The following is a 55,859-nucleotide window of genomic DNA, read 5'->3' as shown; positions in this document are numbered from 1 at the left end:
GGCCAAGCCATGCGGGAGCGCATGATGACACGGCAATACGACGACGCCGAGGTCGTGCTGACGGTGCCGGTCACCACCGGGTACGCGCGCTACAGCACCGAGCCGGCAGACTGGTACGTGGCGCAATGCCTGCGTGAACTGCTGGCGCGCGCGGGCCTGGCAAAAGACAGCCTCGACGGCCTGGCGGTGTCCAGCTTCACGCTGCCGCCCGACCCGGTGGCCAGCCTGTCGCGCTCGCTTGGCCTTTCGCTGCGCTGGCTGGAGTCGGTGCCATTCGGCGGCGCCAGCGGCGTGATCGCTTTGCGCCGCGCAGCGCGCGCGGTACAGGCCGGCGACGCCGACGTGGTCGCTTGCATCGGTGCGGACACCAACCCGCGTGGCGGCTTTGCCAGCCTGGCCAGCCGCTTCTCGTGGGCGGCCATCGACGCGATCCATCCGTACGGCGCGGCGGGGCCGAGCATGCCGTTCGCGCACCTGACCCGGCGCTACATGGACGCGACCGGCGCGACCCGCGCCGACTTCGGCCGCCTGTGCGTGAGCCAGCGCCAGAACGCCAGCGCCGTGCCGCACGCCTTGCTGGGCACGCCCATCACGCTGGAGGACTACCTGTGCGCCCGGCCGATCGCCGAGCCGCTGCACAAGCTCGACCTGGTAATGCCGTGCGCGGGCGCCGAGGGCTTCCTGGTGATGTCGCGCGGCCAGGCGCGCCGGCTCGGCCTGCCGCACGCGCGCCTGCGCGCCGTGGTGGAGCGCCACAACGCCTACGCCGACGACGACGCCATCCTGCGCGGCGGCTGGGCCCAGGAGCGCGAACGGCTGTATGGGCAGGCCGGCGTCGGTCCGCAGGACATCGACGTGCTGGCCACCTACGACGATTACCCCGCAGTGGTGTTCCTGCAACTGGAAGGGCTTGGCTTTTGCCAGCCTGGCACCGCCGCGGGCTTTATTGCCGCGCACGACCTCGGCTTCCGGGGCGACTTCCCGCACAACACCAGCGGCGGCCAGCTTGGCTGCGGGCAGGCCGGCGCCGGCGGCGGCTACCTCGGCCTGGTGGAGGTGCTGCGGCAGGTCACGAGACAGGCCGGCGCCAACCAGGTCGCCGATGCGCGACTTGGGCTAGCCAGCGGCTACGGCATGGCCGTGTACGACCGCTGCCTGGCGACCGGCGCGGCCATCATCGAAGGAGCCAGCGCATGAGCCACGACAGCCAATTCCCCGCATGCCGCTCGGCCGCGTGGCAAGGCATGGCAGAGGCCACGCCGGACGGCGGCCTGGCCTTGCCGCAATGCCCGGCCTGCGCACACCTGTTCTATCCGCCGCAGCGGTATTGCCCGCGGTGCCTGCATGACCGCATCAGCTTCCGGGCCGACAGCGGTGCCGGCGTGGTGCTTTCCGTGGCGCTGCTGCACAGCACGCTCGTGCCCGCATTCGTGGGCCGGCTGCCGGTGCATGTGGCCGCCGTGCGGCTCGATGCGGGCGTGACCCTGTTCGCGCTCGCCGACGCGATGCTGCCGGCGGGCACGCGCGTGGCGGCATGGCTGGACCAGCACGAAGACAACGCGGCGGGCGTGCTGCGCGTGCGCCGCCTGTTGACAGATCACGAAAACCACGATGGAGGTTGCGCATGAAATCGTCCGCCAAACGCGGATTGTCCTTTTGCGGGCGTACCGCGCTCGTGACCGGCGGCAATTCCGGTATCGGGCTGGCCATCTGCCAGTCGCTGCTGGCGCATGGCGCACGGGTGATCGCGGCCGGGCTGGACCCGGTGGAGCGCTCGCATCCGCTGCTGACGAGCGTTGTCGCCGACCTGTCCACGGCCGAAGGCATCGCGAACCTGACTGCCATCGCGCAAGAGCCCGGGATCGACATCCTGGTCAACAACGCCGGCGTCGTGCGCAACACCTTGCTGGCTGACGTGGACGACGCGGAGTTCGACCTGATGATGAACCTGCACGTGCGCTGCGCCATGCAGCTGGCGCAGGCGTGCGCACCGCACATGAAGGCGCAGCACTTCGGCCGCATCGTCAATGTCGCCTCGCGCGCCATCGTCGGCCTGGCCGGACGCACGGCCTACGGCGCGAGCAAGGCGGCGCTGGCGGCGATGACGCGTACCTGGGCGCTGGAGCTGGGCCCGTGCGGCATCACCGTCAATACCGTGTCGCCGGGGCCGACGCTCACCGACATGCTGGCCCGCGACTTCCCCGAGCACAGCGAACGCGCCCGCGCGCTGGCCGCCTCGCTGCCCGCGCGGCGGCTTGGCCTGCCCGAGGACGTGGCGCGTGCGGTGCTGTTCTTCGCCGATCCGGCGAGCAGCTGGATCACTGGCCAGAACCTCTTTGTCTGCGGCGGCGGCAGCCTGGCGGCATCGCTGGCGCTCTGAGTGTTCCTGCCCGGGGCCCTCTCATCGACTCACGACCAAGACGACACAGAAAACGGAGGAAACATCGTGAACCCATCCAGTCCCCAACTGCCGGCGGGCATGCCGGCACTCGAGGAAGTGCTGCTGCAAAGCGCCGACATGCCCTGGCGCCCGAAGTCGCTGTCCGGCCTGTACGAAAAGATGCTGTGGCGCGACGAGGCCTCCGGCGCTTCCATCGCGCTTATCCGCTTCGACAAGGGCGTGTCGATTCCGGAGCCGCATTCCCATGCGTCGAACCAGTTCATGTTCTGCCTGCAGGGCCGCTACGAGTACACGGCCACGCAGGTGGTGCTGACACCAGGCTGCTTCTACTGGAACCCGAAGGGCAACATCCACGGCCCCACGCTGGCGCACGAGGACACCATCGTGGTCGAGATCTACGACGGCCCGCACTATCCGCAGAAGCCGAGCTGGTACACGGATGAGCGCGATGCCCACTGACCGCGCCGGATCCGCGATGCCCACGTCCGTCCCCGCTTCCAGCCATTGCGATGCCGACGCGCACGCGCTGAGCGCGACCGTGAGCGCCATCTTCGAACGGCTCGGAGTGGCCCAGGCAGACGCCGTGCGCGTGGCCGATACGCTTGTCGAGGCCGACATGGAAGGCGTCCCGTCGCATGGCGTCATGCTCGTGCCCATGTATGCGCAGCGCCTGCGCGACGGCTCCGTGACGACCGCGTCGCGGGCAACCGTGGTCAGCGACAACGGCGGCTGCGTGGTGCTCGACGCGGCCAATATGCTGGGGCAGCTGTCGGCGTTCCATGCGGTCGCGCTGGCCCGCGAGCGGGCCGGGACGCATGGCATCGGCGCCGTGGCGGTGCGCAACGCGTTCCACTTCGGCGCCGCTGGCCTGTATGCGCGCGCACTGGCCAGCGACGACTGCATCGGCATCGTGATGTCCAACACCCGCCCGTTGATGCCGGCGCCGGGCGGCGCGCAGCGCGTGGTGGGCAACAATCCGCTCGCCATTGCCTTGCCGGGCGCCGACGACATTCCGGTCGAGCTGGACATGGCCATGAGCGCCAGCGCGATGGGCAAGATCCGGCTCGCCGCGGCCGCCGGCCGCGAGATCCCGGCGGGCTGGGCCACCGATGCGCACGGCCGGCCCACCACCGACGCGGCGGCAGCGCTCGCCGGCATGCTGCTGCCGGCGGCCGGACCCAAGGGCTTCGGCCTCGCGTTCATGGTCGACATGCTGTGCGGCGGACTGTCAGGCGGCGGCACCGGCGAAGCGGTCCAGCCGCTTTATGGCGACAGCGCGAGGCCCTACAACTGCGCGCACTTTTTCCTGGCGATCGACGTGGCGCACTTCGGCGACGCCGGCGCATTCGCGCGCACCGTCAGCCAGGCCGCCGCCGGCGTGCGCAACTCACACCGGGCGCCCGGAACCGAGCGCATCTACAGCCCCGGCGAAATCGGCTGGGCCAAACGCCACGAGCACGGCAGCACGTGCCACGTTGACCGCGCGGTGCTGACGGAGATCGTCGGCGTGGCGCGCGCGCTCCCGGCGGCGATTCCGCCATCCATTGCCAACCTCACGGACCACACGGACCACACGGACCACACGGACAAATAACCATGAAGACCCAGATTCACTCCGACGCACTGCGCCAGCCTAACGGCCATTTCTCGCAGGCCACCGCCATCGAGGCTCGCGGCAAGCTGGTGTTCATCTCCGGCATGACCGCGCGCCGGCCCGACGGCAGCATCGCCGGCATCGGCGACGTGGAAGCGCAGACGCGCCAGGTCTGCGAAAACCTCAAGGCCGCGGTAGAGGCCGCCGGCGGCACGCTGGAGGACATCTGCCGCGTCGATGTGTATGTGCGCAACATCGAGAACTTCGACCGCATCCACAAGATCCGCCGCGAGTATTTCCATGTGCCGTTGCCGGCCTCGACCATGGTGGAGGTCAGCAAGCTGGTCTCGCCGGACTACCTGATCGAGATCAGCGCCATCGCGGTGCTGCCCGACGCCTGAATCCCCCTGTACTGGAATCCCAATCATGCGATTCGCAAGTTTCCTGTACGACCGCCAGCCCCGCATCGGCGTGCTCGAAGGCGAGGAAGTGGCACTGTTACCCATGCCCATGGGGGATCTGCGCGATGTGATCGCGGGTGGTGCGCCCGCGCTCCAAAGCGTCGCCGCCGCGCGGTGCGACGGCAGGCTGCCGCGGCTCGCGCTCAGTGCGCTGCGCCTGCTGCCGCCGCTGCACCGGCTGCGGCGCGACGTGCTCTGCGTTGGCTGGAACTACTGGGACCACTTTCTGGAAGGCGAGGGCAAGCGTGAGGGGCAGGACGTGCCGCGCCCCGAGGCGCCGACGTTCTTCACCAAGAGCCCGCACACGCTGATCGGCCCGCGCGACGACATCGCGTTTGACGCCCGTGTCTCGGCCAGGTGGGACTACGAGGCCGAACTCGCGCTGGTCATCGGCGCCGACGGCCGCAGCATTCCCGCGGCAAGCGCCATGCAGCATGTGTGGGGCTATTGCCTCGCCAACGACATTTCGCAACGCGACCTGCAGCGGCGCCACGGCGGGCAGTGGCTGAAGGGCAAGAGCATCGACGGCACCATGCCGCTGGGTCCGTTCCTGGTGACCGCCGACGAGATCGACCCGAACGAGGTCCGCCTGCAATGCCTGGTCAACGGCGAACTGATGCAGGACGCCTCGGTGTCCCAGATGGCCTTTCCCATTCCTGAACTGATTGCCGAACTCTCGTTCGGCATGACGCTGCAGGCCGGTGACCTCGTCATTACCGGCACGCCGGCCGGCGTCGGCAATGCGCGCGACCCGCAAGTGTTCCTGCGGGCCGGCGACGAGGTGGTCGTGCGCGGCACCGGCCTGGGTGAGTTGGTGAACCGGGTGGTCGATGCCGACCTGTACCAGCAGTCGAGCGTGATGGACATGAGGAGCCGGCCATGAGAGCAACCTTTGATGCAGCCGGAGACGTGATCGTGATCACGGGCGGCGCGAACGGCATCGGGGCAGGGCTGGCGCGGGCCTGCGCGCAGGCCGGGGCCACGGTGGTTGTCTGCGATGTGGACGAGCGCGCCGCGTCGGGGCTGCTGGCGGACGCACCGGGCGTGCAGTTCCGCCGGCTCGACGTGAGCGACCGCGACGCGGTGATGCAGGTCATGCAGGCCATCGAGGCCGAACATGGGCGCATCGACGGCCTGGTCTGCGCCGCGGCGGTGCAGCCGCGCAAGGCCGTGCACGACACCGAGCCGCAGGCGTGGCGCAAGACCCTGGCAGTCAATCTGGACGGCGTGGTGTGGTGCTACCAGGCCGCGGTGCCCGGCATGATCCGCCGCCGGCGCGGCAGCGTGGTGGCGTTTTCGTCGGGACTTGCGCACAGCGGCTGGCCGGAATCCGCGGCCTATGCGTCGAGCAAGGCGGCGCTGGTCGCCTTTGTCAAAAGCGCGGCCAAGGAAGTTGCACAGCACCGGGTGCGGGTGAACCTGATCGCGCCGGGCGTGATCGACACGCCCCAGTACCGCCACGCCAACGCCGGCAACGACGACGCGCACTGGGCCGCCACGCTCGGCGTGGGCCGGCCGGAAGACGTTACGGGGCCGCTGCTGTTCCTGCTGTCCGATGCCGCGACCATGACCGCATCGCTGGTGAGCCGGGACCATGCCTACTCCGCCTGCGAAGCCGCCGGCGCAGCGCAATGAACCCCACCGGAGAGCTACAAGCATGCAACCTGTATTGATCGTGGGAGCCGGGCCGGTCGGCCTGACCACTGCGCTCGGCCTTGCGTATTACGGCATCCCGTTCCTGATCTTCGAGGAAGACGGCAGCCTGTCGCTGGATACCAAGGCCGGCACCATCCTGACCCGCACGCTGGAGGCCTTCCGCCGCTACGGCGTGGCCGATGCCGTGCTGGAGCGCGCGCTGCGCGTGGAAGAGATCGGCGAGATCGAGCGCGAGACCAACGTCGCGCATGCCTCCGTGCGCACGGCGGTCCTGCGCGAGGAAACCCGCTATCCGTTCGTCGTCAACCTGCCGCAGCACCACCTGGAGCCCATCCTGCGCGAGGCGGTGGAGCAGGCGCCGCAGGGCCGCCTGCTGATGCGGCACCGGCTGGTGTCGTTCCGTTCCGAAGCCGGCGGCGTGGTGGCCGAGTTCGATACACCGCACGGCCGGCAGTGCTTCGAAGGCAGCTACCTGCTCGCCTGCGATGGCGGCAGGAGCACCGTGCGCGCGCAATGCGGCGTGCCGGTGGACGGCGTGTCGCTCGACGTGCGCTACATGCTGGTGGACCTGAAGGTCGACCTGGATGTGGCCAACCCGCGCGACTATCCCTACCTTGCCTACTTCTCGGACGCGCAGGAATGGATGATCCTGGTGCGCCAGCCGCACTGCTGGCGCTTCCTGTATCCGCTTGCCGGCGATGCCGACGAACCGACCGATGAGGCGCTGCGCAGCAAGGTGCTGCGCTTCATCGGCAATGTCGACAAGGTGGAACTGCTCGGACGGGTGACCTACCGCGTGCATCACCGCATCGCGCGGCAGTGGCGGCGCGAGCGCGTATTCCTGATGGGCGATGCTGCGCACCTGATCACGCCGATGTGGGCGCTGGGCCTGAACACCGGCGTGCTCGATGCCATCAGCCTGCCGTGGCGGCTGGCATGGGTGCTGCGCGGCTGGGCCGACAGCAGCCTGCTAGACGGCTACGAGCGCGAGCAGCGGCCGGTGGCCGCGGATGGCGCCGGCGAAATGGCCGAGGCCGCCCGCCACCACATGGCCATGCAGGGCCAGGACAATCCCGCGGCTGCGGTGCACGAGTGGGGACATGCCTATACGCGCACGCTGCTGGGCGTGCGGCTCGACATCAGCGGCAGCGGCGACTGGTCGATGATCCGCAACGAGGCCGAGCCGCCGCCACTGCGGGTGGGCGAGCGCATTCCCGACTTCTTGCTGCATGGCCCGGCCGGCCGGCCTGTCCGGCTCCACGACCTCGTCGACGACTGCTTCCTGGCGCTGTATTTCGCCGACGTGCGCCGCCAGCCCGGGATTCCGCACAACACATCGCCGGCGCTGCGGCACTTCGTGGTGTCGCGCTGGGATGCGCCGCTCGACTCGGGACTGCGCGACCGCGCGCTGCTCGACGTCGGCAACCATCTGCGCGACCGCCTTGGCGTGCCCGACGGCACGCTGGTGCTGGTCCGCCCCGACGACCACGTTGCCGCCATCGTGCCGATCGCGGCGCAGCGTGCCGAAGACCTCTACGCATCCATCGTCGGCGCGCGCGCGCCACAAGGGAGTTCCACGTGATGACCGGACCCAAAGTGCTTGGCCTGAACGGCTTCGGCCTGGAAGTGCCTGACCTTGCCGCCGCGAAGGCGTTTTACCAGACCTTCGGTCTCGAAGCGGCAGAGGAGTTGCCCGGCACGCTGCGGATGCGCTCGCCCGGCCGCACCAATGACGAGCTGGTGTTGTCGGCCGCAACCGGCAAGCGCCTGCATCACGTCTCGTTCTATTTCGATCCGCTGCAGCGCGAGGCCTTTATCGAGAAGCTGGGCCGTGCCGGGCTGGCCGTGCAGGAGCAGGCGCCGCCGGGCGGCTGCCGTGACGGGCTGTGGTTCCGGGATCCGTGGGGAACGTGGATCAACCTGTCCCCGCGCATTCCGGTGGCGATCCGGCAGCTTCATGACGGACGGGACGAAGCCGGCTGGCGCGCGCGCGTGGACGTCGCCGCGTGGCAGCACCTGGAAGGCGGCAGGCCGCCGCTGAAGCTTGGCCATGTGCTGATCTTCACCCCGGAACTGGCCGAGGCCGAGCGGTTCCTGTGCGATGTGCTGGGACTGCGCGTGACCGACCGCGCGGTCGGCAAGGTCAGCTTCCTCGCGGCGGGCGAAGGCGTGATCGACCACCACTGCTTCGGCCTGATCCAGAGCACGCACCGCGGCTTCCAGCACGCCAGCTTCCAGGTCGGGGGCTTTGACGACATCGGCCTGGGCGCCTGGCGCATGCGTCAGGCCGGCTACCGGGACAGTTTCGGGCCGGGCCGCCACGCGCTGGCGTCGAACCTGTTCCAGTACGTGCGCGACCCGTGGGGCAGCTGGGTGGAGTACTACGCCGACATGGACAAGATCAGCGACCGGTGGATCAGCCGGGACTGGTCGGTGCTGCCCTATATCTGGGGGCCGGAATGGTCGCCGGAATTCTGGGGTGGCGAGATGAATGCCAACTGCGAGCCACGGTGAGCCATGGACCATCCTGAGACAACGGAGGGCGCCGTGCAGACGATCGCATTGGACGTTCACGCGCACCTCGTGCCGGTCGACACGCAGGCGCTGCAGGGCCTGGAAGGCGTGGCATGGCGGCTTGCCGATGGCGTGATGGTGGTCGACGGCCAGCCGCTCAAGGTGCCCGACCTGTACCGGCCCGAGCGCCTGCTTGAATGGATGGCCGCCAATGGCGTGCAGCGGGCGCTGGTATCGGTGCCGCCGCCGTTTTACCGCCAGCATCTTGGCGCGTTGCAGGCGGCGACGTGGGCGCGTTACCTGAACGACGGCCTGCTGGCGCTTGCCGCGCGCCACGCCGCGCAGCTCGGCGCACTGCTGCATCTGCCGATGGAGCACGCCGCCATCGCGCGGGAACTGGCCGGGGGCTATGCGCAGGCGCCATGCGCCGGCTTCGCGCTGGCGGCCGGCGGTGCCGATGCGATCGACTACGGCGACCCGGCGCACCGGCCGCTGTGGGAACTGCTGGACCAGCGCGGCGCCTTCGTCTTCCTTCACCCGGGACATTGCGGCGACGGCAGGCTGGCGCGGTGCTACCTGGAAAACCTGCTGGGCAATCCGTACGAGACCGCAGTGGCGGCAACGCAGCTGGTGATGGCCGACATTCCCCGGCAGTACCCGCGCATCCGCTTCTGCCTGGCGCATGCCGGCGGCCTGTTCCCGGCCGCGTGCGGGCGCCTGCAGCGCGGGCTCGACAGCGGCCGCCCCGGCGTGCCGGCGCAGATCGAGCCGCCCTTGCAGGCGGCAAAGCGGTTCTACGCCGATTGCATCGCGCATCAACCGGCCGGGCTGCGCCTGGCCACCGAAGTGTTTGGCGCCTCGCATGTGCAGTTCGGATCGGACTGGCCATTCCCGATGGGGATTCCATCACCCGGTACCGACGACACCGTGCGGGCGTGGCGGGGCGCCGCCATTCCGCAAGACCACGCAGCCACCACTACAGAAACCAACTGAGCAGACAAAGGGGGAGACACCATGAGCACGGAAGAGGCATTGGTTACCACGGACATACCGGCGGCCGCCGACCAGCAGCGCGCGACGCTGCGCAGGAACATCATCACGTCGATCGTCGGCCAGGCGCTCGAATGGTATGACTTCTTTCTGTACGGCACGGCCGCGGCGCTGATTTTCGGCAAGCTGTTCTTTCCGATCGGCACGGACCCGCTGGTCGGCACGCTGGCCGCATTCGGCGGCTTTGCGGTGGGCTTCGTGGCGCGCCCGCTCGGCGGCGTGCTCTGCGGCCACCTGGGCGACCGTTATGGCCGCAAGCTGGTGCTGGTACTGACGCTGATCGTGATGGGCCTGGCGACGACCCTGATGGGACTGTTGCCCACCTACCAGCAGATCGGCATCTGGGCGCCGGTGCTGCTGGTCTCGCTGCGCTTCCTGCAAGGGCTGGCTGCCGGCGGCGAGTGGAGCGGCAGCATCCTGATCATCAGCGAGAATGCGCCGCCGGCGCTGCGCGGTTTCCTGTCCGCATGGAGTCCGAGCGGCGCCACCATCGGCTTCGTGCTGTCGGCGGCGGCGTTCTGGGCCGTGCAGAAGCTGCCGCAGGAAGACTTCATGTCATGGGGCTGGCGCGTGCCGTTCCTCGCGAGCATGGTGCTGGTGGTGGCGGGCTACTACATCCGCAGCCGTATTCCGGAGAGCGCCGAATTCGTCGCGGCCCAGCGCAGCGGCCATGGCGTGCGCATGCCGGTGGTCGAAGTCCTGCTCAAGCAGCCGAAGCAGATCCTGATGGTGGTGGGGTTGCGCCTGGCCGAAGGCGGCGCGTCGTACATCTTCTTCGCCTTCTCGCTGGCATACGGCGCGTACCGCGGCATCCCGAACGGCGTCATGCTGGAAGGGCTGACCATTTCGATGATGATCGTGACGGTCACGGCACTGGCGTACGGACGGCTGTCGGACCGGCTCGGCCGGCGCACCGTGTACATGGCCGGGGCGATCGGTTTGATGCTGGTGGCGTTCCCGTTCTTCTGGCTGATCGACACGCGTGAACCATCGCTGGTGCTGCTGGCCTACGTGCTGGCCGACTCTGTGGTGCTGGCCGCCATGGTCGGCGTGCAGCCGAGCTACATGGCCGAGCTGTTCAAGACCGAGGTGCGGTACTCGGGCATGGGCATCGGCCGCGAGCTGTCGTCGGTGATCGGCGGCGGCGTGGCGCCGATGATCGCGACCGCCCTGCTGGCGAAGTACCACTCGGCGACGCCAGTGGCGATCTACCTGATCCTGCTGGGCCTGGCCACGGTGGTCACGCTGATGTTCACGCCGGAGACGCTGCCGCGCGAAGCACGGGAGGCGAGCCGTGCATAACCGGCCTGCGTCCATGGAGCCACAGTCCATGGCCACCCCGCTGGCGCAGCGCCTGGAGTTCGACACCGTGCGCGGCGAGGTGCGCGACCAGGACCGGCGCTACCTGCTGATGCGCCCCGATGTGCTGATGGGAATGCTGCGCCTGCTCGACGGCGCGGTGCGGCGCGACGTGCTGGCAGCCTTCGCCGAGTCCACGGCAAGGCATGGCCGGCGCAGCATCCTGGCCTATCTTGCCGGGCTTGGCGCGGGGGGGCGGGGAGGCGCTGCAGGACCTGATCTGCCAGACCTCGCCCGCGCTCGGCTGGGGCCGCTGGGACTTTGAGCGGCATGGCGAGTGCCTGGTGCTCAATGTCTTCAACAGCCCGTTCGCCGCCGGCTACGGGCCGTCCAGCCAACCGGTGTGCGCGCCGATTGCCGGGATGTTCCGCACGATCGCCGCGATCGTGCTGGAGCGCCCCGTGCAGGTGGAGGAAACCGCGTGCGCCGCCATGGAGGGGCATGCCACGTGCCGCTTCGTGGCCAGGCCCGACGTGCAAGGAGTGTCGTCATGACAGACTACCGGAACGATGCCGGCGCGATCCGCGCGCTGGTGCAGGACGACCGGGTGCATCGGGACGTGTACCTGAGCGAGGCGCTGTTCCAGCTTGAGCGCGAGCGCCTGTTCCTGCGCAGCTGGAACTACGTCGGCCACGAGAGCCAGGTGCCGAATCGCGGTGACTACTACACCACCGACATCGCCGGCCAGCCGCTGATCATGGTGCGCCACGCCGACGGCACCGTGCGCGTGCTGATGAACCGGTGCGCTCACAAGGGGGCCCGGCTGGTGTGCCAGACCCATGGCAACACCGGCAAGTTCTTCCGTTGCCCGTACCACGCCTGGTCGTACCGGACCGACGGAACGCTGCTGGGAGTACCGCTGAAGCACCAGTACGAGAACACGCGCATGCACGCGTGCGAGACCGGTGCGGGACTGGTGGCGCCGCGGGTGGCGGTGCACCGTGGCTTCGTCTTTGCCTGCCTGTCGGCGCAGGGGCCGGACTTTGCCGACTACTTTGGCGCGGTGCTGCCGGTCCTCGACAACCTGGCGGACCGCTCGCCGCAGGGCGAGCTGCAGGTCACGGGCGGCTGCCTGCGCAGCGTGATGCGCTGCAACTGGAAGATGTACCTGGAGAACGTCAACGATTCGGTGCATCCGGTCTCGACCCACGAATCGGTTTCGGCGACCGCCAGGTCGGTGGACGAGGCCCGGCCCGACGATGCGCCGGTGTCGATGGCGCTGCAGCAGCTGTTGCCGTTCGGGTCGGGCTACGAGTTCTTCGCCAGGACGGGCGCGCGAGTCTATCCGAATGGCCACAGCGTGCTTGGCACCAACGCCAGCATCCACTCCGGCTACACCATCCCGGACGACTACCGCCTGGCGATGACGCAGGCCCATGGCGAAGCGCGGACGCACGAGGTGCTGGGCTTTTCGCCGCAGAACGTCGTCTTCTACCCGTTGCTGGCGCTGAAGGGCTCGCCGCAGACGCTGCGCGTGATCCGCCCGCTCGGCGTCGACCGGACCCTGGTCGAGACCTGGGGACTGGTACCCAGAGGCGCGCCGCAGGAACTCTTGCGGCGCACGCTGACCTACAACCGCCTGACTTTCTCGCCGATGTCGGTGGTGGCGCATGACGACTTGCATATTTTCGAGGGCATCCAGGCTTCGCTGGCCGCGCAGGGCAATCCGTGGGTGAGCCTGCACCGCGAGTACCGGGATGACGAGCAGCTGCAGCCGGTCCAGGACGTGAGCGGCACCAATGAGCTGCTGATGCGCAACCAGTTCCGTGCGTGGGCCGCGCTGATGGCGGCCGAGACGCCGCAGGACGAATGCGGAGGCGAGGCATGACCATCCATGAGATGACGCTCGAACTTGTGGTGGAGGAAGTGATCGCGCTGACCGACACGACCACGGAGTTTCGCCTGCGGGACCCGGCGGGCAAGACCTTGCCACCCTTTTCCGCCGGCGCGCATCTGCGGGTGCAGGTGGCACCCGGCGGCACCGTTGGCTGGCGCCACTACTCGCTGGTCAACGGCGACGGCACGCCCGGGGCCACCGAGGCACCCGGCGCGTATCGGATCGCGGTGCGCCGCGACGACGGCGGGCAGGGCGGGTCGCTGTGGATGCACACGCAGGTGAGGGCCGGCAGCCGGCTGGTGACCAGCGCACCAATCCACGCGTTTGCGCTCGATGCCAGCGCCGAGGACGCCGTGCTGATCGCTGGCGGCATCGGCGTGACGCCCATCGTATCGATGGCCGCGGCTTTGTCGGCGGCCGGGCGTCGCTACAGCATCCACTACAGCGCGCGGCATCCGGACCAGCTCGCCTTTGTCGACGAACTGGCGGTACTGGCGGGCCCGGACCTCAAGCTCTACGCGGACGAGGGCTCGCTGCCGCCGCTGAACCTGGACGCGTTGCTGGCCGGCATGGCGCCGACGCAGCCGATCTACGTCTGCGGCCCCGTGGGCATGATCGACGCGGTGCTGGCGCTGGCATCGGCGCGTGGCTGGGCGCGCGAGGCGGTTCACTTCGAGCTCTTTTCCGCGCCGCCCGCCAGCGCGTCGGACGATGACTTCGAAGTGGAGCTGCGCCAGTCCGGCCAGGTGCTGACCGTGCCGGCGGGCCAGACCATCCTCGACGCCATGCTCGCGGCGGGGCTGGATCCGCTTTACGACTGCAAGCGCGGCGAGTGCGGGGTGTGCCTGACGGCGGTGATCGAGGGCGAGATCGAGCATCGGGACTACTGCCTTTCCGAGGCGCAGCGGTGCGCAGGCGACGTCATGCAGATCTGCGTGTCACGTGCCAAAGGCCGGCGGCTGGTGCTCGATGCATGAACAAGGGAGAGAACAAGATGGGCAATTACCGGGAGGATGCCGGCGCGTTGCGCGCGCTGGTGCAGGACCAGCAGGTGCACCGCGACGTCTACATCGACCAGGAGGTGTTCGCGCTGGAAATGGAGCGGCTCTGGTCGCGGGCGTGGATATATGTGGGACACGACAGCCAGGTGCCGGCGGCAGGTGACTTCGTCACGGCCGATATCGCCGGGCAGCCGGTCATCATGGTGCGGCTGCCGGACGGCGCGGTGAAGGTGTTGCGCAACCGGTGCGCGCACAAGGGCGCGAAGCTGGTCTCGCAGCCCAGCGGCAATGCCGGCCGGTTCTTCCGCTGTCCGTACCACGCATGGACCTACAAGACCGATGGCACGCTGCTGTCGATCCCGCTGCGGCAGGGCTACGCAGGCACCAGCCTGGACGCCTGCCCCGCCGGACAGGGCCTGAGCGGGCTGCGCCACGTGGAGAACTACCGCGGCTTCGTCTTCGCCCGGCTGTCCGATGCGGGCCCTGGCTTCCGCGAATACTTCGGCGAATCGCTGTCCTCCATCGACAACATGGTGGAGCGCGCGCCGGACGGGCAGCTGGAGATCGCGGGCGGCGTGCTGCGCTACACCCACGACTGCAACTGGAAGATGTTCGTCGAGAACCTGAACGACACCATGCACCCGATGGTGGCCCATGAGTCGTCGGCCGGCACGGCCAGGGACCTCTGGGCGGACAAGCCGGAGGACGCGCCCAGGCCGATGGTGATCGAGCAACTGGTGCCGTTCACGTCCGGCTACGCGTTTTCCGACGAGATGGGGGTCAGGGTATTCGACAACGGCCATAGTTATACGGGCGTCGGCAGCGTGTCGCTGCACGCCGACTATGCCGGCCTGCCCGAGTACGAGGCGCGCATGTCGGAAAGCTATGGGCCTGAGCGGGCGGCGGAAATCCTCTCCACCGTGCGCCACAACACCATCTTCTACCCGAGCCTGACCATCAAGGGGGCGATCCAGGCGATCCGCGTGGTCCGGCCTGTAGCGGTGGACCGGACGGTGGTCGAGTCATGGACGTTCCGGCCCAGGGGCGCGCCGGAAGACCTGCTGCGGCGCACGCTGGTGTACACGCGCCTGATCAACTCGCCGATGTCGGTGGTTGGCCACGACGACCTGCACGCCTATCGCTCGATGCAGGAGGGCCTGCGCGCCGGCGGCAACGAATGGGTCAGCCTGCACCGCAACTTCGATGCGGCCGAACTCGGCCAGCATGACACCACCGCCAATGGCACCAGCGAGATCTCCATGCGCAACCAGTTCCGCGCGTGGGCCCGCTACATGGCGCCGGAAACCCAGACAGGAGAAACGACATGAGCAAGCTGCCGCAAACCTCGCCGCCGGGCCGGGACGACCTGATCGCGCTGGTCTATGAAGAAGCGCGGCTGATCGACGAGAAGCGCTTCGACGAGTGGCTTGCGCTGTTCGCGCAGGACTGCCTTTACTGGATTCCGCTCGTTCCCGGCCAGCAGGACGGTATCGATCACGCTTCGCTGATGTATGAAGACCGCCTGCTGCTGCAATTGCGCATCGAACGCATGGGCAATCCGCGTGCGTTCTCGCTGCAGCCGGAAAGCCGTTGCCTGCATGTGCTGCAGTGCCCGGAAGTCCTGTCGCTGCGCCATGACGAGAACGCCTGGCGGACGCGCACACGCTACATCTACGTGGAAACGCGCGGCGACGAACAGCAGGTCTACGCCTGCACCGCGGAGCACACGCTGGCATTGGAAGACGGCGTGCTGAAGATCCGACAGAAGCGCGTGAACCTGCTGAACTGCGACGCGGCCCTGCCTTCGGTCCGGTTGTTCATGTAGGGCGCGCTGGCGCGGCTGACGGCGGGTCCTGAGCCGGACTCGCCGTCCTTGCGCCTGCGTCGCCATATCCAGGATGCGGTGAAAGAGAAGTGCTCGCGCGCCGGGCACGGGGCGCGCTCGCGCCTGCATTGCCCTGCATTGACGAAAGGGGCAATCGCGCGGACTGCCGTGCTGACAAAAATATGGGGAGACAAGTCATGGGAATCGATATGAAGCGGAGGCTGGCGCTGCTGTGCGCCGGCACCACGTTTGGCCTGAGTGGCGCGGTGCGCGCGCAGGACGCGGTGACGCTGTACGGGCTGCTATCCGTCGGCGTGGCCTATGTCAACAACGAAGGCGGGCACGCGGCCACAAAGATGGTGCCCGGCACGATGCAGAACAACCGGTGGGGCTTGCGCGGCGTCGAGGACCTCGGCGGTGGCGCCAGGGCGCTCTTCGTGCTGGAAGGTGGCTTTGCGCTTGACGACGGCAAGCTGCAACAGGGCGGCCGGCTGTTTGGTCGCCAGGCATTCGTCGGCTTTGGCCATGATGCCTACGGCACGCTCACGTTCGGGCGCCAGTACGATGCGGTCTTCGATACGCTCAATGGCATGTCAGCCCCGGTGGCGGCGGCCGGGCTGGCCGCGCACATCGGCGACAACGACAACGTGTTCGGCAGCTTCCGGAACAACAACGCGATCAAGTACGTCACGCCAGGTTGGGGCGGCCTGCGGGCGGAAGCGGCCTACGCGATGTCCGATTCAGGCAGCGCGGCGAACAACCGCGCATACAGCCTTGGCGCCACCTATGCGAGCGGTCCGCTGAAGCTGGCGGCAGCCTATATGCAGCTGGACCGTCCGGGCCTTGCCGCCAGCAACAACGCGGGTGGCGCGGTGACCGACGACTATGCCGGCGCACCGTTTGTCCTGTTCCACACCAGCCCGCTGTCTGCTGCCGTGGGCGTCGCGCGGCAACGCGTGGGGGGACTTGCCGCCGGCTACAGTGTTGGCGCGGCTCGCGTCAATGCGATGGTGACCACGGCCCGGTACCGCTACCAGGACGGCACGGGCCTGCGGTTGAACAACTATGACGTCAACCTCAGCTACAACCTGACGCCTGCACTGACGCTGGGCGCCGCCTATGTATTCACCGACGGCGATTACAGCGGCGTGGACAGCCGACCGAAATGGCATATGGGCCAGCTCAGCCTTGACTACGCATTCTCCAAACGTACGGACATCTACGCCTTCGGCGTCTACCAGCGCGCCCGGTCGGCGAAAGCCGACATCTACCTGTTCGCACCGTCGGGCAACGACAGGCAGCTGGTGTTTGTCACGGGTATCCGGCACAAGTTCTGAGTGCGCCGGGACCGCCGTGCGGCGTCCCCCGCAGGTCCGCATGCGCCGCCACCCGGTCCCAGGCCTCCGTTTGAGGCATACTGCACGCACCCGCATGCGCGACCCCCGTCGCGCAGCGCCCCCATCGCCTCACACGAACGCCCCGGCGCAGTCCCCGCGCGCCGGGCCCTCGCCATGCAAAACGTCGGAAGACTTGTCCGCAGCGCCAGCCTGAGCGGCTTCATCGAATTGACGGAGTCGCTCGGGCACGATCCGGGCGCCTTGCTGCGCAAGGCCGGGCTGTCCGCGCGGCTGCTCAGGGACCCGCAGGCGCTGATCCCCAGCCAGGCGCTGCGCGAGTTGCTGGAACTCGCCGCCAGCGCCACCGGCACGGAGGATTTTGCGCTGCGGCTGGCGGCGCGCCGTACGTTTTCCAACCTGGGGCCGATCAGCCTGGTGCTGAAGGAGGAGCCATCGCCGCGGCAGGCGCTCGATGCCTTGTGCCGCTACCTGAAGCTGATCAGCACCTCGCTGGTCATGCGCATCGAAGAGACCGGCCAGACCGTGGTCATCCGCGAAGACCTGCTGCCCGGTCCGGGCCCGGCGACGCGGCAGGCGATGGAGTTGAGCGTGGCAATGATGTTCCGGATCCTGTGCGAGCTGATCGGGCCGCAGTGGCGGCCGCAGCAGGTCTGCTTTACGCACCGGCCGCCGGCGGATATGGCGGCGCACCGTGCCTTCTTCGGCCGCAACCCGATGTTCAACCAGCCATTCAATGGCATGGTCTGCGCCGCGGCCGACCTGGACAAACCGCGCACGCCCGACAATTCCGGCGCCATCCAGCTGGCGCGCGACTATCTTGAGACGTCGCTGCGGCAGCGCGGCGAGGGCATGCGCGAGGCGTGCCGCGAGCTGATCATGGCGCTGCTGCCCGGCGGGCGCTGTACCGCCCAGCAGGTGGCGCGACATCTTCGCGTGGACCGCCGCACGCTGCATCGCCATCTCATCGTCGATGGGCTGACCTTCTCCGCCTTGCTCGACGAGGTCCGTACCGAACTGGTGAAGCGGCACCTGCAAGAGAGCGACCTGCCGCTCGGCGAGATCGCGGGACTGCTGGGATTCTCGACCCAGAGCAGTTTCAGCCACTGGTTCCGCGCCAGCTTTGGCTGCAGCGTCACGCAATGGCGCTCGCAGGTGGCCAGTTCGGGCGACCAGGCGGCAACGGGACGCGCCGGCCCGGGGCGCCGCCGCACGGGAAGCGTCAGTCGGCAATAAGCACGATCTTGCCCATATGCTGGCTGCGTTCGATGTAGGCATAGGCTTCGCCGATCGCATCCATGGGGAAGGTGCGGTCGATCGGCAGGCGCAGCTTGCCTTCGCGGAAGAAGGGCATCAGGTCGCGCGCGCAGGCCTGCACGCATTCAAGGCGTTCGGCCTCGGTGCGCGTGCGGAAGGTGGCGCCCATCAGCTTCAGCCGGTTATGCCACAGCAGGTTGAGATCGACCTGGGCAGTGCTGGAACCACCCAGCCGCGCCAGGTTCACCAGCCGGCCCTTTACCGCCAGGCTCTTGATGTGGTCTTCGAAGACCGTGCCGCCAATGGTATCGATGATGACGTCGACGCCACGCCCGTCGGTGGCTGCCATGATGGCCTCGACCTGCGATTCGCACGACGCATTGACGCCGACATCGACGCCATAGCCTGCCAGCCGCTCCAGCTTGGCCGCCGAGCGCGAGGAAGCGATCACCTTCGCGCCGAGCGCGGAGGCGGCCATCACCGCGGCCATGCCGACCCCGCCCGAGGCGCCGTTGATGAAGACTGTCTCGCCGGCCTTGAGCTCGCCGTTGCTGACCAGCGCGTCATGGGCGGTGATGAACACATTGGGGAATGCGGCTGCGTCGGCCCACGATACCTCCGGCGGCACTGGCATCAGCGCCAGCGGCGCCGCGACCACGTACTGTGCGTGACAGCCACGGCCATGGCCCATCACCCGGTCGCCTTCGCGCCAGCCTTGGACCTGCTCGCCGATGCTGGCGACCTCGCCCGCGAACTCCACGCCGGCCGTCATCGGGGCACCGGTGCGGTGTTCCCGCATGTACTTGATTTCGCCATAGTTGATGCCCGATGCGCGCACCCGCACCAGCACCTCGCCAGGGCCGGGTTGCGGCGTGGGGATATCCTGCACGGCCAGCTGGCCACCTTCCGCGCCCGGTAGTACTCGTACTGCTTTCATGCTGTCTCCTGTGTCATTCCGGCTTGAACTGAATCGAGCGCAGCAGCTTGCCCTGGCGTTCGTAGGACTCGCGTACGTCTTTGGCCAGTTCTTCGGGCGTGGCCGCCGTGCCGGTCTCCATGCCCAGCTCTTCGAGCTTGCGCCGCAGCGTGGGCGATTGCATGGCAGCGAGCGTGGCCTCGCGCACCTTGGCGACTACCGCCGGCGGTACGCCTGGCGCCGCCCACAGCCCCATCCAGCCAACCTCGCTGAGGTCCGGATAGCCCAGTTCGGCAAAGGTGGGAACGTTCGGCAGCGCGGCGATCCGCCGCGGGAAGGCCACCGCATAGGCCCGCAGCTTGCCCGCCTTGATAAACGGCATGGACGTCGCCGGACCGTCGAACATCAGCGGAACCTGTCCTCCCATGATGTCCTGCAGGGCCGGGGGGGAGCCCTTGTAGCTCACCGCGCCGGTGTCGAGGCCGGCCAGCCGGTTGAACTGCACGCCGATGGTGTGGCCACGCAGGCCAATGCCGAAGTTCGCGATGTCGACCTTGCCCGGGTTCGCCTTGACGTACGTGACCAGCTCGGCGAGGTTCTTTGCGGGAAGGCCGGGATTGCCGACGAGGACCAGGCCCTGGCGCGTGAGCTGCACCAGCGGGACGATGTCCTTGAACGGGTCGTAGGACACCTTGATGGCTTGCGGCACCTCCGAGGCGATGCCCTTCTGGATCAGCAGCAAGGTATAGCCGTCGCGCGGCGCGGACAGCAGGCCCTGCACGGCGATGGTTCCCGCCGCGCCGGCCTTGTAGTCGACGATCACGGACTGCCCGAGCGGGCGTTGCAGCTCATGGGCAAAGAGCCGTGCGAGGATGTCCGCGGTGCCGCCGGGGGGCGCGCCCACGAGGATCCGCACCGGCTTGGTCGGCCAGTCAGTGGCCGGGGCGGCGCGCACGGCCTGGGCGGCAGGCAGCAGCGCGCCGAGGGCAAGCGTGAGCACAACCGCGCGGCGCGAGGTGTGGGGGAAGCGTTTCATGACTGTCTCCGTTTCTCTGTGTCCCCTCGGCCCTGTTGGCGGGCCGTGTCAGCGGGGGAGTGCGGCTTACTGGGTCTTGCGCAGGAAGCCCTGGGTACCGCCGTTGCGGTTGGGCGCGAAGCCGTTGGCCTGCAGCGACTCTTCCACCGTGTCGTAGAACACGCCGATCCGGCAGATCTCGCGTGCCTCCTTGGCGGTGGCGATGTCACGGCCCAGTTCGCGGGAGATGCGCACGAGTTGCTCGATCTGGTCCACGCTTCCCTGCTTCGCCGTGCGGCGCGGGTTCCACAGCACGTCCTCGGTGCCGCAGCGCACGTGCAAGCCCATCGCAATACCCATGGTATTGACCGGCAGCACATTGCGCACATTGCTCTCGACCGTCACCACGGCGCCGTCCGGCACCGCGCGCATGAAGTTGGCGAGGCTGTAGACGCTGGGCGTGTCCATGCCGCCGCCGATTGCTACCCAGTTTATGTTCAGCGGGCCCTTGTAGAAGCCGCGCCGCACCAGCCGCTCCACCGACTCCAGGCTGTTGATGTTGTAGCACTGGAATTCGCTCTGGATGCCGGCGGCAGTCAGGCGGCGCACGTGTTCCTCGACCCAGCCGGGATTGGCGGGCACCGTCATGTTCTTGTAGGCGTCGAAGAGCGCCATGTCTTCGCGCGAGGTGCCCTTGAAGTCAGCGTCTTCCGCATGATCGGTGACGTTCATCTGCGAGGTGTTGACCGTCACCGTGACCTGGTCCGGCGTGGGGTCCAGGTCGGCCAGCATGTGGCGGGTGTCGTCCGACAGCCACTTGGCGGCCTGCCCTTCATCCTCCGGCGCGAAGGAGATCGAGCCGCCCACCTGGATGATCATGTCGGGCACCGCGGCGCGCACGCCGGAAATCAGTTCGTTGAACTTGGACAGGCGCTTGGAGCCCTTGCCGTCCAGTTCCCGCACATGCAGGTGCAGCACGGTGGCGCCGGCGTTGTAGCAGTCCACGGCCTTCTGGATCTGTGCCTCCATGGTGACCGGAATGTCTTCGGGGAAATCGGAAGGCTGCCAGCCGGGGGCATAGGGTGCGGCCGTGATGATCAGCGGCTGCTGGTTTTCGGGAAAGAGGTGGCCATCGAGGAAGTTCATGGGGAGTCTCCGGTTCGGAAGGCGGCTTCGGTTCAGTAGGGGATGTCGCCGACGATGGCTGCGCGCTCCATCTTGCGCGGCGCGGGAAAGTAGTCGTTGAGCGCGTAGTGCTGCGTGCAGCGGTTGTCCCACACGGCGATATCGCCCTGCTGCCATGACCAGCGCACCTGGTATTCGGGGATGGTGGCGCGGCTGATCAGGTAGCTGAGCAGCAGGGCCGCGCCGGGCGCCTTGTCGATGCCGTGACGCACGTTGGCCGGTGTGGCGTAGTTGGTGAAGTAGGTGGAGAAGCCTGCACCGACGAACAGCACCTTTTCCCCGGTTTCCGGATGCGTGCGCACGACCGGATGCTCTACCGGCGGATGGTCCTGCGCCAGCTTGGCGCGCGCCTCGGGCGTCATGACCGCACCGAAGCTCTGCTCGATACTGGCGCGGGCGCGCAGGCCATCGACCTTCGCCTTGATGTCGTCCGGCAGTTCCTCGTAGGCCTTCACCATGTTGACCCAGATGGTGTCGCCGCCAATCTCGGGACATTCGATGCAGCGCAGTACCGCGCCCATGGCCGGGTTCGGGCGCCAGAGGCCGTCGCAATGGTAGTTGTTCTCGTAGCTGTGCGGGTTGTCGCTGCGGTAGACCCGCACCAGGCCCGGATGGTCGGGGTCGCTGCCGACTACGGGATGGTCTTCCAGCTTGCCGAAGGCGCTGGCGAAGGCCACGTGCTCGGCACGCGTGATGTCCTGCTTGCGGAAGAAGAGTACGCGGTGCCTGAGCAGCGCTGCCTTGATGTCGGCGAAGAGCGCCGGGTCGCGCGCCGCGTCGCCGAGATGGATGCCCTTGATTTCGGCGCCGATGGCGGGGGTGATCTGCCTGATCTCCATTTCCAGTCTCCTGCAGTTTGGTGGATCTGCGCGCAGGTCCTTGCCTGCTTGGGAATGGAGTATCGGCGGATCGAAGGGTGCTCGCTTGCTTTACTGGGACATTCGTTTGTCAATTTGGGACATGTGGCGCGCACTCGCCTGTGCTGCGCTCCGCAAGGCGCCGGGGGCAGCCCATTGCCGCCAGGAATGAACGAGGAGGGTCGTCAGCGACCAGAATGCATTCGCCGGAGGAAGGGATTCCTTGTCGAAATGCAGGACGTATCTGCGGGCGCCGTCCAGCGGCTTGCCGCCGCTGTCAACGCGTGCCGCCGGATAAATCGCATCGGCCGGCAGGTGGTATGGCGATCAACACACGGGGCTGGATCACGAGCGTTGCGTATCGCCGCACGCGCTGCGCAAGTGCACCTCCCCGTCATGGCGATGGATGTGCAATTCAGCGTTCTGTCGCATCGCCAGATTCCAGCCCGCGGCAATTGCCGCTTCCATGGTCGAATATTTTTGGGGCTTGATATCGAGGCCGCTGAATTCCAACGCCCAACCGACTTCCGCGGGTAGAACGCGAATGATCCGCGATTGCATACTGACCTTTCAAGAGTTACCGCTGCGTATGGCGGCCGCTGTCGTTCTGCGGTCGAAATGCAATCCTCCTTCCCTAAAGTGCGGTTTAGGCATAGCCTAGGTCCGTACCATGGTACGGAGTCAAGGGATGGAGCAAACACTGACGATCGGGAAGCTGGCCAAGGCGGCCGGGGTCGGCGTGGAGACGGTACGCTACTACCATCGGTGCGGGCTGCTGCCGGTGCCGGAGCGCGCCTTTGGCACGATTCGCCATTACTCGGAACAGAGCCTGCAGCGGCTCCATTTCATCCGCCAGGCCCAGTCGCTAGGGTTCACGCTGGAAGAAGTCCGGGTACTGCTCCATCAGAACCATGGCAAGTGCAACACGGCCCGCGTGCTGGCCGAGCAAAAGCTTGGTCTGGTGGAGGAAAGGCTGAAGGAGTTGCGACGAATGCGAGCGGAACTGAAGAACCTGATCGGGCAATGCCGCGCCAATGGCACGGAGAGTTGTTGTCCCTTGATCGACACGTTGTCGACGAACACCAGGCCAGAAAACGCGCGTGTCGCGCCATTGCGGCATCAGTGACCGGGGGGCGGGCTTTGTCGACGCAGCCAGGCGCGCGCCGCCGGCATTCGACAGCGCGATCCCGGGGGCCGGTCGCCAATATCAGGGGCAGTGAGCTGGCGCTGGCAATGGCAGCGTAGCGCCAGCGGGCATGCGGCGCGTCAGACCTGCCACGCCGCGGCCTTGTCTCCCGACTTGCCGTAGCGCTCGCGCGCCGCGCGCACGACATCGGGAGACAACTTGCCGTCATCCGCCAGCGCCCGCAGCGCCGCCACCACCACGGAATGCCGGTCCACCTCGAAGAACGCGCGCAATGCCTGGCGCGTATCGCTGCGCCCGAAGCCGTCGGTGCCCAGCGTCACGTAGCGCGCCGGCACGCATGCGCGGATCAGCTCTGGCACCGCGCGCACATAGTCGGTGGCGGCGATCACCGGGCCGTTTGACCCGACCAGCAGCGTTTCGACATACGAGCGGGCATGCTCTTCGTTCAAGCGGTTGCTGCGTTCCACGGCGATCGCGTCGCGCTGCAGCTCGGTAAAGCTGGTCACGCTCCACACCTGCGCCACCACGCCCCAGTCGTCTTCAAGCAGGCGCGCGGCGGCGATCACCTCGGGCAGGATGGCGCCCGCGCCAAGCAGGTTGACCTGGCTGGCATCGCGCCGGTCCGGCGTGAGCGAATACATGCCCTTCAGGATGCCGTCGCGCACGGCATCGGCCGCCTGCGGCATGGACGGCTGCGCATAGTTCTCGTTGCCGACGGTGATGTAGTAGAAGACGTCGCGCTGCTGCTCGCCCATCTCGCGCATGCCGTGCTCCACGATCGCCGCCACTTCATAGGCAAAGGCGGGATCCCACGCGCGGCAGTTGGGGATGGTCGACGCCGCCAGGTGGCTGGTGCCGTCCTGGTGCTGCAGCCCCTCGCCGCCGAGCGTGGTCTTGCCCGAGGTGGCGCCGATCAGGAAGCCACGGGCGCGCTGGTCGGCAGCGGCCCAGATCAGGTCGCCGATGCGCTGGAAGCCGAACATCGAGTAGTAGATGTAGAACGGCAGCATCGGCAGGTCGTGCACGCTGTACGCGGTGGCCGCGGCGATCCATGACGAGATCGCGCCGGCTTCGGAGATGCCTTCTTCCAGGATCTGCCCGCCGGTGGATTCGCGGTAGTACAGCATCGAACCCAGGTCTTCCGGCTCATAGCGCTGGCCCAGCGGCGAATAGATGCCGACCTGCCGGAACAGGTTGGCCATGCCGAAGGTGCGCGCCTCGTCAGCGACCACCGGCACGATGCGCGGCCCGAGCGCGGCGTCCTTGAGCAGGCTGCCGAGCATGCGCACCACGGCCATGGTGGTCGACATCTCCTTGCCGTCCGCGGCCAGCGCGAAGCCGGCCCACTGGCCGGACGGCGGCACCGTGAGCGCGGTCGTGGCGGCCTGCCGGCGCCGCGGCAGGTAGCCGCCGAGCGCGGCCCGGCGCGCGTGCAGGTAGCGCATCTCCGGGCTGTCGTCGGCGGGTTTGTAGAAGCGCAGGTTGGCGACGTCGTCGTCCGACAGCGGCAGCTGGAAGCGGTCGCGGAAGGCCTTCAGGTCCTCCAGTTCCAGCTTTTTCTGCTGGTGCGTCGTCATGCGCCCCTGGCCTGCCGTGCCCATGCCAAAACCCTTCATGGTCTTCGCCAGGATCACGGTCGGCTGGCCGCGGTGGCCCATGGCGCGCGCGTAGGCGGCGTGCAGCTTGCGCAGGTCATGGCCGCCGCGGCGCAGGCGGTCGATATCGTCGTTGCTCAGGTGCGCGGCGAGTGCGGCGAGCTCGGGGTTCTGCTGGAAGAAGTGCTCGCGGTTATAGGCACCGTCGTTGGCCGAGAAGGTCTGGAACTGGCCGTCGACGGTCTGCGCGAAGGCACGCACCAGCGCGCCGGAGCGGTCGCGGGCGAACAGCTCATCCCAGTCCGAGCCCCACAGCACCTTGATCACGTTCCAGCCGGCGCCGGCGAACAGCGCTTCGAGTTCATCGACGATGCGGCCGTTGCCGCGCACCGGGCCGTCGAGCCGCTGCAGGTTGCAGTTGATGACGAACACCAGGTTGTCGAGCTGCTCGCGCGCGGCGAGCGACAATGCCCCGATCGACTCGGGCTCGTCCATTTCGCCGTCGCCGAAGAAGCCCCAGACCTTGCGCGAGGACACCGGCTGCAGGCCGCGGTTCTGCAGGTAGCGCATGAAGCGCGCCTGGTAGATCGAATTGATGGGGCCGATCCCCATCGACCCGGTCGGGAACTGCCAGAAGTCTGGCATCAGCCAGGGATGCGGGTAGGAGCACAGGCCCGGGCCGTCGATCTCGCGCCGGTAGTGCTGCAGGTGCGTTTCGTCGAGGAACCCTTCCAGGTAGGCGCGGGCATAGACGCCAGGCGCCGAGTGCGGCTGGAAATAGACCAGGTCCCCACCTTGCGCGTCACCCTGTGCGCCGTCAGCGCGGAAGAAGTGGTTGAAACCGACTTCGAACAGATCCGCCGCCGAGGCATAGCTGGCGATATGGCCGCCCAGTTCGCCATAGGCGCGGTTGGCGCGCACCACCATGGCCAGCGCGTTCCAGCGCAGCGCGGCGCCCAGCCGGGCTTCGATTTCCAGGTCGCCGGGGTAGGGCGGTTGTGCCTGCACCGGGATCGTATTCACATAGGCGCCCGGGCCGGCGGCGGGCGGCGGCAAGCCCTGCGCCGCGGCGTGCGCGGCCAGGCGCTGCAGCAGGAAGCTGGCGCGCGTGCTGCCGGCGTGGGCCAGCACGCCTTCGAGCGCGTCCAGCCATTCGCGCGTTTCCTGGGGATCGCTGTCCTCGTTGGCCGAGGGCAGCGCAAGCATCGATTGCACACCGTTTGCCAGGTTAGTCATGGCACCGCTCCTGTCCGTCTTCCATGTCTGTGGTGGCAGGCCAGGGAAATGCCCGCCGATGCCAACAAGATTACCCCTTGAGCCGCAGAGAATGTGTCTGAATTACCTTGCGTGAACGGGCTGTCGCAGTATAAAAATTCTCCAGAACCGCATGAATCCGGAATTGTTACGTCATGAACGAAACGTCACTCAGGCTCGATCGCATCGATATCGCCATCCTCAACCAGCTGCAGCAGAACGCCCGCATCACCAATGCGGAGCTGGCGCGCGCCGTGAACCTGTCGCCGACGCCCTGCTTCAACCGCGTCAAGGCGCTGGAGAAAATGGGACTGATCAAGCAGCAGGTCACGCTGCTGAATGCCGAGGCGCTGGGCCTGCGCATCAACGTCTTTATCCAGGTCAGCCTGGAAAAGCAGGTGGAAGACGCGCTGCGCCGCTTCGAGGCGGCCATCGACAAGCGACCCGAGGTGATGGAGTGCTACCTGATGACCGGCGACGCTGACTACCTGCTGCGCGTGGTCGTGCCCAGCATGCAGAGCCTGGAGCGCTTTATCCTGGAGCAGCTGACCAAGATCCCGGGCGTGTCCAATATCCGGTCGAGCTTCGCGCTGAAGCAGGTGCGGTACCGGACGGCGCTGCCGCTGCCGGCGGGGGGATTGACGTTGAGCGTGGCGGAAGAAGAGGGCGAGTAGCCTGCAGGCTAGCGCGCGTCACGCCCCTCGTCCGCGCCATCCACCGCGAACTCCGACAACGCCACCTCACGGAAATGCCGTACCACCGGGCTGTCGTGCGCCGGCAGCCAGGTGAGGGCGAGTCCGATGCTGGCGCCATCCGGGTAGCCGGCCAGGTCGCGGATCACCATGCGGTCGTTGGCGAAGCGCTGCATGATCGACGGCACCAGCGCCACGCCCAGCCCGCTTTCCACCAGCGCCAGCACGGTCTGTACCTGCGTGGCCTCTTGCGTGACGCGCGGCTGGAAGCCCGCCATCTGGCATGCCGACAGCGCGGCGCTGCGCAGGCCGGAGGCTTCGCCCTGCTCGTACATGACAAAGCGCTCCTGCGCCAGGTCGGCCAGCGTCAGTGACGGCTTGCCCGCCAGCGGATGGCTGCGCGGCAGGGCGGCGACAAAGCGGTCGCGCTCCAGCAGCGCCAGCGCAGTGTTGCCCGGCGTCAGCAACGGCGTGCGCACCAGGCCCACGTCCAGGGCCTCGTCCTCCAGCCACTGCATGATGCGGGTCGAGGTGGCTTCGCGCAGCACCAGCTCGACGCCGGGGTATTCATTGCGAAAGCGCGTCACCAGCCGCGGCAGCAGGTGCGACGTAGTGGTGCCGACAAAGCCGACGCGCAAGGTGCCGGCCATGCCACTGCTGGCCGACTGCACCAGTTCGCTGAACTGGCCGGCATGGAACAGGATGCGCCGGGCCTCGGCCAGCGCGGCGCGGCCGGTCTCGGTCAGCGTGACGCCGCGCGGCTCGCGCACGAACAGGGTGGCGTCGAGTTCCGACTCGAGCTTCTGGATCGAGACTGTCAGCGCGGGCTGGGCGATATGCAGGCGTTCTGCCGCGCGGCGGAAATTAAGGGTCTCGGCCAGCACGACGAAGTGCCGGATGCGGCGCAGTTCCATGGGGTCAGCGGGGGTGCGGGAGCCACATCTTAGTGCGCCCCGCGCCCGCCGGGCAACCGCGCGCGCCGGGGGGGTCGATAAACGCTGCTTATCGATCGCGCGGGAAACGATATTGGACGCTGCTTCGGCGGCGTCGCTACACTCAATCGCAAGCCGCGCTATGGCAGCAAGATCGGCAGCAAGATTCGGCAGCAAGAACGAAACGGAGACAGCCGCCCGCTTGGGTCGATCGCGCCGATCGCATCCAGCGAGACCCGGACCGACAGGAGCCTCATGCACAGCATTGCATCGCTCGACGACCTGCGTGCGCTTTGCGCCGCGCCGGCCGTGGTGAGCGAGTATTTCCCCATCGGGCAGGGCGCCATCGATACCTTTGCCGAGCTGACCCATGACCGGCAGTGGATCTACGTGGACCCCGAGCGCGCCGCGGCGGATTCGCCGTACGGCTGCACGGTTGCGCACGCCTTCCTGATCCTGTCGATGGTGTCGGCGGCGTTCGGGCAGTGCTTTGCCTTCCCGGGCCGCAAGCTGGCGCTGAACTATGGCTTCGACCGGCTGCGCTTCACCGGCCCGGTGCCGGCCGGCGCGCGCGTGCGCGGCGCGTTCACGCTGCAGCAGCTCGACGATGTCCGCCCCGGCGAAGTGCGCTGTCACTGGAAAGTAGAGATGCAGGTCGAAGGCAGCGAGCGGCCGGCCATGGTGGCGATCTGGCTGGTGCAGATGCGCTTCTGAATTTACCCAATATCAATCCCAAGCAAGACGAGACTCCCATGAGCATCAAAGGCAAGGCATATATCGTCGGGGCCTACGAGCACCCGACCCGCAAGGCGCCGGACAAGTCGGTGGCGCAGCTGCACGCGGAATCCGCGCGCGGCGCGCTGGCCGATGCCGGCCTGTCGCTGTCGGACGTGGACGGCTATTTCTGCGCCGGCGATGCGCCGGGGCTGGGCGCCACCAACATGATCGACTACCTCGGCCTGAAGGTGCGCCATGTGGATTCCACCGACACCGGTGGTTCTGCTTACCTGGTGCATGTCTCGCACGCGGCGCAGGCCATTGCAGCCGGCAAATGCAATGTGGCGCTGATCACGCTGGCCGGCCGGCCGCGCTCGGAAGGCTCGACCGGCACGCAGGCGCGCAACTGGGGCGCCAACCTGCCGGACGCGCCGTTCGAGGCGCCGTTCAATCCCGTCACCGTCAACTTGTACGCGATGGTCGCGATGCGCCATATGTACGAGTACGGCACCACGCCCGAGCAACTGGCATGGGTCAAGGTGGCGGCGTCGCACCACGCGCAGTACAACCCGCATGCGATGCTGCGCGATGTCGTGACGGTGGAGGACGTGCTGAACTCGCCGATGATCGCCGACCCGCTGCACAAGCTCGACTGCTGCGTGGTGTCGGACGGCGGCGGCGCGCTGATCGTGGCGCGGCCCGAGATCGCGGCGACGCTCAAGCGTCCGAAGGTGAAGATCGTCGGCGCCGGCGAATACGTCAAGGGCCAGCTGGGCGGCGAGGTCGACCTGAGCTGGTCGGGTGCGAAGTTCTCCGGCGCGGCCGCATTCGCGGAAGCCGGCGTGACCCCGGCCGACATCAAGTACGCCTCGATCTACGACAGCTTCACCATCACCGTGCTGATGCAGCTGGAAGACCTGGGCTTCTGCAAGAAGGGCGAGGGCGGCAAGTTCGTGGCCGACGGCAACCTGATCTCGGGCGTCGGCAAGCTGCCGTTCAATACCGATGGCGGCGGCCTGTGCAACAACCACCCGGCCAACCGCGGCGGCATCACCAAGGTGATCGAGGCGGTGCGCCAGTTGCGCGGCGAAGCGCATCCGGCGGTGCAGGTGAAGAACTGCGACCTGGCGCTGGCGCAAGGCACCGGCGGCTACCTGGGCTCGCGCCACGGCAGCGCCACCCTGATCCTCGAGCGCGAATAATGAACGATCGCCGGAGCAACTGACATGACGACCCCACACACTCCCATGGCCTACAAGGCCCCGGACGAACAGCCCGACAACGTCGAGTTCTGGCAGGCCGCGCGCGAAGGCCGCCTGCTGGTCAAGCACTGCCAGTCGTGCGGCAAGACGCACTGGTATCCGCGCACGCTGTGCCCGTTCTGCATGGGCGATACGGTCTGGAAGACCGCCAGCGGCCGTGGCACCATCTACTCGTACAGCGTCACGCGCAAGGCTGGCCCGCAGCCGTTCTGCATTGCCTATGTGAAGCTCGACGAGGGCGTGACCATGATGACCCATATCGTCGATTGCGATCTCGATGAGGTCCGCATCGGGCAGAAGGTGAAGGTCAAGTTCGCGCCCAGCGTGGACGGCGCGCCAGTGCCGGTGTTTGCGCCGGCCTGAGTAGTTCACGGCGGGCGGTGGCGCTTCACTCCGTGAAGGCTTACGCCCTCTCCCCCACCCCTCTCCCGCAGGCGAGGGGAGCGTATGCGGAGGGTAGTAGCAAGCTCGAACGCCTTCGCCCGCGATGGTTTTCTCCCTCTCCCGGCCCCTCTCCCGCTCGCGGGAGAGGGGCTGGGGGAGAGGGCCGGCGCTGGCAATAGCGACGCGCTTAACACGCGATCTCAAGCCTTGGCAATTGCCAGCGAACCCACGCCCGGCATCTTCGGCTCAAGCAGCGCCTGCGCCACCACCCCGGCCACCATATCCGCCGTCACCGCTGACAACGTCCAGCCAAGGTGCCCGTGCCCGGTGTTGTAGAAGATGCAGCGCGCCCGCCCGCGGCCCACGCGCGGCAGCATGTCGGGCAGCATCGGCCGCAGCCCCGCCCATGGCACCACGCTGCGCGTGCTGACGCCCGGGAAGCACTGCTGCACCCATTCCACCAGCGGCCGGATGCGGTCGGCGCGGATGTCGCGGTTGAAGCCGTTGAACTCAGCGGTGCCGGCCACGCGGAAGCGGTCGTCGCCGAGGCGGCTGGTGACCAGCTTGGTCTCGTCGTCGAGCAGGCTGACGGTTGGCGCCGCGGCGCGGCTGGCGGCGTCGTCCAGGTTGACGGTGATGGAATAGCCCTTGACCGGATAGATGTTGACGCGGTCGCCCAGCCCGGCGGCCAGCGCGCGGCTCACGGTACCGGCGCAGATCACCGCGCCATCGAAGGTCGAGGTGGTGCTTTCCGCGCCTTCCTGAACCGTGACGCGGGCGCTGCGGCCATCGGTGGTGACATTGCGCACGTCCTCGCCGTAGCGGCAGCGCACGCCCATGCGTTCGATGGCGGCGGCCAGGCCGCTGGTGAACTTGTGGATATCGCCGGTCGAATCGCTTTCGGTGAAATAACCGCCGTAGTACGTGCCGGCCAGCGTCGGCTCGATCGCGCGCATTTCCGCCGGCGTCACCGCCCGGCGCTCCAGCCCGCCCTGTGCCAGCAGCGCCGAGACGCGGCCCGCATGCTCGAAACCGGCCTTGTCGCGGTAGATATGCAGGATGCCTTCGCGCTTGTGGTCAAAGTCGATGCCTTCCTGCGCCGCCCACGCGAACAGGTGCTCGCGCGCCGCGATGGCCAGGCGCGCGGTCTCGATGGTGTTGCGTCGGTAGTGCGGGATCGAGGCAATGAACCCGGCGAACCAGCTCAGCTTGTGCCAGTTCGGGCGCGGGTTCACCAGCAGCGGCGCATCGCTGCGCAGCATCCACTTCAGGCCCTTGATGATGGTGGACCAGTGCGTCCAGACCTCGGCGTTGGAGGCGGACAGCTGTCCGCCGTTGGCGAACGAGGTTTCCATCGCGGCGTAGCGGTGCCGCTCGAACAGGGTGACGGAGAATCCGCGCCGGGCGAGCGCGTAGGCCGTGGTGACACCGGTGATGCCACCGCCGATGACGGCGATTGTCTTCATGATCTGGCAGTCCAGAAACGTCGGGATTGGAGCCCGTACGCGACATGCGTAGCGGACGCCCCCTCTGTTCCTGACCTGAGAGATTCACGACAGTCACCGGGGTGCCGGTAGTACCGGTGGCGAGGGCCGCTTGCTCCTTCGGTATGCCGGCTGACGATGGCGGCATTCTTCAGAGTGCTGTGACGCGTGATACCGGTCCTTTTGCCTGAGAGTTTCCGGGGCGGTTGCTCCTTCGGCGCTGTCCGCGGCGGCTGCCGCCGGATCAGTCTCTCCCAGCATCACGTTGGCGCGAACGCCAATCCGGGCAAATCTAGAGACAAAGGCCGCATGTGGGTATGCGGGTAAACGCGTATAGAACTTGATGCCCCCGCATGGGCGGTCGAGTCACTTCCGTTCTGGCGCGGCGCTATGTCGCACTGCGGCAATCCATCCCGCCACCTAGAATGTCAGCACTCGCTACGCGGAGGAAGTGCGCCGTACCACGAGCCGGATACGGCGCACCGGTCGGGCGAGCCAGAAGAACAGAAAAGGTATTTCAGTGACAAGAAATCGGATTGCGCTGGCCGCTTCGGCCGCGCTGATGGGCCCCGGCATCGCCGGCGCGCAGGCGGATGGACCCGTCAGCGCGCCGCAACCGTTGCAGGAAGTCGTGGTCTCGGCCAGGACCGAGCGCGGCGAAACGCCCGCCACGCCGCCCAATACGCCATCGCCCGCCTACGGCATCAGCGCCGCGCGCATGGCGGACTTCAACGTCGTCAACACCGAAGACGCGCTCAAGTACGCGCCCAACCTCGCCGTGCGCAAGCGCTTCATCGGCGATATGAATTCGATCATCTCGGTGCGCAGCACCAGCTCGCGCCAGTCGGCGCGCGGGCTGGTCTATGCCGACGGCCTGCTGCTGTCCAACCTGCTGGGCTCCGATTTCACCTTCCCGCCGCGCTGGTCGCTGGTCAATGCCGCCGAGATCGAGCGCGTAGACGTGCTGTATGGCCCGTATTCGGCGCTGTACCCCGGCAACTCGCTGGGCGCGACCGTGCTGATCAGCACGCGCACGCCGGAGAAGTTCGAAGGCGATGCCAGCGTGCAGCTGTTCACGCAGCGCTTCAACCTGTATGGCACGCACGACAATTTCAACGGCGTGCACGCCAACGCCTACGTAGGCGACCGCGTCGGACCGTTTTCGTGGCTGGTCAGCGTCGATCGGCAGGACAGCAAGAGCCAGCCGCTGAGCTTCTATACCGCGGCGCGTTCGAACGTGCGCGCCAGCTCGGCCGACAAGCCGGTCACCGGCGCCTATTTCGACCAGGACCAGACCGGCGCCGATCGCACCGTGATGGGCGTCAACAGCGAGGGCGTCACGCATACCGTGCAGGACCAGCTCAAGGTCAAGCTCGGCTACGACATCACCAATACGTTGCAGGCGCAGTTTACTGCCGCCTACTGGCAGCAGGACCGCTCCAGCACCACCGCCAGCTACCTGCGCGATGCCAACGGCAACGTGGTGTCGAGCGGCCCGGTCAATATCGGCGGCTTCCGCTACGTGATCCCCGCCAACGCGTTTGCGCCGAGCAACGGCGAAGACGCGCGCTGGCTGTATGGCCTGTCGCTGCGCACGCGCAACGAGACCGGGTGGAACTTCTCCGGCGTGGCGTCATTGTTCGACGTCAGCAAGGACATCAGCCGCACCGCCAGTACTGCGGGCAATGGCCCGGGCACGGTGACCTATGGCGACGGCACCGGCTGGCGCACGCTCGACCTGAAGGCCGACTACCGCCCGCAGCAGCTCAAGGGCGGCCACTGGGTCACCTTCGGCTACCACTACGACAACTACCGGCTCAGCAACACCACCTACAACACCTCGGACTGGCAGGCGGGCACCATCTCCGCCTTCAACAACGCCTTTGCCGGCAAGACCGAGACGCAGGCGCTGTATGCGCAGGACGCGTGGTACTTCGCCGAGGACTGGAAGCTGATCCCGGGCGTGCGCTGGGAACACTGGCGCGCCTATGACGGCAGCCGCAGCCAGCCGGGCGTGAATGTCGCATACCCGGTGCGCAGCGAGTCCAACTGGTCGCCCAAGCTGGCGCTGGAAAAAGCCATCGGCCAGGACTGGCTGGGCCGGCTGTCGCTCGGCCAGGCCTACCGCTACCCGACCGTCGCCGAGCTGTTCCAGGGCCGTATCACCGGCACCTCGCTGATCAACAACGATCCCAACCTGAAGCCGGAACGCTCGTTCTCGAAGGACCTGACCTTCGAGCGCACGGTCGACCGTTCGTACTTCCGCGTGTCGGTGTACGAGGACGACATCCGCGATGCGCTGGTCAGCCAGACCAACACCACGGTGTTCCCCACGGTCACCAGCTTCCAGAACGTGGATCGCGTGCGCACGCGCGGCATCGAACTGGCCTACGACGGGCGCGACGTGCTGTTCAGTGGCTTCGACCTGTCGGCCAGCGGCGCGTACAACCACTCCAAGACGCTGGAGAACGCCAACAACCCGGCATCGGTGGGCAAGTATTTCTATCGCATCCCGCAGTGGCGCGCGAACCTGGTCGGCACTTACCGCTTCACGCCGGCATGGGCGGGCACGCTGGCAATGACCTATTCGGGGCGGCAGTACAATACGCTCGACAACAGCGACGTCAATCCCGACACCTTCGGCGGCACCAGCAGTTTCCTGACCTTCGACGTCAAGGTGACGTACAAGCCCGTCAAGAACGTGCGTCTCGGGCTTGGCATCGACAACCTGACCGACCAGCGTTACTTCGTCTACCACCCCTACCCGGGCCGGACGTTCTACGCCGAGGCCAAGCTTTCCTTCTGAGTGCCGTGACCAGCCCGACCCCGACCCTGCCCATGCAGCGCCTGCACCGCAGCTTCCGATTCCTTGCCGCCGGCGTGATCGCCTGCATGGCGTTCGCCGCGATGGCGCAGTCTCATGGCGGCCACGCCGGCCACGGTGCGCAAAGCCCGGCGCCGAAGGCAATGAGCGAACTTGGCACCGGCGCCGCCTTCGATCGCGATGGCCGCCTGTGGATCGCCTACAAGGACGGCCAGCACGTGGCGGTGCGCGCGTCGACCGACCGGGGCCGCAGCTTCGGGCCGGCGCAGCACGTCAACAGCGTGCCCGAGCCGGTTGCGGCCGACCATGACAGCCGGCCCAAGGTAGCAGCGGGGCGCGACGGCGAGATCTATATCACCTGGACCCAGCCGCTGCCCAAGCCGTGGACCGGCTTTATCCGCTTCGCGCGCTCGACCGACGGCGGCAAGACCTTTGCCGCGCCACTGACGGTGCATGCCAACCGCGACCAGATCGCGCACCGCTTCGACGCGGTCGCGGTGGACCCGGCCGGCCGCGTCTTCGTCAGCTGGATCGACAAGCGCGACGTGGTCGCCGCCGAGGCGCGCAAGCAGCCCTATGCGGGCGCCGCGATCTACTACGCGGTCTCGGCCGACCAGGGCAAGAGCTTCCAGGGCGACTACAAGATCGCCGACCAGTCTTGCGAATGCTGCCGCATCGCGCTGGCGCCGACGCCGGACGGCAAGATGCTGGCGCTGTGGCGCCATGTGTTCCCGCCCAACGCGCGCGACCACGCGGTGGCGCTGCTGGGCGCCGACGGCACGCCCACGCCGATGCAGCGCGCTACCTTCGATGACTGGCGCATCGACGCCTGCCCGCACCAGGGCCCGGGCGCCGCGGTGACGCCGGACGGCACGCTGCATATGGTGTGGTTCAACGTGAAGGCAGGCAAGCCGACGGTATCGGTCGGCCGCTTCAAGGACGGCAAGCTGCAGGCGCAGCGTCCGCTGGATGACCCGCGCGCGCAGCATGCCGATATCGTCGCGCTCGACGACCAGCAGATCGTGGTGGCATGGAAATCGTTCGACGGCCGGCAGACGCGGTTGTCGGCGATGCTGTCGCAGGACGGCGGCAAGACCTGGCAGACGCGGCAAGTCGCCGGCACCGCACGCGATTCGGACCAGCCGCACCTGCTTCAGCACGGCGGCCGCGCCTACGTGCTTTGGCGCACCGAGGCCGAAGGCTTCCAGGTCTTTCCGCTGGCGCAGGAGGGCGCATGACGTTCCATCGCAAACTCGTCGCCGCGCTGGCGGGCATGGCGCTCGCGCTCGGCGTCGCCGGCATGTCGCAGGCCGCTGAGCGCGTATCGGTCTTTGAATCCGCCAGCGCGGCGCAGCTCGGCGCCAGCCAGCAGGGCAAGCCCTTCGTGCTGGTGGTGTGGTCGCTCGACTGCGTCTACTGCAAGCGCAATTTCGAAGCCATCGGCAAGCTGCAGGCCAGGCATCGCGGCCTGCGCGTGGTCACGCTGGCCATGGACCGGCCCGACGCGCTGCCGCAGGTGCAGCAACTGCTCAAGCGCGTCAACCTGACGCACAACGCGTGGATGTTCGGCAACGAGCCGCAGGAGCGGCTGCGCTACGCGGTCGATCCCGACTGGATGGGCGAGATGCCGCGCACTTATTTCTATCGCGCCGACGGCCAGCGGCAGGGTGTGTCCGGCGTGATCAGTGACGCCGACTGGGACAAGCACCTGCGCTGGGCCGGCATCGGCGGCTAAGCCGGCCGCCGACCCGTTCCAGAACGCCTTACGACAGATCCGCGGGCAGCTTTCCGCCGTTGGCGGCCAGCTCCTGCATCAGGCGCTTGTGCAGCCAGATGTTCATCCCGGCGGAGTCGTTCGTGTCGCCGCTGTAGTGCAGCTCGCGCGCCAGTTCCTTGCGGTGCTCCAGGCTGCTGTCGATGCCCAGCGCTTTCATCGCATCGACGATGGACGTGCGCCAGTTCAGCGTCTGCCCGCTCTCCTTGACCAGGTTGTCCATGATCGATTCGACGTCCACGCCGGACAGTGGCGCGGGTTTGGCAGCGGTCTGGCCAGCGCTGGCCGCGGGTGCGGCTCCGCCTGCGGGAGACGGGCTTGCCGGCGAGGGTGCCGCGCCCGCGGAGGTTGGCGTACCGGTGGCGGTGCCAGAGGTCGTGGCAGCAGGCTTGGCCCTGCCCAGCAGCTTGTTGAGGATGTCCTTGAAAATGCTCATGGTGGCCTCCTGTCGGTTTGGATAACGGTACGTGGGAGAACAGCGCCATGCAGGAAACGCACCAGCTACGCAGGCCTTGATTCCGGCACGCCACGCTCTGCCGGGTTGTAAATGCTGCATGCAGCGACAGTCATGGCGGCACGTTCCCACGCTCCCCGAACTCACTGAATTTCGCGGCCATGAACTCCACGAACAGCCGGATCCGCGACGACAGCTGGTGCCGCTGGTGATAGACCGCGTAGATGTCGGCCTCCGGCGTGGCGTACTGCGGCAGCACCTGAACCAGCCGGCCGCTGCGCAAGAAGCGTTCGATATCCCATTCCGCCCGCATCAGGATGCCGTGGCCTTCCAGCGCCCAGTTAACGGCGATTTCGCCATCGTTGGTGGTCAGGTTGCCGCGCACGCGCACGGTTTCGGTACGCGCCTTGGCGCCCTTGCCGGCGGTCAGGCGCCATACGCCGTAGGCGTCGCTGCCTTGCCGTATGCCGATGCAGTTGTGCCGGCGCAGGTCGGCTGGCGTGTTGGGGATGCCATGGTCGCGCAGGTACTTGGGCGACGCGCATAGCAAGCGCCGGTTGGGTGCCAGCTTGCGCGCCACGATGCGTGCATCGGGCGGCTGGCCGAAGCGGATGCAGACGTCGAAGGCGTCTTCATTCAGCGGCGGCGGGTCGGCCGACAGCTGCAGTTGCACGTCGACTTCCGGATAGGCCGCGACGTACTCGGAAATCACCGGCGCCACATGCATGCGGCCGAACCCCAGCGTGGCATTGACGCGCAGCAGGCCGCTGGGCCTGCCCTTGGAGCGCGTCAGCAGCTGGTCCAGGTCTTCGATCTCGCTCAGGATGCGCCGCGCGTGCTCCAAATAGACCTCGCCCTCGGGTGTCAGGCTCATGCGCCGGGTGGTGCGCGTCACCAGCGGCATGCCGATGCGCGCCTCCATCTGCGCCAGCCGCTTGCTGACCGCCGCGGTTGTGATGCCAAGGTCGCGCGCGGCAGCGCTCAGGCTGCCGGCCGTGGCCACCGACGTGAAAAAGCCCAGTTCTGACGGCTGGACGCCTGCGGACGATGCCATGGCACCTTTAATTTCAAGTTAAGAATGGTTTAACTCTACAAGCGATCCAAAACCTTGTCCACGGCCCAGAATCCGTTCCACGCAATCGCGCAACCCGATCGATACCCACGGATTCTGACCAGGAGACAAGACATGAAGACCTACCGCATCGCGACCATCCCCGGAGACGGCATTGGCAAGGAAGTGGTACCCGCAGGCCGCCAGGTGATGGAAGCGCTGGCCGCCGCCGGCACCGATTTCCGCTTCGAGTTCGAAGACTTTGACTGGGGCGGCGACTACTACCGCCAGCACGGCGTGATGATGCCCGCCGACGGCCTGGACGCGCTGCGCGACAAGGATGCGATCCTGTTCGGCTCGGCCGGCGACCCGCATATCCCCGACCACATCACGCTGTGGGGCCTGCGCCTGAAGATCTGCCAGGGCTTCGACCAGTACGCCAACGTGCGCCCTACCCGCATCCTGCCGGGCATCGACGCGCCGCTCAAGCGCTGCGCGCCGGAAGACCTGAACTGGGTGATTGTGCGCGAGAACTCGGAAGGCGAATACTCGGGCGTGGGCGGCCGCGTGCACCAGGGCCATCCGATCGAGGCTGCCACCGATGTGAGCATGATGACCCGCGTTGGTGTCGAACGCATCCTGCGCTTTGCCTTCAAGCTGGCGCAATCGCGTCCGCGCAAGCAGCTGACGGTGATCACCAAGTCCAACGCACAGCGCCATGCCATGGTGATGTGGGACGAGGTCGCGGTGCAGGTGGCCAAGGATTTCCCGGACGTTACCTGGGACAAGGAACTGGTCGATGCCGCCACCGCGCGCATGGTCAACCGCCCGAAGTCGCTCGACACCATCGTCGCCACCAACCTGCACGCCGACATCCTCAGCGACCTGGCCGCGGCGCTGGCCGGCAGCCTGGGCATCGCCCCGACCGGCAACATCGATCCGGAACGCCGCTATCCGTCGATGTTCGAGCCGATCCATGGTTCGGCCTTCGACATCATGGGCAAGGGCCTGGCCAACCCGGTCGGCACGTTCTGGTCGGTGGTCATGCTGCTGGAGCACCTGGGCGAGCACGCCGCGGCGCAACGCGTGATGCAGGCGGTCGAGGCTGTTACCGCCAATCCCGCGCTGCATACCGGCGATCTGGGTGGCAAGGCCACCACCGCGCAGGTGACGCAAGCGGTGTGCGAACTGCTGTCCGGCAAGCAAGCCAAGGCAGCCTGAGCGGTCGCACCGCAGCACGAAGCGCCCGGCCTGAGCCGGGCCAGATCCAGCGGGCTTCCTCGCCCGCACCAACTCCCGGGCCTGACAAGCAGCCACCCAGAGCTGCCCCGGGAGTGCTTTGCCTGACAAAACAGCGAATCACCGAATCAGCAGGAGACAGCCATGATTCAGAAGCTCCTAGGCAAGCTCTACGTCCAGGTATTGCTAGGCGTCAGCGCCGGCATTGCGCTGGGCGTGTGGGCGCCCGACATCGGCAGCGACCTCAAGCCGCTTGGCGACGTGTTCATCAAGCTCATCAAGATGGTGTTCGCGCCGATCATCTTCGCGACCGTTGTGCTCGGCATCGCGCGCATGGAGAACATGAAGGAGCTCGGGCGCGTCGGCGTGCGGGCCCTGATCTATTTTGAAGTGCTGTCGACCTTCGCGCTGGCGCTGGGGCTGCTGGTCGTCAACCTGGTCCAGCCGGGGCAGGGGATGAACGTCGATCCCGCGCATCTCGACACCAAGGCCATCGCCAGCTACACGCATGCTGCAGAGAAGCCGCACACGTTCATCGATTTCCTGATGAACCTGGTGCCCACCAGCATCATCGATGCGCTCGCCAAGAACGACATCCTGCAGATCCTGGTGTTCGCCACGCTGTTCGGCATCGCGCTGTCGCATATCGGCGCGCGCGCCAAGCCGGTGGTGGACTTCCTGGATTCCTTTACGCACGGCATCTTCACGGTGGTCGGCATGATCATGCGCCTGGCGCCGATTGCCGCCTTCGGCGCGATGGCCTTTACCGTGGGCAAGTACGGGCTGGGCTCGGTGGTGTCGCTGGGCAAGCTGATGGGCACCATGTACATCACATGCTTCCTGTTCGTGGTGATCGTGCTGGGCGGGGTAGCCAGGGTCTCGGGCTTCAGCCTGTGGAAGTTCCTGAAATACATCCGCGACGAGCTGTTCACGGTGCTCGGCACGAGCTCGTCGGAATCGGTGGTGCCGCAGCTGATGCGCAAGCTGGAAAACGCCGGCGTATCCAAGCCCGTGGTTGGCCTGGTGGTGCCGTCCGGCCTGACCTTCAACCCCGATGGCCAGTGCATCTACTACACCATGGCCGCGATCTTCGTGGCGCAGGCGACCAACACGCCGCTGACCATGACCGACCAGCTGGTGGTGCTGGGCGTGCTGCTGCTGACCTCCAAGGGCTCGGCGGGCGTGACCGGTTCGGGCTTTATCACGCTGGCGGCGACGCTGGCCTCGATGGGCAAGATCCCGGTGGCCGGCATGGTGCTGCTGCTTGGCGTGGACCGCTTCATGTCGGAAGCGCGCGCCATCACCAATACCATCGGCAACGCGGTCGGCACGCTTGCCATCGCCCGCTGGGTCGGCGCGGTCGACCGGCAGCAGCTGGCGGATGCGCTGGACGGCAAGCTCGATGACGACGCCGAGGCGCAAGTTGCCACGGCAGCAGCCACGGACGGCGCGCCCGCTGCGTCGAGCCTGGCCCGCGTTGGCGACGCGCACGCTTCGCTGATGCACTGAGGGGCGCACCGTGACCATGCCATCGATCGATCCCAACCAACTGCTGCGGCGCATGTTCGACGCGGCCATCGCCGCGGCGCAGCCGGCCCGCACGCTGGCGCGTCACCTGCCCGCGCCGCCGCGCGGCCGTACCATCGTCATCGGTGCGGGCAAGGCTTCGGCGGCCATGGCCGCCGCGCTGGAAGCCGCGTGGCCTGGCGCGTTAGAGGGACTGGTGGTGACGCGCTACGGCTACGCGGTGCCTTGCTCGCGTATCGAGATCGCCGAAGCCGCGCACCCGGTGCCGGACGATGCCGGACTGGCCGCCTCGCGCCGCATGCTTGAACTCGTGTCCGGCCTTAACGAGGACGACCTGGTGATCTGCCTGATCTCCGGCGGCGGCTCGTCGCTGCTGCCGTTGCCGCTGGCCGGCATCACGCTCGACGACAAGCAGCAGGTGAACCGCGCGCTGCTCAAGTCGGGCGCGACCATCTCCGAGATGAACTGCGTGCGCCGCCACCTGTCCGCGATCAAGGGCGGCAGGCTGGCCGCCGCGTGCTACCCGGCGCAGGTGCTGAACCTGCTGATTTCCGATGTGCCGGGCGACGATCCCATCGACGTCGCCTCCGGCCCGACCGTACCCGACCCGACCACGTGCGCCGATGCACTGGCGATCGTCAGGCGCTACGCCATCGACCTGCCCGCCCATGTGCTGGCCGCGCTGCAGTCCGATGCGGCCGAGACGCTCAAGCCCGGGGATCCGCGCCTGCCGCGCATCCGCACCGAGTGGATCGCCACGCCGCGGCTGGCGCTGGAGGCCGCCGCGCAAGTGGGCCGCGACGCCGGCTATGCGGTGCATGTGCTCGGCGACGCCATCGAGGGCGAGGCCCGCGATGTCGGCAAGGTGCTGGGCGGTATCGCGCTGGCAGCGGCCAGACACGGCCAGCCCTTTGCCGCGCCGTGCGTGCTGCTGTCCGGTGGCGAGACCACCGTTACCGTCCGCGGCAGCGGCCGCGGCGGGCGCAATGTCGAGTTCCTGCTGTCGCTGGCGCTCGCACTGCGCGGCGAGGCCGGTGTCCATGCCATCGCCGGCGACACCGACGGCGTCGACGGGCAGGAAGAGATCGCAGGCGCGGTGATCGGCCCCGACACGCTGGAACGTGCGTGGCGCACCGGCCTGAACCCGCAGGACGCGCTGGCCGCCAACGACGGCCACGGATTTTTCGAGGCGCTGGGGGATGCGGTCGTGACCGGCCCCACGCTGACCAATGTCAATGACTTTCGCGCGATCGTGCTGACGCGCGCTTCCGGAGCCAACACATGAGACGCCTTCGCAACGCAAAGATCGTGGCCACGCTGGGGCCCGCCAGTTCGGACCCGGCCACCATCGGCCAGTTGTTCGATGCGGGAGCCGATGTGTTCCGGCTCAACTTCAGCCACGGCTCGCATGCCGACCACAAGCAGCGCCTGCACGCCATCCGAGCGATCGAGCAGGAACGCGGCCGCCCGATCGGCGTGCTGCTCGACCTGCAGGGCCCCAAGCTGCGCATCGGCACCTTTGCCGATGGCCCGGTACAAGTGGCAGCGGACGCAGCATTCCGGCTCGATCTGGATGCGACCGTGCCGGGCACCGCGCAACGCGTGAGCCTGCCCCATCCGGAAATCTTCGCGGCACTGCAGCCCGGTGCCGAACTGCTGGTCGACGATGGCCGGGTGCGCCTGCGGGTGGAGCGTTGCGGCGCCGATTATGCCGAGACCATCGTCGTCAACGGCGGCACGCTGTCCGACCGCAAGGGCGTCAACGTGCCGGGCGTGGTGCTGCCGCTATCGGCCATGACCGAAAAGGATCGTGCCGACCTGGATTTTGGACTGTCGCTGGGCGTGGACTGGGTGGCGCTGTCGTTTGTGCAGCGCGCCGAGGATATCGAGGAGATCCGCCAGATCGTCGATGGCCGCGCCGGCATCGTCGCGAAGCTGGAGAAGCCTGCCGCGATCCAGAGCCTGGAGGCGATTGTCGAAGCCTCCGACGCGGTGATGGTGGCGCGCGGTGACCTGGGCGTGGAAATGCCCGCGGAGCAGGTGCCGTCGCTGCAAAAGCGCATCGTGCGCGCCTGCCGCAAGGCGGGCAAACCGGTGATCGTGGCCACGCAGATGCTGGAGTCGATGGTGGCCGCACCGGTGCCGACGCGCGCCGAGGCATCCGACGTCGCCACTGCCATCTATGACGGCGCCGACGCGGTGATGCTGTCGGCGGAATCGGCTTCGGGCCGCTACCCGGTGGAGGCGGTGAAGATGATGGACAGCATCATCACCCGCACCGAATCCGATCCGCACTACCACGAAGCCATCCAGGCCTCGCATTCGGCGCCGCGTGCCGATGCCGCCGATGCGATCGGCTATGCGGTGCGGCACGTGGCCAGCCTGCTGGGCGCGCCCGCGGCCGTTGCCTATACCAGCTCCGGCTATTCCGCGCTGCGCATGGCGCGCGAACGGCCCGAGGTCCCGATCCTCGGCATGACGCCGCGGCTTGCCACCGCGCGCCGCCTCGCGCTGGCGTGGGGCGTGCATGCGGTGCTCTGTCATGAAGTGGTCGACGTGGTGGAGATGACCGAAGTGGCCAGCCGCACCGTGCTCAAGGAGCAGTTCGGCGAGGCCGGCCAGTCGATCGTGATCTCGGCGGGGCTGCCGTTCACCGTCGCGGGCACGACCAACCTGCTGCGCATCGCGCAGGTCCAGTAAGGGGAACGCACATGACTGTCATCAAGGAAATCCTCGGCTACGAGATCCTCGACTCGCGCGGCAATCCCACCGTGGCCGCGCGCGTGCTGCTGGCCGACGGCGCGGAAGGGTTTGCGGCAGCGCCGTCCGGCGCCTCGACCGGCTCGCGCGAGGCGCTGGAGCTGCGCGACGGCGATCCGCGCCGCTATCTCGGCAAGGGCGTGCGCAGGGCCGTGCAGCATATCAACGTCGATATCGCCCGCACGCTCGCCGGCATGGAAGCCGCCGATCAGTCCGAAGTGGATGCGTGCCTGATCCGGCTGGACGGCACCGCCGACAAGTCGCGCCTGGGCGCTAACGCATTGCTCGCGGTCTCGCTTGCGACCGCGCGGGCGGCCGCGGCTTCGGCGGGCGTTCCGCTGTACCGGTCGCTGGGTGCGGGACGCGCCGAGACGCGCCTGCCCTTGCCGATGATGAACATCATCAACGGCGGCGCGCATGCCGACAACAGCGTCGACATGCAGGAGTTCATGATCCTGCCCGTGGGCGCGCCCAGGTTTGCCGAAGCGCTGCGCTGGGGTGCCGAGGTGTTCCACACGCTCAAGCGTGTGCTGCGCGAGCGCGGCTTTTCCACCGCGGTCGGCGACGAGGGCGGGTTTGCCCCGGACCTGGCCTCGAACGAGCATGCGCTGGAAGTGATCCTGCAAGCGGTGGAGGCCGCCGGCTTCCAGGCCGGCCGCGATATCGCGCTGGGCCTGGACGTGGCCAGCTCGGAGTTTCATGCCGACGGCCGCTACGTGCTGGCGTCGGAAGGCCGCAGCTACGACGCGGAAGGCTTTGTCGACCTGCTGGCCAGCTGGGTGCGGCAGTACCCCATCGTCACCATCGAAGACGGCATGGCCGAGCAGGACTGGCAGGGCTGGCGCCTGCTGACGGAAAGGCTGGGTGCGCAGGTGCAGCTGGTCGGCGACGACCTGTTCGTCACCAACGCCGCGATCCTGTCCGAAGGCATCGCGCAGGGCGTGGCCAACGCGATCCTGATCAAGCCCAACCAGATCGGCACGCTGACCGAGACGCTGCAGGCCATCGACGTGGCCGAGCGTGCCGGCTATGCGTCGGTGATCTCGCACCGCTCCGGCGAGACCGAGGACACCACTATCGCCGACCTGAGCGTATGCACCGCGGCCACGCAGATCAAGACCGGCTCGCTGAGCCGTTCCGACCGCGTGGCCAAATACAACCGGCTGTTGTGCATCGAAGCGGAACTGGGCTGCGCCGCGGCCTTCGCCGGCAGGGGCGCGCTGCGCCAGCTGCGCCAGCTGCGCTAGTGGCCGGACAGCAACCGGGCCCAGCAACCGGCCCGGCAACCGACAGACAAGCCAGCAAGGCTTGCTGAAAACCATCAGACAGGAGACAAGACATGCGTGCAACCGACTTTCTGCGCCGCGTTTCGGCATTGACCGTGGCCGCTGCCGGCCTCGCCCTCAGCGGTGCTGCCATGGCGCAAGCGTGGCCAGCCAAGCCCATTACCCTGGTCGTGCCGTTCCCTTCGGGCGGCACCACCGACGTGCTCGCGCGCGCGCTGGGCGACCAGCTCTCCAAGAGCCTCGGCCAGCCGGTGATCGTCGAGAACCGTCCCGGCGCCGGCGCCACGGTCGGCGCCGACTATGTCGCCAAGAACAAGCCGGACGGCTACACGCTGCTGATGGGCGCGGTGCACCACACCATCGCCACCAGCGTGTACAAGAAGCTGCCCTACAGCTTCGAGAAGGACCTCGCGCCGGTGGCTCCGGTGGCGATGGTGCCCAATGTGCTGGTGATCAACGCCGCCAAGACGCCGGCGAAGAATGTCAGCGAACTGGTAGCGCTGGCCAAGCGCGCCTCGCCCGAGTTCGCCTACGGTTCCAATGGCAATGGCACCGCGCAGCACCTGATCGGCACGCAGTTCCAGGCCGCCACCGGCGCGCCGCTGCTGCACGTGCCCTACAAGGGCAGCGGTCCGCTGACGACCGACCTGCTGGGCGGGCAGGTGACCATGTCGTTCGACACGCTGACGCCGGTGCTGCAGCACATCAAGTCGGGCAAGCTGCGCGCGCTGGCGGTGACCACGGCGAAGCGTTCGACCGTGCTGCCGGACGTGCCCACGCTGGAAGAGGCCGGCCTGAAGGGCTTCGACATCGGCACGTGGTTTGGCGTGATGGCGCCGGTCGCCACGCCAGAACCGATCGTGACGCGCCTCAACGCCGAGATCGTCAAGATCGTGAAGTCGCCGGATTTCCAGCAGCGCATGCAGGCCATCGGTGCCGAGCCGATGACCAGCACGCCGAAGGAATTCGCGCGCCGCATCCAGGATGAGACGGTGAAGTTCGCGAAGCTGGTGAAGGACGGGAAGGTGACGATCGAGTGATTGCGCGGGTCAGGGCGACACCCTGTCAACAGGCGAGTGGTTTGCTCCCCTCTCCCGCAAGCGCTTGCCTTTACCCACATCTCGATTGGAAAGGTTGTAAACCGGATTGGACGGTGTTAACTTCGTGTGAAGTTGACAATCAGTGGTGGCAATTTTGCCGGATACGGAAGATCTCGAAGACTGGGCCAGCGACGAATTCAGTGGCGCACAATTGGGCGATGCGCGTCGCACGCGGCGCCTTGTGGCATTGGCGCGCGGACTGGCGCAAAAGGCCCATGTTTCGTTCCCGCAGGCCTTGAGTGGTGCCCAACTCAAGGCGGCATATCGCTTCTTTGACAATGAGGCGGTCGACCCGGACGGAATCCTGGCGAGCCACGTCACGCAAACCGTGGGTCGCATGCAGCAGGTACCTGTCGTACTGGCGGTGCAGGACACCACGGAATTCAATCTGGCAAATTTGCCCGCGACTGAGGGACTTGGACACGGCACGGGCGGCAATTTGCACGGATTCATGTTGCACAGCGTGCTGGCGGTGACGCCTGAGGGCCTGCCACTGGGCGTGCTGAGCATGAAGACGTGGGTGCGTGCGCCGCAAGCATCGGGCAAGGCCAGGCAGCGCCGGACGCTGTCCATTCGTGACAAGGAAAGCGTGAAATGGCTGGAGGGGCTGGAATGCCTTGAGCCGCTCAAGATGCAGTGTCCGGACACGCACCTTGTTGCCGTCAGCGATCGCGAGGGCGATGTGTATGACGTGTTCCTGGCGCCGCGCCCAGCGGGGGTGGACTGGTTGGTGCGGGCCGCCTGGAATCGAGGCGTGGACCACCCAGAGAAGTATCTGTGGGAGACGGTTGCTGCGGCTCCTGTACTTGGAGAGACCGTATTGCACGTGCCCAGGAGCGGCGCCAGGCAGGCGCGTAGCGCCCGACTGGCTTTGCGTTGTGTGCCCGTCCAACTGCGACCGCCGCGCAGCCGCGGTGCAGAGGATCTACCGAGTCTCGAAGTGTTTGCCATTCACGCGCTGGAGATCGAGCCGCCCCAAGGCGTTGAGCCGCTCGAATGGATGTTGCTCAGTTCAATGCCTACCCAAACGCTGGAAGATGCGCTGGAGCGACTGAGCTGGTATGCCCGGCGCTGGACCATTGAATCCTGGCATCGTGTCCTGAAGAGTGGCTGCCAGATCGAAGCGCGGCAGTTCGGGACGCTGGAGCGGTTCCTACGTGCTACGGCGCTGTTCGCCGTGATCGGCTGGCGCATTATGTACGCGACCATGCTGGGCCGGCTCGAAGCCGATATCCCTTGCTCGGTGCTACTGCAACCGCTCGAATGGCGGGCCTTGTACTGCCGCACGCACGGCACAACCAAGCCACCGGAAGAGGCGCCAAAACTCAGCGACGCGGTCCTTTGGATCGCCAAGCTCGGTGGCTACCTGGGTCGCAAAAACGACGATCCCCCGGGAGCCACCGTCCTCTGGCGCGGCTTCCTCGCCCTGCACGAAATCACCGAAATGTATCGGATCTTCCAGAAAGACGAGTAAGCCGCCGCAAGTTGTGGGTAAAGGCAAGCGCAAGCGGGAGAGGGAGCACACACAGCATCCTCCCCAGAAGCCAGCTCAATCCGGCTTGATCTGCGCCCGCGCGATGATCGGCTTCCAGCGCTGCTGCTCCTGCGCGATAAACCGCGCAAATTCCGCCGGCGTATTGCCAACCACGATGGCCGCATCCGCACTCAGCCGTTCGACCGAGCTGGCACCCTTGACCGCCTTGATGGTCGCGTCCGCCAGCTTGTCCGCGGCCGCCTGCGGCAGCGTCGCGGGCGCGAGCAACCCATACCATTGCGTCATCTCGAAGCCGGGATAGCCTTGCTCGGCCACCGTAGGCACATCCGGCAGCTGCGGAATGCGCTGCGTGGTGCCGGTGGCAATGCAGCGCACCTTGCCGGTCCTGATGAACTGCAGGATCGCGGGCGCACCCACTGCCGCCGCTTCCAGCCGGCCGGAAAGCAGGTCAGTAATCTGCGGGCCGCTGCCCCGGTACGGCACGTGCGTGATGAAGGTGCCGGTCGCCGCCTTCAGGTACTCGAACGCCAGGTGCCCGGCGCTGCCGTTGCCGGCCGAGCCGTAGTTGAGCTTGCCAGGCTTGCTCTTGGCCAGCGCCACGAATTCCTTCAGGTTTTTCGCCGGCACGTCGGGATGCACCACGTACAGGCTCGGCACCTTGGACAGCAGCGAGATCGGGCGGAAATCCTTGATCGGGTCGTAGGGCAGCTTGGGGAAGATGAACGGGTTCACCGCCAGCGTGCCGATATGGCCGAGGATCAGCGTGTGGTTGTCCTCGGCGCGCGCCACTTCGCCCATGGCGATATTGCCGGCGGCGCCAGGCTTGTTTTCCACGAACACCGACACGCCCAGCAGCTTGGTCAGTTCCGCGGCGGTGGAGCGCGCGACGATTTCCGAACTGCCGCCCGGCGCGAACGGCACCACCAGCCGGATCGGCTTGGACGGCCATGCCTGGGCGCGGGCGAGCGTGGGGAAGAGGGCGCTGGCGCCGAATGCCGCGGTCGCTTGCAGCAACTGGCGGCGGGTGGGATTGATGCGGGTCATGCGGGTCTCCGTGAGTATCCAGTCGTCGTTGTCGTGGTCGTTGCGGCGCGGTTGGCGATGCCGGCGATCATTCGGGCTTGACGTTGCCGTCCTTGATCACCTTGGCCCAGAGCCGGGCCTGGCCGTCGATGAACTGCTGCGCCTGTGCCGGCGGCGCGCCTACCACCTCGCCGCCCAGTTCGGTGACGCGCTGCCGCGTCTCGGGGCTGTGCATGACCTTCTGCAAAGCCTCGGCAAGTTTTGCGACGATCGGCTCGGGCGTGGCCGCCGGCAGGAAGGCCGCGTTCCACTCATAGACTTCATAGCCGGGCACGCCGGCCTCCTGCATCGTCGGCACGCCCGGCAGCGCGCTGGTGCGCTGGTGGCTGGTGACCGCCAGCGGCTTGAGCTTGCCGGCCTTGATGTGCTGCAGGCTCGATGCAACGTTGGCGAAGAACAGCGGCACCTGCCCGGCGATGACGTCGGTCATGGCGGGACCGCCCCCCTTGTACGGCACGTGCAGCAGGTCCACCCCCGCGCGCTGCTCGAACAGCACGCCGGCCAGGTGCTGCGCCGAGCCATTGCCGGAGGAGGCAAATGCCACCGAACCAGGCTTCTGCTTCGCCATCGCCAGCACGTCGGCGACCCTGGTGGCCGGGAAGCTGGCCGTGGAAACCAGCACGTTGGGATAGCGCGCCAGCACGCCGACGGGCTTGAACGCCTTGGCCGGATCGTAGGGCAACCTGGCATACAGGCTGGGATTCACGGCGTAGGAAGAGGCATCGACCATCACCGTGTAGCCGTCCGGCGCCGCCTTGGCGACATAGGCAGCGCCGATCTGGCCGCCGGCGCCGGGGCGGTTCTCCACCACCACCGACTGGCCGAGTTCACGGCCGAGTCCCGGCGCGATCAGCCGTGCCATCAGGTCGGCGCCGCCGCCCGGCGGATAAGTGACCACGATGGTGATGGGCCGCGACGGCCAGGTGGCCGCGCTCTCGGCGGCCTGCGCCGGCGCAAGCTGCAGCAGGATGCCGGCGGCGCCAATGGCCGCGGCCATCGCCTTGATGGAATGCATGAAACGGTCTCCTCGGATGCGGATCGAGTATCGGATGGCTAGCGGATAGCTAGCCAACAGCTAGCGGATGTCCGCGGTATAGCGAAATGCGAAGGCATCGCCCCGGGTCAGCCGGTATTCGATGCAGGTGCCGCGCAGGTCGAAGGCTTGCCGGGTCACCACCGCGCATGGGTGCGCATCGGGCAGTTCCAGCAACTCGGCCTCGTCATGCGCCAGCGTGCGGAAGGTGACCTCGTCGACGGCGCGGTGCACGGTGATGCCGCACTGGCTGCCGAGCAGCGGATACAGCAGGTCGCCCCATTCCCACACCGGCAGCTGCTGCAGCGCTTCGCAGCGCGGCAGCGGCAGCCAGATCGATTCCAGCAGGCGCGGCCTCTCATCCAGCCAGCGGCGGCGCGTGATCGCCAGGCCGCGCGATCCGGAAGGCAGTTCGAAGCGCTCCGCCATGGCCTTGTCCAGGCGCACGGCGCGGCACGACAGGATTTCCGAGCGCGGCACCGTGGTCGCGCCGTCAGCGCCGCCGAAGCGGAAGAAACGCATCAGGCTGGCACCGGTCAGTCCCTTGCGCACAAAGGTGCCCCGGCCCTGCACGCGTTCCAGCAGCCCTTCCTGTACCAGCACGGCGATCGCCTGGCGGATCGTTCCCAGCGCGATGCCGAACTCCCTGGCCAGCGCGCCCTCGGCCGGGATCGCCTCGCCCGGCGGCCAGTCGCCGGAAATAATCCGCGCCTGGAGCTGTGCGGCGATCTGGCCATATCGGCTCAGGCCGGCCGCGCTGGTGATTTTCTGAAGCAGGTCGTTATCTGCCATCGGTGGTTTGCGATCGGTTGTCCGTCGGTCTGGAGTCGTGCTAGATTGTCGTTTATGTCCTCTAGAGGACTAGAATACTAACGCGGGCCTGGTTCCCCTATCCGGGATTACCCGCGGGACACAGCAGGGCAGACCAGGGCAGACCAGGGCAGACAGATGAATCAACCCGCAACGCCGGTGGTGGACTGCCACTTCCATATCTTCGGGGCCGGCACGGCAGCGCCGTACGCCCGCTATCGGCCCCCGTATGCCGCCACGCTGGCGGCCTGGCTGCAGTTGGCCGGGGCGCTCGACGATCCGTTCGGGGTGGTGGTGCAGACCAGCTTCCTCGGCACCGACAACACCGCGCTGCTAGCGGCGCTGCGCGCCATGCCGGGGCGATTGCGTGGCGTCGCGGTGGTCGATCCCGACGTATCCGATGAGGCATTGCGCGAGCTGGACGATGCCGGCGTGCGCGGCATCCGGCTGAACCTCTACCGTGATGCCGGTTGGCGGCGTATCGATACCGCGCCCTGGCGCGCGCTGTTTGCGCGTATCGCCGCGCTGGGCTGGCATGTCGAACTCCATACCGACAATGGCGACGGCAGCATGGTGCTGGCCGCGCTGGATATCGCGCTGGATGCCGCGCTGGGCGAGGGGGATGTACCGGTGGTGCTGGACCATTTCGGCAGGCCGGGCGCCGCGGGCGTGGCGGATCCGGTGTTCGACGTAGCCGCTGCAGTGCGCCAGCGCCGGCAAGTATGGGTCAAATGCAGCGCCCCATACCGGCTGGTGGCGCCGCAGGCGTGGCGCGAACTGGCGCAGCGGTGGCTGGAGGTGGCCGGTGCCGATCGGTTGCTTTGGGGCAGCGACTGGCCGTGGACCAATCATGAATCCGCGGAGCGGGCGGGGGAATGCAGCGAGCTCAGCCGCTGGCCCGGCAACGCGCCGGCGGATGCTTCGCCGAGCGCTGCGCTGCGCTGGCGCAATGCCGCGGCGCTGTACGGGTTTGAGATCGCGCCAGCGGCGGCGGATTAGCCTGCCGCCTTGCGCGGCTTGCTGCGGGTGGTCTTCCTGGCGCTCGTGGCCCGCGCCGCTTCGTTCTCGGCCGGTGCCCCGCCGCGCTGGAGTTGTTCCAGCCACGCCATCGCCTCGACATAGGTAAAGAACTGCTCCAGGTAGCCTGGCGACAGCTCGTGCATCAGCGTCAGCGCACGGTGCACGAGGTGATCGGAATTGAGCGGTCCGGCATTGCCCGGCAGCTGTGCCTGCGACTGGCGCAACTGGCGGGTGACGCTGACGCGCGACCACGTGTCGCGGAAGTAGTCGACCAGTTCCGGCTCGGGCTCCGGGCGCAGGGGGCGTACCGGCGCCGCGGCGCGCGGTGCGGGGGCGCTCGGTGCGGAAGCGCTCGGTGCGGAAGCGATTGCGGCGCGCGTATTGGCCTTGATGTAGCTGACCAGGCCGGCGAGCGTGCCGGTCGCTTCCGCGATGGCATCCGGTTCGGTTCCTGCGGCCGCTTCGCGCCGCGCCGCGTCTCGCGCCACGGCTTCGCGGTAACTGTCGACCAGCGCCGACAGCCGCGTATCCAGCATCTGCCGCACCGCGCCGTCATGGCCGGCCGAGCGCCGCGCCAGCGCTTCGATCAGCCGGAAGCGCACCGGATCGACGCCTGCGGCATCGCTGTCGCGCCAGGCGTCGAGCTGCGCGCGCGCGCTTGCGGCCACGTCTTCAGCCACGCGGCTTCCCCGTTCCCATGGTCACGCGCGGCACCGGCGCGATTTCCACGCGCCGGTTCCTGGCGCGGCTCTCGGCATCGGTATTGGCGGTGACCGGCTGCTGCGAGCCGAACCCCGCCGAGAACAGCGATGCAGGCGGCACGCCCGCGTCGATCAGCGCGCGCGTCACCGTCAGCGCGCGCTGCGCCGACAGCTCCCAGTTGTCGGCAAAGCGGCGGTTGCCCTCGCGCACCAGCTGGTCATCGGTGAAGCCGCTGACCATCAGCATCTCGTCGCGCGTGCGCAGGTAGGCCGACAGCGGCGCGGCCAGGCTGCGCAGCAGTTCGCGGCCCTCGGGCTGCAGCTGGTCGGAGTTCAGGGCAAAGAGCACGCTGCCGCTGATGCCGATGCGTCCGTTCACCAGCGTCACGCGCCCGGCGGCGAGCGGGCCGGCCAGCGCCTGCTCCAGTGTCTGGCGGCGCTGCGCCTCTTCCTGCCGCTGCCGCACCTCGTCTTCCAGCCGCGCCGACAGCTCCAGCTGCACGCCGATGACGCCCAGCAGGACCAGCACGAACGCGCCCAGCAGCACCGACATCAGGTCGCCGAACACCGCCCACGCCGGTACTGTCGGCTCGGCGCCGGCGTCGATGTAGTCGTCCTTCATGCCGCCTCTGCGCGCGGTGCCTGCCGGCCGCCCAGCTGCTGCAGGTCTTCCAGGATCTGCTTCTGCGACAGCATGCTGAGGTCGACCACCTCGCGCGCCTGCGCCACGTAGTAGGCCAGCTGCTCATCGCTGCGCGCCATCGACTTGTCGAGCGCGGCCTCGATGCGCTGCAGCTGCCCGGACAGCTTGTCGTTGGACGCGCTGAACATCTGCACCGCCACGCCGAAGGCTTCGCCCAGGCTCGCCACCTCGACGGCGCTGCCGGTGACCTGCGCCGCGGCTTGCGCCAGGCGGCCGGTCTCGGATTCGACCTGTTCCGTGAAGCGGCCGCCGACGCGTTCCAGCAGCTCGGAGGTGGTCGCGAGCAGCGTGTCGACCGCGGCGCGCTGGCCGGTGGAGGCATGGTTCACGGCGTCCAGCAGCGTGCCCAGCGTTTCCAGCATGCGGCTGCGTTCTTCCAGCATGGCGTTGTCGCGGGCCATGCCTTCGGTGAGCTTCTGGCGCAGTTCGGCAATGACCTCGGCCGCGGCCCTGGGCGCTTCGGCGGATGCCTGCATCAGGCGCGCGACTTCGGCGATGGTGCCGGTGGCGTGCGCCTCGGCCTGCGCGGTGATGTCGCGCGCGGTCTGTGCCAGGGTGTCGCAGATCTCCTGCTGGCGGCTGGCGCTGTGGCTGCCGGCCTGTTCCCATTGCTGGCGCAGCGTGGCGGCCATGCCGTCGAGGTGGCCAGTCCAGGCCGCCAGGCGCTGTTCGTCGCGGGCGGCCAGTTCGGCCTGCAGTGCGGCGGCGGCCCTGGGCGCCTCGGCCGCGGCCTGCACCAGCCGCTCGATCTCGGCCAGCGTGCCGCTGGCGTGTGCCTGCGTTTCGGTGGAAATCGCTTGCGCGGTCTGCGCCAGCGCTTCGCAGATTTCCTGCTGGCGGGTGGCGGTCTGCGCGCCGGCCTGCTGCCATTCCTGGCGCAGCGTCGCGGCCATGGCGCCGAGGGATTCGGTCCAGGCGGCCAGGCGTTGTTCGTCGCGCGCGCTCAGTTCGGTCTGCAGCGCGAGAGCGGCCTTGGGCGCGTCGGCGGCGGCCTGCACCAGCCGGTCGATCTCGGCGATGGTGCCGCTGGCGTGGGCCTGGGCCTGGGCCGAGATATCGCTGGCGGTCTGCGCCAGCGCGGCGCAGATTTCCTGCTGGCGGGTGGCGGCCTGTGCGCTCGCCTGCTCCCATTGGCCCCGTAGTCCGGCGGCCATGTTGCCAAGCGCTTCGGTCCAGGTGGCGAGGCGTTGCTCGTCGCGCGCGCTCAGTTCGGCCTGCATGGCCAGCGCGGCCTTGGGCGCGTCGGCCGCGGCCTGCACCAGCCGGTCGATTTCGGCGATGGTGCCGCTGGCATGCGCCTGCGAGTGGGCGGAAATGTCGTTTGCGGTCTGCGCCAGCGCCGTGCAGATCTCCTGCTGGCGATGCGCAGCTTGCACGCCCGCTTGTTCCCATTGCTCGCGCAGGCCGGTGGCCATGGCGCCGAGCGAATCGGTCCAGGCAGCCAGGCGCTGTTCGTCGCGTGCGGCCAGTTCGGCCTGCAGCGCGAGGGCGGCCTTGGGCGCGTCGGCGGCGGCTTGCACCAGCCGCTCGATTTCGGCAATCGTGCCGCTGGCATGCGCTTGCGCCTGCGCGCCGATCTCGCGCGCGGTCTGCGCCAGCGTCTCGTTGATTGCCTGCTGGCGGCTCGCGGCCTGGGCGCTGGCCTGGTCCCACTGCTGGCGCAGCACCTCGGTCATGCTGCCGAGCGTGCCGGCCCACGCGGCCAGGCGCTGTTCGTCATGCGATGCCAGGCCCGACTGCAGGTCGGCGTGCGACTGGCCCACGGTGCGCACCAGCGACGCCGCCTGCTGTTCGAATGCCGCCGTGGCGGCGGCCAGTGCCTGCTGGTTGTCGGCGGCGAGCTTCTCGCCGGTGCGGGCGTGCTGCGACAGGGCCTCGGTCCACGCCTGCGCGGTGCTGGCGGAAGTCGACTCCAGGCGTGCCGCCACCTGCTCGACCAGACCCGCCGAACGCTGCTCGAAAGTCTGTGCAAAGCCGCCGAGCGCGCCGCGCAGCTCGTCCGCCAGCGCTTCGTTGCTGCGCTGCTGGCTGGCCAGCGCCTCGTTCCAGATCCCGGCGACGCCGGCGGTCGAGGCCTCGAAGCGCGCCGAGATGCCTTCGAGCTGCTGCTGCACGGACTGCGTGACGGCGTCGCGCATGGCGGCGGTCTCGCGCGCCAGGCCGGCCATGGTTGCCTCCACGGCCGGCTGGATCGCCGTGCCGGCGGCGCGCGCGCTGTCGGCAACGCTGTCTTTCAGCGATTGCCCGACCGAGGCGGCCAGTTGCGTGTACACGGCTTCGGTCTTGCCGTGGAAGGCTTCCTGATTCACCGCCAGGCGCTCCGCCATGGCCTCGTTCTGTTGTTCCATCGCCGCCATCATGGCCTGCAGCCGGTCCACCAGCGCCGGCATGGCATCGGCCTGGCGCTGCAGCAGCCGGAACGATTCGTCGCGCTGGTGGCTGCGCGAATAGGGGCGCAGCGTGGTGGCAATGCGCGCATCGAGCGCCTGCGCTGCCTGCACCCGTTCGCGTCGGCACAGTGCCGACAGCAGGCCCAGCATGGCCGACGTGGCGACGCCCGCCACCGAGGTGCCGAAGGCGAAGCCCAGCCCCTTCACCGGTGCCGCCAGCGAAGCGCGGATCGCCTGCAGGTCGGTCGCGGTTTCCAGCGCCATGCCGGTGCCGCGCAGCGTCGACACCATGCCCAGGAACGTGCCGAGCATGCCCAGCAGCACCAGCAGCCCGACCAGGTACGGCGTCAGCGCCGGACCCGGCAGCGCCACGCGCTCGCCCTCGACGCGCAGGCGCACGGCGTTGCGCAGGCCGACGGGCAGGCGCTCCAGCCAGCCATCCAGGCTGGCCGGCGCCTCGGACAGGCCCTGCACCGCCTGCGCCAGCCCCAGCGTGGATTGCCGGTAGCGCAGCAGCTCATGCGCGCCGGCCACGTAGCAGGCGCCGATCAGCAGCGTGACCGACAGCGCCAGCGCATTCGAGCCCGCATAGCCGCCGGCGATCCAGCACACGGCCGCCAGGCCCGCCAGGAAAACAACAAGAGGGAAGAAGTATCGGTTCATGGTGTCCTGGTCAGCTGCCGCGCAGGGCGGCGAGCAATCCTTCGACGGGTTGGAAGCGTATTTCCAGCTCGGCCAGCAATACGCTTTGCATATCCTTGCGAAACACGGCCAGCCACGCGCCGGGCGCGACCGCTGCCACGGCAACCTGCCCGGCGGCGGCATGCGCCTCGGACAGCGCCGCGGCTTCCGCCTGGCG

Annotated in this window: 55 protein-coding genes and 2 riboswitches (2 of these 57 running past the window's edge); of the genes, 37 read left to right on the top strand and 18 right to left on the bottom strand. The window is 67.9% G+C overall.

Annotation, left to right across the window (positions count from 1 at the left end):
* From LPA45_RS24970 to LPA45_RS24870, 21 genes are all read left to right on the top strand, one after another.
* On the top strand, nt 1-25 hold the 3' portion of the coding sequence (locus LPA45_RS24970; RefSeq protein ID WP_317919981.1) for an AMP-binding protein. It extends 1,700 nt beyond the left edge of the window; 25 of the gene's 1,725 nt are visible here — the last part of the coding sequence; the start codon falls outside the window, past its left edge; it ends in the stop codon at nt 23-25.
* The gene (locus LPA45_RS24965) at nt 25-1,197 is read left to right on the top strand and encodes a thiolase family protein (RefSeq protein WP_116318841.1); all 1,173 of its coding nucleotides are present in this window, start codon (nt 25-27) and stop codon (nt 1,195-1,197) included. Before LPA45_RS24970 ends, LPA45_RS24965 begins: the two co-directional genes overlap by 1 nt.
* Nucleotides 1,194-1,628, top strand: a complete 435-nt coding sequence (locus tag LPA45_RS24960) for a Zn-ribbon domain-containing OB-fold protein (protein ID WP_116318840.1) — start codon at nt 1,194-1,196, stop codon at nt 1,626-1,628. The genes LPA45_RS24965 and LPA45_RS24960 overlap by 4 nt, the downstream gene beginning before the upstream one ends.
* A complete protein-coding gene (locus LPA45_RS24955; RefSeq protein WP_116318839.1) occupies nt 1,625-2,380 on the top strand; it encodes an SDR family NAD(P)-dependent oxidoreductase in 756 nt (251 codons plus the stop codon). The genes LPA45_RS24960 and LPA45_RS24955 overlap by 4 nt, the downstream gene beginning before the upstream one ends.
* A gap of 66 nt (nt 2,381-2,446) precedes the next feature.
* Nucleotides 2,447-2,860, top strand: coding sequence for a cupin domain-containing protein (locus LPA45_RS24950; protein ID WP_233528080.1), 414 nt, complete (start codon nt 2,447-2,449; stop codon nt 2,858-2,860).
* A 16-nt stretch (nt 2,861-2,876) separates the two neighbouring features.
* Nucleotides 2,877-3,995 (top strand): Ldh family oxidoreductase, encoded by a 1,119-nt coding sequence (locus LPA45_RS24945; RefSeq protein WP_317923226.1) that lies wholly within the window; start codon nt 2,877-2,879, stop codon nt 3,993-3,995.
* Between the two features lie 2 nt (nt 3,996-3,997).
* Entirely contained in the window at nt 3,998-4,396 is a 399-nt protein-coding gene (locus LPA45_RS24940; RefSeq protein ID WP_116318838.1) for a RidA family protein, read from the top strand.
* 25 nt (nt 4,397-4,421) lie between these two features.
* Nucleotides 4,422-5,339, top strand: a complete 918-nt coding sequence (locus LPA45_RS24935; protein ID WP_116318837.1) for a fumarylacetoacetate hydrolase family protein — start codon at nt 4,422-4,424, stop codon at nt 5,337-5,339.
* Nucleotides 5,336-6,091, top strand: coding sequence for an SDR family NAD(P)-dependent oxidoreductase (locus LPA45_RS24930; RefSeq protein ID WP_317923227.1), 756 nt, complete (start codon nt 5,336-5,338; stop codon nt 6,089-6,091). The genes LPA45_RS24935 and LPA45_RS24930 overlap by 4 nt, the downstream gene beginning before the upstream one ends.
* A 22-nt stretch (nt 6,092-6,113) precedes the next feature.
* Entirely contained in the window at nt 6,114-7,694 is a 1,581-nt protein-coding gene (locus LPA45_RS24925) for an FAD-dependent monooxygenase (protein WP_317923228.1), read from the top strand.
* A complete protein-coding gene (locus LPA45_RS24920; RefSeq protein WP_317923229.1) occupies nt 7,694-8,626 on the top strand; it encodes a VOC family protein in 933 nt (310 codons plus the stop codon). Before LPA45_RS24925 ends, LPA45_RS24920 begins: the two co-directional genes overlap by 1 nt.
* Before the next feature lie 33 nt (nt 8,627-8,659).
* Nucleotides 8,660-9,619 (top strand): amidohydrolase family protein, encoded by a 960-nt coding sequence (locus LPA45_RS24915; RefSeq protein WP_317923230.1) that lies wholly within the window; start codon nt 8,660-8,662, stop codon nt 9,617-9,619.
* 21 nt (nt 9,620-9,640) lie between these two features.
* The gene (locus LPA45_RS24910) at nt 9,641-10,978 is read left to right on the top strand and encodes an MFS transporter (protein WP_317923231.1); all 1,338 of its coding nucleotides are present in this window, start codon (nt 9,641-9,643) and stop codon (nt 10,976-10,978) included.
* A gap of 28 nt (nt 10,979-11,006) precedes the next feature.
* Entirely contained in the window at nt 11,007-11,300 is a 294-nt protein-coding gene (locus LPA45_RS24905; protein ID WP_317923233.1) for a hypothetical protein, read from the top strand.
* A 19-nt stretch (nt 11,301-11,319) separates the two neighbouring features.
* Nucleotides 11,320-11,529, top strand: a complete 210-nt coding sequence (locus LPA45_RS24900; protein WP_317923234.1) for a 4-vinyl reductase — start codon at nt 11,320-11,322, stop codon at nt 11,527-11,529.
* On the top strand, nt 11,526-12,863 hold the full coding sequence (locus LPA45_RS24895; protein ID WP_317923235.1) for an aromatic ring-hydroxylating dioxygenase subunit alpha: 1,338 nt from the start codon (nt 11,526-11,528) through the stop codon (nt 12,861-12,863). Before LPA45_RS24900 ends, LPA45_RS24895 begins: the two co-directional genes overlap by 4 nt.
* Complete coding sequence (locus LPA45_RS24890; RefSeq protein ID WP_116318829.1) at nt 12,860-13,849, top strand: PDR/VanB family oxidoreductase; 990 nt, start codon at nt 12,860-12,862, stop codon at nt 13,847-13,849. Before LPA45_RS24895 ends, LPA45_RS24890 begins: the two co-directional genes overlap by 4 nt.
* A 17-nt stretch (nt 13,850-13,866) precedes the next feature.
* Nucleotides 13,867-15,201, top strand: coding sequence for an aromatic ring-hydroxylating dioxygenase subunit alpha (locus LPA45_RS24885; RefSeq protein ID WP_317923257.1), 1,335 nt, complete (start codon nt 13,867-13,869; stop codon nt 15,199-15,201).
* The gene (locus tag LPA45_RS24880) at nt 15,198-15,698 is read left to right on the top strand and encodes an aromatic-ring-hydroxylating dioxygenase subunit beta (protein ID WP_317923236.1); all 501 of its coding nucleotides are present in this window, start codon (nt 15,198-15,200) and stop codon (nt 15,696-15,698) included. Before LPA45_RS24885 ends, LPA45_RS24880 begins: the two co-directional genes overlap by 4 nt.
* A gap of 197 nt (nt 15,699-15,895) precedes the next feature.
* Entirely contained in the window at nt 15,896-17,035 is a 1,140-nt protein-coding gene (locus LPA45_RS24875) for a porin (protein WP_317923237.1), read from the top strand.
* A gap of 174 nt (nt 17,036-17,209) precedes the next feature.
* A complete protein-coding gene (locus LPA45_RS24870) occupies nt 17,210-18,289 on the top strand; it encodes an AraC family transcriptional regulator (protein ID WP_317923238.1) in 1,080 nt (359 codons plus the stop codon).
* Here the strand turns inward: LPA45_RS24870 and LPA45_RS24865 are convergent.
* The 6 genes from LPA45_RS24865 to LPA45_RS24840 form a co-directional block, all read right to left on the bottom strand.
* Entirely contained in the window at nt 18,276-19,247 is a 972-nt protein-coding gene (locus LPA45_RS24865) for a zinc-binding dehydrogenase (protein ID WP_116318825.1), read from the bottom strand. The genes LPA45_RS24870 and LPA45_RS24865 overlap by 14 nt on opposite strands.
* A gap of 13 nt (nt 19,248-19,260) precedes the next feature.
* Nucleotides 19,261-20,262 carry a tripartite tricarboxylate transporter substrate binding protein gene (locus LPA45_RS24860; protein WP_116318824.1) on the bottom strand — a complete coding sequence of 334 codons (1,002 nt, stop codon included), beginning with the start codon at nt 20,260-20,262 and terminating at the stop codon, nt 19,261-19,263.
* Nucleotides 20,263-20,328: 66 nt separating this feature from the next.
* Nucleotides 20,329-21,387 carry a 3-keto-5-aminohexanoate cleavage protein gene (locus LPA45_RS24855; RefSeq protein ID WP_116318823.1) on the bottom strand — a complete coding sequence of 353 codons (1,059 nt, stop codon included), beginning with the start codon at nt 21,385-21,387 and terminating at the stop codon, nt 20,329-20,331.
* A 32-nt stretch (nt 21,388-21,419) separates the two neighbouring features.
* Nucleotides 21,420-22,265: a TauD/TfdA family dioxygenase gene (locus LPA45_RS24850; RefSeq protein WP_116318822.1), complete on the bottom strand. Its 846-nt coding sequence runs from the start codon at nt 22,263-22,265 to the stop codon at nt 21,420-21,422.
* Between the two features lie 90 nt (nt 22,266-22,355).
* On the bottom strand, nt 22,356-22,544 hold the full coding sequence (locus tag LPA45_RS24845; RefSeq protein ID WP_367395118.1) for a DUF1214 domain-containing protein: 189 nt from the start codon (nt 22,542-22,544) through the stop codon (nt 22,356-22,358).
* Between the two features lie 84 nt (nt 22,545-22,628).
* Nucleotides 22,629-22,844 (bottom strand): DUF2188 domain-containing protein, encoded by a 216-nt coding sequence (locus LPA45_RS24840; RefSeq protein ID WP_116318821.1) that lies wholly within the window; start codon nt 22,842-22,844, stop codon nt 22,629-22,631.
* Between the two features lie 127 nt (nt 22,845-22,971).
* Between LPA45_RS24840 and LPA45_RS24835 the strand changes: the two genes are divergently transcribed.
* On the top strand, nt 22,972-23,409 hold the full coding sequence (locus LPA45_RS24835) for a MerR family transcriptional regulator (protein WP_116318820.1): 438 nt from the start codon (nt 22,972-22,974) through the stop codon (nt 23,407-23,409).
* A 140-nt stretch (nt 23,410-23,549) separates the two neighbouring features.
* On the opposite strand, the gene mdeB is transcribed toward LPA45_RS24835, so the two are convergent.
* On the bottom strand, nt 23,550-26,261 hold the full coding sequence (gene mdeB, locus LPA45_RS24830) for an alpha-ketoglutarate dehydrogenase (RefSeq protein WP_116318819.1): 2,712 nt from the start codon (nt 26,259-26,261) through the stop codon (nt 23,550-23,552).
* 173 nt (nt 26,262-26,434) lie between these two features.
* Here mdeB and LPA45_RS24825 point away from each other — a divergent pair, with 173 nt between their 5' ends.
* Entirely contained in the window at nt 26,435-26,953 is a 519-nt protein-coding gene (locus LPA45_RS24825; RefSeq protein WP_116318818.1) for an Lrp/AsnC family transcriptional regulator, read from the top strand.
* A gap of 8 nt (nt 26,954-26,961) precedes the next feature.
* On the opposite strand, the gene LPA45_RS24820 is transcribed toward LPA45_RS24825, so the two are convergent.
* Complete coding sequence (locus LPA45_RS24820; protein ID WP_116318817.1) at nt 26,962-27,885, bottom strand: LysR family transcriptional regulator; 924 nt, start codon at nt 27,883-27,885, stop codon at nt 26,962-26,964.
* A gap of 273 nt (nt 27,886-28,158) precedes the next feature.
* Between LPA45_RS24820 and LPA45_RS24815 the strand changes: the two genes are divergently transcribed.
* Genes LPA45_RS24815 through LPA45_RS24805 form a run of 3 tightly spaced genes read left to right on the top strand, consistent with a single transcriptional unit; the run spans nt 28,159 to nt 30,245 of the window.
* Nucleotides 28,159-28,617, top strand: coding sequence for a MaoC family dehydratase (locus LPA45_RS24815; protein WP_116318816.1), 459 nt, complete (start codon nt 28,159-28,161; stop codon nt 28,615-28,617).
* A gap of 38 nt (nt 28,618-28,655) precedes the next feature.
* Nucleotides 28,656-29,822: a thiolase domain-containing protein gene (locus tag LPA45_RS24810; RefSeq protein ID WP_116318815.1), complete on the top strand. Its 1,167-nt coding sequence runs from the start codon at nt 28,656-28,658 to the stop codon at nt 29,820-29,822.
* Between the two features lie 24 nt (nt 29,823-29,846).
* Nucleotides 29,847-30,245: a Zn-ribbon domain-containing OB-fold protein gene (locus tag LPA45_RS24805; protein WP_116318814.1), complete on the top strand. Its 399-nt coding sequence runs from the start codon at nt 29,847-29,849 to the stop codon at nt 30,243-30,245.
* Nucleotides 30,246-30,466: 221 nt separating this feature from the next.
* Here the strand turns inward: LPA45_RS24805 and LPA45_RS24800 are convergent, their stop codons facing one another.
* The gene (locus tag LPA45_RS24800) at nt 30,467-31,732 is read right to left on the bottom strand and encodes a D-amino acid dehydrogenase (protein ID WP_116318813.1); all 1,266 of its coding nucleotides are present in this window, start codon (nt 31,730-31,732) and stop codon (nt 30,467-30,469) included.
* 54 nt (nt 31,733-31,786) lie between these two features.
* A riboswitch (glycine riboswitch) is annotated at nt 31,787-31,915 on the bottom strand.
* Nucleotides 31,916-32,017, bottom strand: a riboswitch (glycine riboswitch).
* A gap of 253 nt (nt 32,018-32,270) precedes the next feature.
* Between LPA45_RS24800 and LPA45_RS24795 the strand changes: the two genes are divergently transcribed.
* The 3 genes from LPA45_RS24795 to LPA45_RS24785 are packed head-to-tail and all read left to right on the top strand — an operon-like array spanning nt 32,271 to nt 36,309.
* The gene (locus tag LPA45_RS24795) at nt 32,271-34,556 is read left to right on the top strand and encodes a TonB-dependent receptor (protein ID WP_317923240.1); all 2,286 of its coding nucleotides are present in this window, start codon (nt 32,271-32,273) and stop codon (nt 34,554-34,556) included.
* A 32-nt stretch (nt 34,557-34,588) separates the two neighbouring features.
* Nucleotides 34,589-35,812, top strand: a complete 1,224-nt coding sequence (locus LPA45_RS24790) for a sialidase family protein (RefSeq protein WP_376790680.1) — start codon at nt 34,589-34,591, stop codon at nt 35,810-35,812.
* On the top strand, nt 35,809-36,309 hold the full coding sequence (locus LPA45_RS24785; protein ID WP_317923243.1) for a hypothetical protein: 501 nt from the start codon (nt 35,809-35,811) through the stop codon (nt 36,307-36,309). Before LPA45_RS24790 ends, LPA45_RS24785 begins: the two co-directional genes overlap by 4 nt.
* Nucleotides 36,310-36,337: 28 nt before the next feature.
* Here the strand turns inward: LPA45_RS24785 and LPA45_RS24780 are convergent, their stop codons facing one another.
* Nucleotides 36,338-36,784, bottom strand: a complete 447-nt coding sequence (locus LPA45_RS24780; RefSeq protein WP_317923245.1) for a DUF3597 domain-containing protein — start codon at nt 36,782-36,784, stop codon at nt 36,338-36,340.
* A gap of 130 nt (nt 36,785-36,914) precedes the next feature.
* Entirely contained in the window at nt 36,915-37,856 is a 942-nt protein-coding gene (locus tag LPA45_RS24775; protein ID WP_116318808.1) for a LysR family transcriptional regulator, read from the bottom strand.
* Nucleotides 37,857-37,988: 132 nt separating this feature from the next.
* On the opposite strand from LPA45_RS24775, the gene LPA45_RS24770 reads away from it, so the two are divergent.
* The 7 genes from LPA45_RS24770 (at nt 37,989) to LPA45_RS24740 (ending at nt 47,239) form a co-directional block, all read left to right on the top strand.
* On the top strand, nt 37,989-39,074 hold the full coding sequence (locus LPA45_RS24770) for a tartrate dehydrogenase (protein ID WP_317923247.1): 1,086 nt from the start codon (nt 37,989-37,991) through the stop codon (nt 39,072-39,074).
* A 162-nt stretch (nt 39,075-39,236) separates the two neighbouring features.
* On the top strand, nt 39,237-40,601 hold the full coding sequence (locus LPA45_RS24765) for a dicarboxylate/amino acid:cation symporter (protein WP_317923249.1): 1,365 nt from the start codon (nt 39,237-39,239) through the stop codon (nt 40,599-40,601).
* Between the two features lie 16 nt (nt 40,602-40,617).
* Complete coding sequence (locus LPA45_RS24760; protein ID WP_317923259.1) at nt 40,618-41,904, top strand: glycerate kinase; 1,287 nt, start codon at nt 40,618-40,620, stop codon at nt 41,902-41,904.
* A complete protein-coding gene (gene pyk, locus LPA45_RS24755; protein ID WP_317923251.1) occupies nt 41,901-43,319 on the top strand; it encodes a pyruvate kinase in 1,419 nt (472 codons plus the stop codon). The genes LPA45_RS24760 and pyk overlap by 4 nt, the downstream gene beginning before the upstream one ends.
* 11 nt (nt 43,320-43,330) lie before the next feature.
* Nucleotides 43,331-44,626 (top strand): phosphopyruvate hydratase, encoded by a 1,296-nt coding sequence (gene eno, locus LPA45_RS24750; RefSeq protein ID WP_317923252.1) that lies wholly within the window; start codon nt 43,331-43,333, stop codon nt 44,624-44,626.
* A gap of 92 nt (nt 44,627-44,718) precedes the next feature.
* Nucleotides 44,719-45,705, top strand: coding sequence for a tripartite tricarboxylate transporter substrate binding protein (locus tag LPA45_RS24745; protein WP_317923253.1), 987 nt, complete (start codon nt 44,719-44,721; stop codon nt 45,703-45,705).
* A gap of 142 nt (nt 45,706-45,847) precedes the next feature.
* Nucleotides 45,848-47,239 (top strand): IS4 family transposase, encoded by a 1,392-nt coding sequence (locus tag LPA45_RS24740; RefSeq protein WP_367395046.1) that lies wholly within the window; start codon nt 45,848-45,850, stop codon nt 47,237-47,239.
* A 75-nt stretch (nt 47,240-47,314) separates the two neighbouring features.
* On the opposite strand, the gene LPA45_RS24735 is transcribed toward LPA45_RS24740, so the two are convergent.
* From LPA45_RS24735 to LPA45_RS24725, 3 genes are all read right to left on the bottom strand, one after another.
* Nucleotides 47,315-48,304 carry a tripartite tricarboxylate transporter substrate binding protein gene (locus LPA45_RS24735; protein WP_317921408.1) on the bottom strand — a complete coding sequence of 330 codons (990 nt, stop codon included), beginning with the start codon at nt 48,302-48,304 and terminating at the stop codon, nt 47,315-47,317.
* Nucleotides 48,305-48,371: 67 nt separating this feature from the next.
* Entirely contained in the window at nt 48,372-49,358 is a 987-nt protein-coding gene (locus LPA45_RS24730) for a tripartite tricarboxylate transporter substrate binding protein (RefSeq protein ID WP_317921410.1), read from the bottom strand.
* 60 nt (nt 49,359-49,418) lie between these two features.
* Nucleotides 49,419-50,168 carry a GntR family transcriptional regulator gene (locus LPA45_RS24725; RefSeq protein WP_317921412.1) on the bottom strand — a complete coding sequence of 250 codons (750 nt, stop codon included), beginning with the start codon at nt 50,166-50,168 and terminating at the stop codon, nt 49,419-49,421.
* 156 nt (nt 50,169-50,324) lie between these two features.
* Here LPA45_RS24725 and LPA45_RS24720 point away from each other — a divergent pair, with 156 nt between their 5' ends.
* Nucleotides 50,325-51,185: an amidohydrolase gene (locus tag LPA45_RS24720; RefSeq protein WP_116318799.1), complete on the top strand. Its 861-nt coding sequence runs from the start codon at nt 50,325-50,327 to the stop codon at nt 51,183-51,185.
* On the opposite strand, the gene LPA45_RS24715 is transcribed toward LPA45_RS24720, so the two are convergent.
* The 4 genes in view from LPA45_RS24715 to LPA45_RS24700 are tightly spaced (at most 10 nt apart) and all read right to left on the bottom strand, a layout consistent with a single transcriptional unit that may run on beyond the window.
* The gene (locus tag LPA45_RS24715) at nt 51,182-51,886 is read right to left on the bottom strand and encodes a DUF2894 domain-containing protein (protein WP_317921414.1); all 705 of its coding nucleotides are present in this window, start codon (nt 51,884-51,886) and stop codon (nt 51,182-51,184) included. The two genes, LPA45_RS24720 and LPA45_RS24715, sit on opposite strands and share 4 nt — an antisense overlap.
* On the bottom strand, nt 51,879-52,529 hold the full coding sequence (locus LPA45_RS24710; RefSeq protein ID WP_116318797.1) for an OmpA family protein: 651 nt from the start codon (nt 52,527-52,529) through the stop codon (nt 51,879-51,881). Before LPA45_RS24710 ends, LPA45_RS24715 begins: the two co-directional genes overlap by 8 nt.
* Nucleotides 52,526-55,663, bottom strand: a complete 3,138-nt coding sequence (locus LPA45_RS24705; RefSeq protein ID WP_317921416.1) for a DUF802 domain-containing protein — start codon at nt 55,661-55,663, stop codon at nt 52,526-52,528. Before LPA45_RS24705 ends, LPA45_RS24710 begins: the two co-directional genes overlap by 4 nt.
* A 10-nt stretch (nt 55,664-55,673) precedes the next feature.
* Nucleotides 55,674-55,859, bottom strand: partial view of a DUF3348 domain-containing protein gene (locus LPA45_RS24700; protein ID WP_116318795.1) — the 3' end only. 567 nt of this gene lie beyond the right edge of the window; 186 of the gene's 753 nt are visible here — the last part of the coding sequence; its start codon lies off the right edge, out of view; its stop codon occupies nt 55,674-55,676.

It is taken from the genome of Cupriavidus sp. Agwp_2, assembly GCF_040784895.1.
Lineage (GTDB): Bacteria > Pseudomonadota > Gammaproteobacteria > Burkholderiales > Burkholderiaceae > Cupriavidus.
Note: the sequence above shows the minus strand (reverse complement) of the source record. Positions and strands in the feature narration are given on the sequence as shown.

Excerpts from the sequence above, each read along its gene's own strand:
- LPA45_RS24880 (WP_317923236.1), top strand. The coding sequence starts at position 15,198 with ATGAGCAAGCTGCCGCAAACCTCGCCGCCGGGCCGGGACGACCTGATC.
- LPA45_RS24775 (WP_116318808.1), bottom strand. The coding sequence starts at position 37,856 with ATGGCATCGTCCGCAGGCGTCCAGCCGTCAGAACTGGGCTTTTTCACG.
- LPA45_RS24925 (WP_317923228.1), top strand. The coding sequence starts at position 6,114 with ATGCAACCTGTATTGATCGTGGGAGCCGGGCCGGTCGGCCTGACCACT.
- LPA45_RS24935 (WP_116318837.1), top strand. The coding sequence starts at position 4,422 with ATGCGATTCGCAAGTTTCCTGTACGACCGCCAGCCCCGCATCGGCGTG.
- LPA45_RS24895 (WP_317923235.1), top strand. The coding sequence starts at position 11,526 with ATGACAGACTACCGGAACGATGCCGGCGCGATCCGCGCGCTGGTGCAG.
- LPA45_RS24890 (WP_116318829.1), top strand. The coding sequence starts at position 12,860 with ATGACCATCCATGAGATGACGCTCGAACTTGTGGTGGAGGAAGTGATC.
- LPA45_RS24910 (WP_317923231.1), top strand. The coding sequence starts at position 9,641 with ATGAGCACGGAAGAGGCATTGGTTACCACGGACATACCGGCGGCCGCC.
- LPA45_RS24820 (WP_116318817.1), bottom strand. The coding sequence starts at position 27,885 with ATGGAACTGCGCCGCATCCGGCACTTCGTCGTGCTGGCCGAGACCCTT.
- pyk (WP_317923251.1), top strand. The coding sequence starts at position 41,901 with ATGAGACGCCTTCGCAACGCAAAGATCGTGGCCACGCTGGGGCCCGCC.
- LPA45_RS24870 (WP_317923238.1), top strand. The coding sequence starts at position 17,210 with ATGCAAAACGTCGGAAGACTTGTCCGCAGCGCCAGCCTGAGCGGCTTC.
- LPA45_RS24955 (WP_116318839.1), top strand. The coding sequence starts at position 1,625 with ATGAAATCGTCCGCCAAACGCGGATTGTCCTTTTGCGGGCGTACCGCG.
- LPA45_RS24850 (WP_116318822.1), bottom strand. The coding sequence starts at position 22,265 with ATGGAGATCAGGCAGATCACCCCCGCCATCGGCGCCGAAATCAAGGGC.
- LPA45_RS24945 (WP_317923226.1), top strand. The coding sequence starts at position 2,877 with ATGCCCACGTCCGTCCCCGCTTCCAGCCATTGCGATGCCGACGCGCAC.
- LPA45_RS24885 (WP_317923257.1), top strand. The coding sequence starts at position 13,867 with ATGGGCAATTACCGGGAGGATGCCGGCGCGTTGCGCGCGCTGGTGCAG.
- LPA45_RS24730 (WP_317921410.1), bottom strand. The coding sequence starts at position 49,358 with ATGCATTCCATCAAGGCGATGGCCGCGGCCATTGGCGCCGCCGGCATC.
- LPA45_RS24770 (WP_317923247.1), top strand. The coding sequence starts at position 37,989 with ATGAAGACCTACCGCATCGCGACCATCCCCGGAGACGGCATTGGCAAG.
- LPA45_RS24710 (WP_116318797.1), bottom strand. The coding sequence starts at position 52,529 with ATGAAGGACGACTACATCGACGCCGGCGCCGAGCCGACAGTACCGGCG.
- LPA45_RS24825 (WP_116318818.1), top strand. The coding sequence starts at position 26,435 with ATGAACGAAACGTCACTCAGGCTCGATCGCATCGATATCGCCATCCTC.
- LPA45_RS24760 (WP_317923259.1), top strand. The coding sequence starts at position 40,618 with ATGCCATCGATCGATCCCAACCAACTGCTGCGGCGCATGTTCGACGCG.
- LPA45_RS24800 (WP_116318813.1), bottom strand. The coding sequence starts at position 31,732 with ATGAAGACAATCGCCGTCATCGGCGGTGGCATCACCGGTGTCACCACG.
- LPA45_RS24725 (WP_317921412.1), bottom strand. The coding sequence starts at position 50,168 with ATGGCAGATAACGACCTGCTTCAGAAAATCACCAGCGCGGCCGGCCTG.
- LPA45_RS24920 (WP_317923229.1), top strand. The coding sequence starts at position 7,694 with ATGACCGGACCCAAAGTGCTTGGCCTGAACGGCTTCGGCCTGGAAGTG.
- LPA45_RS24765 (WP_317923249.1), top strand. The coding sequence starts at position 39,237 with ATGATTCAGAAGCTCCTAGGCAAGCTCTACGTCCAGGTATTGCTAGGC.
- LPA45_RS24815 (WP_116318816.1), top strand. The coding sequence starts at position 28,159 with ATGCACAGCATTGCATCGCTCGACGACCTGCGTGCGCTTTGCGCCGCG.
- LPA45_RS24790 (WP_376790680.1), top strand. The coding sequence starts at position 34,589 with ATGCAGCGCCTGCACCGCAGCTTCCGATTCCTTGCCGCCGGCGTGATC.
- LPA45_RS24805 (WP_116318814.1), top strand. The coding sequence starts at position 29,847 with ATGACGACCCCACACACTCCCATGGCCTACAAGGCCCCGGACGAACAG.
- LPA45_RS24905 (WP_317923233.1), top strand. The coding sequence starts at position 11,007 with ATGGCCACCCCGCTGGCGCAGCGCCTGGAGTTCGACACCGTGCGCGGC.
- LPA45_RS24810 (WP_116318815.1), top strand. The coding sequence starts at position 28,656 with ATGAGCATCAAAGGCAAGGCATATATCGTCGGGGCCTACGAGCACCCG.
- LPA45_RS24960 (WP_116318840.1), top strand. The coding sequence starts at position 1,194 with ATGAGCCACGACAGCCAATTCCCCGCATGCCGCTCGGCCGCGTGGCAA.
- LPA45_RS24720 (WP_116318799.1), top strand. The coding sequence starts at position 50,325 with ATGAATCAACCCGCAACGCCGGTGGTGGACTGCCACTTCCATATCTTC.
- LPA45_RS24940 (WP_116318838.1), top strand. The coding sequence starts at position 3,998 with ATGAAGACCCAGATTCACTCCGACGCACTGCGCCAGCCTAACGGCCAT.
- LPA45_RS24860 (WP_116318824.1), bottom strand. The coding sequence starts at position 20,262 with ATGAAACGCTTCCCCCACACCTCGCGCCGCGCGGTTGTGCTCACGCTT.
- LPA45_RS24875 (WP_317923237.1), top strand. The coding sequence starts at position 15,896 with ATGGGAATCGATATGAAGCGGAGGCTGGCGCTGCTGTGCGCCGGCACC.
- LPA45_RS24965 (WP_116318841.1), top strand. The coding sequence starts at position 25 with ATGACACGGCAATACGACGACGCCGAGGTCGTGCTGACGGTGCCGGTC.
- LPA45_RS24930 (WP_317923227.1), top strand. The coding sequence starts at position 5,336 with ATGAGAGCAACCTTTGATGCAGCCGGAGACGTGATCGTGATCACGGGC.
- LPA45_RS24780 (WP_317923245.1), bottom strand. The coding sequence starts at position 36,784 with ATGAGCATTTTCAAGGACATCCTCAACAAGCTGCTGGGCAGGGCCAAG.
- LPA45_RS24785 (WP_317923243.1), top strand. The coding sequence starts at position 35,809 with ATGACGTTCCATCGCAAACTCGTCGCCGCGCTGGCGGGCATGGCGCTC.
- LPA45_RS24745 (WP_317923253.1), top strand. The coding sequence starts at position 44,719 with ATGCGTGCAACCGACTTTCTGCGCCGCGTTTCGGCATTGACCGTGGCC.
- eno (WP_317923252.1), top strand. The coding sequence starts at position 43,331 with ATGACTGTCATCAAGGAAATCCTCGGCTACGAGATCCTCGACTCGCGC.
- LPA45_RS24855 (WP_116318823.1), bottom strand. The coding sequence starts at position 21,387 with ATGAACTTCCTCGATGGCCACCTCTTTCCCGAAAACCAGCAGCCGCTG.
- LPA45_RS24865 (WP_116318825.1), bottom strand. The coding sequence starts at position 19,247 with ATGAAAGCAGTACGAGTACTACCGGGCGCGGAAGGTGGCCAGCTGGCC.
- LPA45_RS24735 (WP_317921408.1), bottom strand. The coding sequence starts at position 48,304 with ATGACCCGCATCAATCCCACCCGCCGCCAGTTGCTGCAAGCGACCGCG.
- LPA45_RS24840 (WP_116318821.1), bottom strand. The coding sequence starts at position 22,844 with ATGCAATCGCGGATCATTCGCGTTCTACCCGCGGAAGTCGGTTGGGCG.
- LPA45_RS24835 (WP_116318820.1), top strand. The coding sequence starts at position 22,972 with ATGGAGCAAACACTGACGATCGGGAAGCTGGCCAAGGCGGCCGGGGTC.
- LPA45_RS24705 (WP_317921416.1), bottom strand. The coding sequence starts at position 55,663 with ATGAACCGATACTTCTTCCCTCTTGTTGTTTTCCTGGCGGGCCTGGCG.
- mdeB (WP_116318819.1), bottom strand. The coding sequence starts at position 26,261 with ATGACTAACCTGGCAAACGGTGTGCAATCGATGCTTGCGCTGCCCTCG.